At 63.3% G+C, this 56,652-nt stretch carries 53 protein-coding genes and 1 tRNA gene (1 of these 54 only partly in view); 26 read left to right on the top strand and 28 right to left on the bottom strand.

Annotated elements, in window-relative coordinates; translation table 11 throughout:
- Positions 1-885: the 3' portion of a TonB-dependent receptor family protein gene (locus ACTIFK_RS17345; protein WP_439544267.1), read on the top strand. 1,473 nt of this gene lie to the left of the window's left edge; only the last 885 of its 2,358 coding nucleotides appear in the window; its start codon lies off the left edge, out of view; the stop codon is at positions 883-885.
- Positions 886-1,015: 130 nt separating this feature from the next.
- Here ACTIFK_RS17345 and ACTIFK_RS17340 read toward each other — a convergent pair whose 3' ends face one another.
- Positions 1,016-1,381 (bottom strand): hypothetical protein, encoded by a 366-nt coding sequence (locus ACTIFK_RS17340; protein WP_439544266.1) that lies wholly within the window; start codon positions 1,379-1,381, stop codon positions 1,016-1,018.
- 303 nt (positions 1,382-1,684) lie between these two features.
- Between ACTIFK_RS17340 and ACTIFK_RS17335 the strand changes: the two genes are divergently transcribed.
- Entirely contained in the window at positions 1,685-2,653 is a 969-nt protein-coding gene (locus ACTIFK_RS17335; RefSeq protein WP_439544265.1) for a 2-hydroxyacid dehydrogenase, read from the top strand.
- 104 nt (positions 2,654-2,757) lie between these two features.
- Here ACTIFK_RS17335 and ACTIFK_RS17330 read toward each other — a convergent pair whose 3' ends face one another.
- A complete protein-coding gene (locus ACTIFK_RS17330) occupies positions 2,758-3,174 on the bottom strand; it encodes a hypothetical protein (protein ID WP_439544264.1) in 417 nt (138 codons plus the stop codon).
- Between the two features lie 183 nt (positions 3,175-3,357).
- On the opposite strand from ACTIFK_RS17330, the gene ACTIFK_RS17325 reads away from it, so the two are divergent.
- A complete protein-coding gene (locus tag ACTIFK_RS17325) occupies positions 3,358-4,248 on the top strand; it encodes a patatin-like phospholipase family protein (protein WP_439544263.1) in 891 nt (296 codons plus the stop codon).
- A 66-nt stretch (positions 4,249-4,314) separates the two neighbouring features.
- On the opposite strand, the gene ACTIFK_RS17320 is transcribed toward ACTIFK_RS17325, so the two are convergent.
- Entirely contained in the window at positions 4,315-4,779 is a 465-nt protein-coding gene (locus ACTIFK_RS17320) for a nucleoside deaminase (RefSeq protein WP_439544262.1), read from the bottom strand.
- Positions 4,780-4,816: 37 nt separating this feature from the next.
- Between ACTIFK_RS17320 and ACTIFK_RS17315 the strand changes: the two genes are divergently transcribed.
- Entirely contained in the window at positions 4,817-6,688 is a 1,872-nt protein-coding gene (locus ACTIFK_RS17315) for a pseudouridine synthase (protein WP_439544261.1), read from the top strand.
- Complete coding sequence (gene rsmD, locus ACTIFK_RS17310; protein WP_439544260.1) at positions 6,688-7,245, top strand: 16S rRNA (guanine(966)-N(2))-methyltransferase RsmD; 558 nt, start codon at positions 6,688-6,690, stop codon at positions 7,243-7,245. The genes ACTIFK_RS17315 and rsmD overlap by 1 nt, the downstream gene beginning before the upstream one ends.
- 903 nt (positions 7,246-8,148) lie before the next feature.
- Here the strand turns inward: rsmD and hrpB are convergent.
- Positions 8,149-10,893, bottom strand: coding sequence for an ATP-dependent helicase HrpB (gene hrpB, locus ACTIFK_RS17305; RefSeq protein ID WP_439544259.1), 2,745 nt, complete (start codon positions 10,891-10,893; stop codon positions 8,149-8,151).
- 161 nt (positions 10,894-11,054) lie between these two features.
- On the opposite strand from hrpB, the gene ACTIFK_RS17300 reads away from it, so the two are divergent.
- Positions 11,055-11,546, top strand: a complete 492-nt coding sequence (locus ACTIFK_RS17300) for a DUF2147 domain-containing protein (protein WP_439544258.1) — start codon at positions 11,055-11,057, stop codon at positions 11,544-11,546.
- A 42-nt stretch (positions 11,547-11,588) separates the two neighbouring features.
- Here ACTIFK_RS17300 and ACTIFK_RS17295 read toward each other — a convergent pair whose 3' ends face one another.
- The 3 genes from ACTIFK_RS17295 to ACTIFK_RS17285 form a co-directional block, all read right to left on the bottom strand.
- On the bottom strand, positions 11,589-12,836 hold the full coding sequence (locus tag ACTIFK_RS17295; protein ID WP_439544257.1) for a class I SAM-dependent methyltransferase: 1,248 nt from the start codon (positions 12,834-12,836) through the stop codon (positions 11,589-11,591).
- A gap of 307 nt (positions 12,837-13,143) precedes the next feature.
- The gene (gene rpe / locus ACTIFK_RS17290) at positions 13,144-13,842 is read right to left on the bottom strand and encodes a ribulose-phosphate 3-epimerase (protein ID WP_439544256.1); all 699 of its coding nucleotides are present in this window, start codon (positions 13,840-13,842) and stop codon (positions 13,144-13,146) included.
- 134 nt (positions 13,843-13,976) lie between these two features.
- Positions 13,977-14,540, bottom strand: a complete 564-nt coding sequence (locus ACTIFK_RS17285; protein ID WP_439544255.1) for a TIGR00645 family protein — start codon at positions 14,538-14,540, stop codon at positions 13,977-13,979.
- Positions 14,541-14,770: 230 nt separating this feature from the next.
- On the opposite strand from ACTIFK_RS17285, the gene ACTIFK_RS17280 reads away from it, so the two are divergent.
- Together ACTIFK_RS17280 and ACTIFK_RS17275 are read left to right on the top strand one after the other, a co-directional pair.
- The gene (locus ACTIFK_RS17280; protein WP_439544254.1) at positions 14,771-15,406 is read left to right on the top strand and encodes a hypothetical protein; all 636 of its coding nucleotides are present in this window, start codon (positions 14,771-14,773) and stop codon (positions 15,404-15,406) included.
- 108 nt (positions 15,407-15,514) lie between these two features.
- Positions 15,515-15,826, top strand: coding sequence for a hypothetical protein (locus tag ACTIFK_RS17275; protein ID WP_439544253.1), 312 nt, complete (start codon positions 15,515-15,517; stop codon positions 15,824-15,826).
- 78 nt (positions 15,827-15,904) lie between these two features.
- On the opposite strand, the gene ACTIFK_RS17270 is transcribed toward ACTIFK_RS17275, so the two are convergent.
- The 5 genes from ACTIFK_RS17270 to ACTIFK_RS17250 form a co-directional block, all read right to left on the bottom strand.
- Positions 15,905-17,008: an alpha-hydroxy acid oxidase gene (locus ACTIFK_RS17270; protein ID WP_439544252.1), complete on the bottom strand. Its 1,104-nt coding sequence runs from the start codon at positions 17,006-17,008 to the stop codon at positions 15,905-15,907.
- 2 nt (positions 17,009-17,010) lie between these two features.
- Complete coding sequence (locus ACTIFK_RS17265) at positions 17,011-17,694, bottom strand: Fe2+-dependent dioxygenase (protein ID WP_439544251.1); 684 nt, start codon at positions 17,692-17,694, stop codon at positions 17,011-17,013.
- A 118-nt stretch (positions 17,695-17,812) separates the two neighbouring features.
- Positions 17,813-20,326 carry a TonB-dependent receptor domain-containing protein gene (locus ACTIFK_RS17260; RefSeq protein WP_439544250.1) on the bottom strand — a complete coding sequence of 838 codons (2,514 nt, stop codon included), beginning with the start codon at positions 20,324-20,326 and terminating at the stop codon, positions 17,813-17,815.
- 134 nt (positions 20,327-20,460) lie between these two features.
- On the bottom strand, positions 20,461-21,339 hold the full coding sequence (locus ACTIFK_RS17255; protein WP_439544249.1) for a phosphoribulokinase: 879 nt from the start codon (positions 21,337-21,339) through the stop codon (positions 20,461-20,463).
- Positions 21,340-21,402: 63 nt separating this feature from the next.
- Entirely contained in the window at positions 21,403-22,431 is a 1,029-nt protein-coding gene (locus ACTIFK_RS17250; protein ID WP_439544248.1) for a class 1 fructose-bisphosphatase, read from the bottom strand.
- 415 nt (positions 22,432-22,846) lie between these two features.
- Between ACTIFK_RS17250 and ACTIFK_RS17245 the strand changes: the two genes are divergently transcribed.
- Positions 22,847-23,653: a hypothetical protein gene (locus tag ACTIFK_RS17245; RefSeq protein ID WP_439544247.1), complete on the top strand. Its 807-nt coding sequence runs from the start codon at positions 22,847-22,849 to the stop codon at positions 23,651-23,653.
- Here the strand turns inward: ACTIFK_RS17245 and ACTIFK_RS17240 are convergent.
- From ACTIFK_RS17240 to ACTIFK_RS17225, 4 genes are all read right to left on the bottom strand, one after another.
- A complete protein-coding gene (locus ACTIFK_RS17240; RefSeq protein ID WP_439544246.1) occupies positions 23,643-24,374 on the bottom strand; it encodes a peptidase in 732 nt (243 codons plus the stop codon). The genes ACTIFK_RS17245 and ACTIFK_RS17240 overlap by 11 nt on opposite strands.
- A 23-nt stretch (positions 24,375-24,397) precedes the next feature.
- The gene (locus ACTIFK_RS17235) at positions 24,398-25,225 is read right to left on the bottom strand and encodes a transglutaminase family protein (protein WP_439544245.1); all 828 of its coding nucleotides are present in this window, start codon (positions 25,223-25,225) and stop codon (positions 24,398-24,400) included.
- A gap of 7 nt (positions 25,226-25,232) precedes the next feature.
- Entirely contained in the window at positions 25,233-26,180 is a 948-nt protein-coding gene (locus tag ACTIFK_RS17230) for an alpha-E domain-containing protein (protein ID WP_439544244.1), read from the bottom strand.
- A gap of 73 nt (positions 26,181-26,253) precedes the next feature.
- Positions 26,254-27,693, bottom strand: coding sequence for a circularly permuted type 2 ATP-grasp protein (locus ACTIFK_RS17225; protein WP_439544243.1), 1,440 nt, complete (start codon positions 27,691-27,693; stop codon positions 26,254-26,256).
- A gap of 255 nt (positions 27,694-27,948) precedes the next feature.
- On the opposite strand from ACTIFK_RS17225, the gene ACTIFK_RS17220 reads away from it, so the two are divergent.
- Together ACTIFK_RS17220 and ACTIFK_RS17215 are read left to right on the top strand one after the other, a co-directional pair.
- The gene (locus tag ACTIFK_RS17220; protein ID WP_439544242.1) at positions 27,949-28,560 is read left to right on the top strand and encodes a GbsR/MarR family transcriptional regulator; all 612 of its coding nucleotides are present in this window, start codon (positions 27,949-27,951) and stop codon (positions 28,558-28,560) included.
- Positions 28,561-28,651: 91 nt separating this feature from the next.
- Positions 28,652-29,326: a DUF4166 domain-containing protein gene (locus ACTIFK_RS17215; RefSeq protein ID WP_439544241.1), complete on the top strand. Its 675-nt coding sequence runs from the start codon at positions 28,652-28,654 to the stop codon at positions 29,324-29,326.
- Here the strand turns inward: ACTIFK_RS17215 and ACTIFK_RS17210 are convergent, their stop codons facing one another.
- Positions 29,327-29,671, bottom strand: a complete 345-nt coding sequence (locus ACTIFK_RS17210) for a Kazal-type serine protease inhibitor family protein (RefSeq protein ID WP_439544240.1) — start codon at positions 29,669-29,671, stop codon at positions 29,327-29,329.
- Between the two features lie 268 nt (positions 29,672-29,939).
- Between ACTIFK_RS17210 and ACTIFK_RS17205 the strand changes: the two genes are divergently transcribed.
- Together ACTIFK_RS17205 and ACTIFK_RS17200 are read left to right on the top strand one after the other, a co-directional pair.
- The gene (locus ACTIFK_RS17205; RefSeq protein WP_439544239.1) at positions 29,940-30,452 is read left to right on the top strand and encodes a hypothetical protein; all 513 of its coding nucleotides are present in this window, start codon (positions 29,940-29,942) and stop codon (positions 30,450-30,452) included.
- A 113-nt stretch (positions 30,453-30,565) separates the two neighbouring features.
- Positions 30,566-30,655: transfer RNA gene (locus tag ACTIFK_RS17200), tRNA-Ser, on the top strand.
- A gap of 659 nt (positions 30,656-31,314) precedes the next feature.
- On the opposite strand, the gene ACTIFK_RS17195 is transcribed toward ACTIFK_RS17200, so the two are convergent.
- The 4 genes from ACTIFK_RS17195 to ACTIFK_RS17180 all read right to left on the bottom strand — a co-directional run bounded on the left by ACTIFK_RS17195 (position 31,315) and on the right by ACTIFK_RS17180 (position 34,747).
- The gene (locus tag ACTIFK_RS17195) at positions 31,315-31,911 is read right to left on the bottom strand and encodes a HupE/UreJ family protein (protein ID WP_439544238.1); all 597 of its coding nucleotides are present in this window, start codon (positions 31,909-31,911) and stop codon (positions 31,315-31,317) included.
- Between the two features lie 361 nt (positions 31,912-32,272).
- Positions 32,273-33,019, bottom strand: a complete 747-nt coding sequence (locus ACTIFK_RS17190; protein WP_439544237.1) for an autoinducer binding domain-containing protein — start codon at positions 33,017-33,019, stop codon at positions 32,273-32,275.
- A gap of 351 nt (positions 33,020-33,370) precedes the next feature.
- Positions 33,371-34,468 carry a porin gene (locus tag ACTIFK_RS17185; RefSeq protein WP_439544236.1) on the bottom strand — a complete coding sequence of 366 codons (1,098 nt, stop codon included), beginning with the start codon at positions 34,466-34,468 and terminating at the stop codon, positions 33,371-33,373.
- 132 nt (positions 34,469-34,600) lie between these two features.
- On the bottom strand, positions 34,601-34,747 hold the full coding sequence (locus ACTIFK_RS17180) for a hypothetical protein (protein WP_439544235.1): 147 nt from the start codon (positions 34,745-34,747) through the stop codon (positions 34,601-34,603).
- Between the two features lie 231 nt (positions 34,748-34,978).
- Here ACTIFK_RS17180 and ACTIFK_RS17175 point away from each other — a divergent pair, with 231 nt between their 5' ends.
- From ACTIFK_RS17175 to ACTIFK_RS17115, 13 genes are all read left to right on the top strand, one after another.
- Entirely contained in the window at positions 34,979-35,290 is a 312-nt protein-coding gene (locus tag ACTIFK_RS17175) for an urease subunit gamma (protein ID WP_439544234.1), read from the top strand.
- A gap of 28 nt (positions 35,291-35,318) precedes the next feature.
- Positions 35,319-35,828: an urease subunit beta gene (locus ACTIFK_RS17170; RefSeq protein ID WP_439544233.1), complete on the top strand. Its 510-nt coding sequence runs from the start codon at positions 35,319-35,321 to the stop codon at positions 35,826-35,828.
- Between the two features lie 30 nt (positions 35,829-35,858).
- Positions 35,859-37,571 (top strand): urease subunit alpha, encoded by a 1,713-nt coding sequence (gene ureC / locus ACTIFK_RS17165; protein ID WP_439544232.1) that lies wholly within the window; start codon positions 35,859-35,861, stop codon positions 37,569-37,571.
- Positions 37,572-37,575: 4 nt separating this feature from the next.
- Positions 37,576-38,076 (top strand): urease accessory protein UreE, encoded by a 501-nt coding sequence (locus ACTIFK_RS17160; RefSeq protein WP_439544231.1) that lies wholly within the window; start codon positions 37,576-37,578, stop codon positions 38,074-38,076.
- 43 nt (positions 38,077-38,119) lie between these two features.
- Positions 38,120-38,833: an urease accessory protein UreF gene (locus tag ACTIFK_RS17155; protein WP_439544230.1), complete on the top strand. Its 714-nt coding sequence runs from the start codon at positions 38,120-38,122 to the stop codon at positions 38,831-38,833.
- Between the two features lie 27 nt (positions 38,834-38,860).
- Positions 38,861-39,475 carry an urease accessory protein UreG gene (gene ureG, locus ACTIFK_RS17150; RefSeq protein ID WP_439544229.1) on the top strand — a complete coding sequence of 205 codons (615 nt, stop codon included), beginning with the start codon at positions 38,861-38,863 and terminating at the stop codon, positions 39,473-39,475.
- Complete coding sequence (locus ACTIFK_RS17145) at positions 39,468-40,346, top strand: urease accessory protein UreD (RefSeq protein WP_439544228.1); 879 nt, start codon at positions 39,468-39,470, stop codon at positions 40,344-40,346. Before ureG ends, ACTIFK_RS17145 begins: the two co-directional genes overlap by 8 nt.
- Positions 40,347-40,635: 289 nt before the next feature.
- Positions 40,636-41,913, top strand: a complete 1,278-nt coding sequence (locus tag ACTIFK_RS17140; RefSeq protein ID WP_439544227.1) for an ABC transporter substrate-binding protein — start codon at positions 40,636-40,638, stop codon at positions 41,911-41,913.
- Between the two features lie 68 nt (positions 41,914-41,981).
- Positions 41,982-42,869 carry an ABC transporter permease subunit gene (locus ACTIFK_RS17135; RefSeq protein WP_439544226.1) on the top strand — a complete coding sequence of 296 codons (888 nt, stop codon included), beginning with the start codon at positions 41,982-41,984 and terminating at the stop codon, positions 42,867-42,869.
- 3 nt (positions 42,870-42,872) lie between these two features.
- Entirely contained in the window at positions 42,873-43,994 is a 1,122-nt protein-coding gene (locus tag ACTIFK_RS17130) for a branched-chain amino acid ABC transporter permease (RefSeq protein WP_439544225.1), read from the top strand.
- Positions 43,991-44,737, top strand: coding sequence for an ABC transporter ATP-binding protein (locus ACTIFK_RS17125; protein WP_439544224.1), 747 nt, complete (start codon positions 43,991-43,993; stop codon positions 44,735-44,737). The genes ACTIFK_RS17130 and ACTIFK_RS17125 overlap by 4 nt, the downstream gene beginning before the upstream one ends.
- Before the next feature lie 13 nt (positions 44,738-44,750).
- Positions 44,751-45,455 carry an ABC transporter ATP-binding protein gene (locus tag ACTIFK_RS17120; protein ID WP_439544223.1) on the top strand — a complete coding sequence of 235 codons (705 nt, stop codon included), beginning with the start codon at positions 44,751-44,753 and terminating at the stop codon, positions 45,453-45,455.
- 30 nt (positions 45,456-45,485) lie between these two features.
- Positions 45,486-47,654 (top strand): TonB-dependent receptor, encoded by a 2,169-nt coding sequence (locus ACTIFK_RS17115; RefSeq protein ID WP_439544222.1) that lies wholly within the window; start codon positions 45,486-45,488, stop codon positions 47,652-47,654.
- A 127-nt stretch (positions 47,655-47,781) separates the two neighbouring features.
- Here the strand turns inward: ACTIFK_RS17115 and ACTIFK_RS17110 are convergent, their stop codons facing one another.
- The 7 genes from ACTIFK_RS17110 to ACTIFK_RS17080 form a co-directional block, all read right to left on the bottom strand.
- Positions 47,782-48,414, bottom strand: coding sequence for a hypothetical protein (locus tag ACTIFK_RS17110; RefSeq protein ID WP_439544221.1), 633 nt, complete (start codon positions 48,412-48,414; stop codon positions 47,782-47,784).
- Positions 48,411-49,070 carry a hypothetical protein gene (locus ACTIFK_RS17105; protein WP_439544220.1) on the bottom strand — a complete coding sequence of 220 codons (660 nt, stop codon included), beginning with the start codon at positions 49,068-49,070 and terminating at the stop codon, positions 48,411-48,413. The genes ACTIFK_RS17110 and ACTIFK_RS17105 overlap by 4 nt, the downstream gene beginning before the upstream one ends.
- A complete protein-coding gene (locus tag ACTIFK_RS17100; RefSeq protein ID WP_439544219.1) occupies positions 49,067-49,879 on the bottom strand; it encodes a MotA/TolQ/ExbB proton channel family protein in 813 nt (270 codons plus the stop codon). Before ACTIFK_RS17100 ends, ACTIFK_RS17105 begins: the two co-directional genes overlap by 4 nt.
- 223 nt (positions 49,880-50,102) lie before the next feature.
- Entirely contained in the window at positions 50,103-51,500 is a 1,398-nt protein-coding gene (locus ACTIFK_RS17095; protein WP_439544218.1) for a sensor histidine kinase, read from the bottom strand.
- A 172-nt stretch (positions 51,501-51,672) separates the two neighbouring features.
- Positions 51,673-53,010, bottom strand: coding sequence for an HlyD family type I secretion periplasmic adaptor subunit (locus ACTIFK_RS17090; protein ID WP_439544217.1), 1,338 nt, complete (start codon positions 53,008-53,010; stop codon positions 51,673-51,675).
- Positions 53,011-53,023: 13 nt separating this feature from the next.
- The gene (locus tag ACTIFK_RS17085) at positions 53,024-54,766 is read right to left on the bottom strand and encodes a type I secretion system permease/ATPase (RefSeq protein WP_439544216.1); all 1,743 of its coding nucleotides are present in this window, start codon (positions 54,764-54,766) and stop codon (positions 53,024-53,026) included.
- A 47-nt stretch (positions 54,767-54,813) separates the two neighbouring features.
- Positions 54,814-56,652 (bottom strand): lectin-like domain-containing protein (locus ACTIFK_RS17080; RefSeq protein WP_439544215.1); only part of this gene is annotated, 1,839 nt, incomplete at its 5' end.

Genomic DNA, 56,652 nt, shown 5'->3' with positions numbered 1-56,652 from the left:
ATCCATGTGACCCCAAACTTCACCGTCACCCCGGGTGTGCGTCTCGAAAGCTATGAGATTGAGTTCCGCGATCTCGAGGATAGCCAGTTTAACGGTGGCGCGGATTACGACAGCGTGCTGCCCGGCATCGGCTTCGCTTGGAAGGCCATGCCGTTCTCGACCGTTTACGGCGGATACCATCGCGGTATCACGCCGCATATCATCCGCGACGTACAGGAAGCTGCTGAGGATGCCGGCGCATTCGTTGCGCCCCCGGAGGAACTCGGCGACAATTTTGAGATCGGCTTCCGTACGAAAGCAATTCGCGGCGTAACCTTGGATCTCGCCTACTTCCATAGCCGGATCGAGAACTACCAGTTCGGCGAGTCGTTCCAGAGCGCAGCCGGTGACCGCGTGTTCTCCGCTCTCGACGAGGTAACGCTGCAGGGTGTTGAGGTCTATGGCCGCCTCGACAGCCAGCCGTTCACCGGCGGTCCGTGGAACGTCTTCGGTGAAGCGGTCTACACCTACGTCGACTCGGAGATTAACAAGGGTATCAACGAGGACGAGGATAGCGTTGCGGGCAACCGTGTCCCCGAATCCATGCGGCACTTCGCGAACCTTACGGTCGGCGTCGCCTATAAGAATCTTTGGGACGCGAGCGTGACCTACAACTATCGCGGTGATTACCACACGGATGCCGATAACTCGTCATATGCCGACGAGGGCCTCGTTCCGGATGTGTGGCTCCTCTCTGCGCGCGCAAACTACAAGATCACCGAAAAGCTTACGCTCTGGGCATCGGGCAACAACCTCACCGACGAACTCTACATCACGGATCGCGCTGACGGCGTGAAGCCAGGTGTCGGTCGCACGCTGTGGGCCGGCTTCGAGGTCAAGTTCTAAATGTCACCATTCGGGGCGCGCGGTCGCAGCTGTGATCCGCGCCCTGGATCTCGCCTGCTTCTCCCGCATCGGCGAAATGGCGCGGCACCCTAGCGGGTGCCGCGTTCGCGTTTGTGGCTCGAGGCGCCGGCTAGGAGCGGACGATCTCAGCCGTGTCCGCCAGGAGATCGTAGGCGCAGGAGAGGCCGTTGCCGCCGGACAGCACCAGAAACGGCTGGCGGTAGCGCGCATCCCAGAGCTCGTGGTCGAACTGCCAGAAGTGCACGGGCACGGACGGTTTGCCGATCGTGACGCGCGCCTCGTCGCCCTTTGACCAGTCGATCGCCGCCCCGTCGGCAGGCGCGGGCGCCGGAGACGCCGAAGCCGCGCAGGCTTGCGCCGCGCGCACGCGATAGGCCGCGACCAGCGCGTCCGTCGTCGCCGCCCGGTAGAAGCTGTCCTGGACCCCGATCTTGAGGGCCACCAGCAGCGCCAGAAAGAGCACGAAGGCCCTCATCGATCCGTCCCATTCCGGCCGCGCCATCGGAGCGGCCACCGGAGGCAGACACCGCCGGGCGGCGCGCCTACACCTCGAAAAAGAAGAGAAAACACTGCCCACGTCATGGTGAACAAACGATTACCAGGAACCATGGCCGGGGCCGCCGAACGGGATCGCCGGGCCTGCCGCGCCTTCGCACCGCGGCAAACCTGCGCGCCCGGCGGGATTGCCCGGGAAAGGCTTGTCAGAGCGTGCCGCATGCGGCATGGATCGCGGCCAGTCCCACACTAAAGTCGGATTTCCGGGGAGGACAAGAGACCCATGACGAAGAAGAAGATCCTGATCACCTGGCCTCTGCCGGAAGCCGTGATGGCCCGTGCGCGCGAGACCTATGACGTCATCGCGCATGGCGACAATCCCAAGATCACCGTCGACGAAATGCTGGAGACGGCAAAATCGGTCGACGCGGTCCTTCTCACGCTGAACGAGAAGTGCCCCAAGGCCGTCATCGACCGCGTGCCTGAGAACATCAAGTGCATCTCGACGTTCTCGATCGGATTCGACCACATCGACCTCGAAGCTTGCAAAGCCCGCGGCATCAAGGTCGGCAACGCCCCCCACGGCGTCACGGTCGCAACGGCCGAGATCGCGATGCTCCTGCTGCTCGGCTCGGCACGCCGCGCTGGCGAGGGCGAAGCGATGATCCGCACGCGCTCCTGGCCCGGCTGGCAGCCGCTGCAGCTGGTTGGCCAGCGCTTGGACAACAAGAAGCTCGGCATCTACGGCTTCGGCAAGATCGGCCAGGCGCTCGCGCAGCGCGCCCGCGGCTTCGACATGGAAGTCCACTACTTCGACATCTACCGGGCGAAGCCTGAGGTCGAGGCGAAGTACAACGCCATCTATCACGACAGCCTGGACAGCCTCCTCGCCGTCTCGCAGTTCTTTTCGATCAACGCGCCGTCCACGCCCGAAACGCGTGGCTTCTTCAACAAGGCGACCATCGAGAAGCTGCCGCAAGGCGCGATCGTGGTGAACACCGCGCGTGGCGATCTCGTCAACGACGAGGACATGATCGCAGCCCTGAAGTCCGGCCGCCTCGCGTATGCGGGCCTCGACGTCTTCGCGGGTGAGCCCAAGATCAACGAGGGCTACTACGACCTGCCGAACACGTTCCTGTTCCCCCATCTCGGCTCGGCCGCCGTCGAGGCGCGCAATCAGATGGGCTTCGAAGCGCTCGACAACATCGATGCGTTCTTCGCCGGCAAGGACATGCCCTTCAAGCTGGCCTGATCTTTCAAGCCAGTCCGGAATGCATTCGGGGCAGCCCGCGGTTCGATCCGCTGGCTGCCCCGAAACGTTTCAGGCCCGAACTGTTTCAGGCGAGGGGAAATCGCTTACTGGTTGACTGCGGCCTGGCGCTCACGACGCTCGCTGCGCACGCGCGTCAGCATGTCTTTCGCCAGATCGCGCGAGGCGGCGTCGCAGGCGTCGGGGCTGCTGTAGAGCCGGTCGTAGTCGCGCGCGAGGATCGGGAACACGCTCTCACCGAAGCGCTGGTTGGCCTTGCTGCCCATCATGAACGCCGTCTGGCGCTCGTCGATATAGGTGTCGAGCTCGGCGATTTCGGCTTGTGTCAGCGTGCTCGGCAGCGCCGGACGGCTGCACTTGACCGCGATGATGCGGGCCGCGATGGCGCCGCCGATCGAGGCCTTGGTGCCCGGCCAGCGTTCGGCCTGCGCAGAAAATCCAAAAGCTGAAGAGAATGCCAGCGTCAGCATCACCGTCGACGCACGGGCCCAGGTGGTGATCATGTTTTACTCCGTCATGAATGACTGGCCGCGCGCGGAGCTGTTGGGCTCGTTTGACCGGCATCGTGCGCCGGCCGGCTCGTCGCAGTCACAAACTGGAGGCAGGGTGATTTCCGTCACGCTGTTCTGTCGCGTGCAGCCGGACCTGCCTATGATGCGCAGAGAAGCTATCTCTGAGGCCTGATCATGGCAGACGGCGACGCATATTGCAGTGCGGCAAAAGGCGAGGAGAGGCGGCCGTCGATTGGCCTTGTTCTGGGCGGCGGGGGCGCCCGCGGGCTCGCCCACATCCTGATGCTCGAAGTGTTCGACGAGCTTGATATCAAACCGAAAATCATAGCGGGGACGTCGATCGGCGCCATCTTCGGCGCGGCCTATGCCACCGGGTTATCTGCCCGCGACATTCGCGCGCACACCGAGGAGACATTGACCAAACGCTTCGGCCTCGTCCGGGACCTGTTCGCCGCGCGCGCCCCGCGCTCCGGCCGCATCTGGGACCTCTCGGCCCGCACGGCGTTTCTGGCGCCGGGCGCCTTGCTGGACCTCATCCTGCCGGACGGGGTACCGCTCACGTTCGAGGACCTGCCGATCCCGCTGCGCGTCGTGGCGAGCGATTTCTACGCCATCGAGGCCAAGGTATTTTCGTCGGGCGCGCTCCGTCCGGCGGTCGCCGCCAGCATGGCGTTGCCGGTCATCTTCGAGCCTGTGCTGATCGACGGCCGCAGCCTGATCGACGGCGGCCTCACCAACCCGCTGCCGTTCGACCTCATCGCGGGCGAAGCGGACATCGTGGTCGCGATCGACGTTTCGGGCTCGACCGTGGCGTCGCCGTCGCGGCCGCGCCCGACGGCGCTCGAAGCCCTGTTCGCGTCATCGTTCCTGTTCGAGCGCGCGATCGTGCGCGAGAAGCTGAAGTCCCATCAGCCCGACATCTACATCGACGCGGGCACCGGCCACTTCCAGGCGCTCGAGTTCCTGAAGGTTCGCGACATCCTGGCCGCCGCCGAGCGCGCCAAGGACGAACTGCGCGCAAAGCTCGTCCGTGCGCTCGCGCGGTCCGCGTCGCACGCGGGATGATAAGCCATGTCGCACGCGGCATCATAGGCGGCGTCGCATGCGCAAAGTCGCATGCGTGACGATGAGTTAGTCCGCGCGCCGTTCGGCAAAGAACGTGGTTAGCACCGCGCGCGCCTCCACCTCGCCTAGTCCAGGATAGACATCGGGACGATGGTGGCAGGTGGCGTGGCTGAACACCCGCGGCCCATGCTCGACGCCTCCGCTTTTAGGGTCGGATGCGCCGTAGTAGAGACGGCGGATACGCGCAAACGAGATCACGGCGGCGCACATGGGGCAGGGCTCGAGCGTCACGTAAAGATCGTGGTCGATCAGCCGCTCGCTGCCGAGCGCGGCCGCCCCGGCGCGGATCACGAGCATTTCGGCATGCGCCGACGGGTCGGAGAGCTCGCGGGTCCGGTTTCCGGCACGCGCCACCACGAGTCCCGTGGGATTAACCAGCACAGCGCCGACCGGCACCTCGCCGCGCAATGCCGCAGCGCGCGCCTCGGAAAGGGCGAGTTCCATGTGGCCGACGTGGGCCTGGGGTGCCATAAGGTCGTCTTCCTGATTGCTTCGAGGCCAGATTTACATGCGCAAAACGTTTTTCGGTCAACGTCCTCTGCGGGGCAAGCCTACTGGCGCCAAACGCGGAGCACCAACCGGCCGGCCGGGCGCGGGCGATGACAGGCGGCCGTCGGGCGGCGGACGCGACGACGGAAAGCCACGCGGCCAAGGCGCGCGCGGTGGACGCAGCGAGGGCGCACGCGGAGACGGCGGACACGGTAAACGCGAGCACACCAAGCGCGACGGCGGCGGACGAGGTGAGGGACGAAGCGAAGGACGCGGCGCACCGAAGGGCGCCTTCTCGCAGCGGTTCAGCAAGCGGCCTGGTGGCCGGACTGGGGCGCAGGGCGATCGCCGCGATGGCGCGCCGCGCGGAGAGCGTCCCGATACACGCGGCCAACGCAGCGAGAAAAGCGGCGGCAGCGGCGCGCGCCATCCGGCTGCGAAATTCGGCTTCAAGAAGCGCACATCGCAAGGCGGCGGACGCGACCGGCGCGGCCAGGAGCCGCTGGACCGCGGCAATCAAAAGAGCACGCGCTTCCGCACCCGGCCCGCATTCGGCAGCGGCAGCACGGGTGGCGCTCGCGGTGGCGGAGTGACCGGTCCGCGCGAAGAACGAAGCGGCAGAAACGAGCAGCGTGAAACGCGCGGGCCAAAACCGGGCGGCCGTTTCGGCAACCGTGGCGGCGGCAGCGGCGCGCGTCCTGGTGGCTCTCGCCCCTATGGCACGCACGGAGGTCCCGCGCGGACGGGTGGCGCCAATGACGAGCGTGGCGAACGCGGCGGCCCGCGCGGCGCGAAGTCGGGACAACGTTTCCGTGAGCGCCCCGGCAGCGGCCCCAAGCGCAGCGAACGCCACGGACCTGACGCCTACGCCGGACGCGGTGGTCCTCCGCCGGGCGTGAAAGTCCGCGAGCGCCCCGAACAGAAGGGATCACGTTACGACCGCATGGACCGGCCGGAATGGACCGCGGCCAAAGCCGAGCGCCCGCACAAAGGGGGCGCTGGCAAACCGCGCAACCAGCCGCACGTCCCCGCCGTAGCCGAGCCGATGCGCATCGCGAAGGCCATGGCCCGCGCCGGGCTCTGTTCGCGCCGCGATGCGGAACGCTGGATCGCGGACGGCCGCGTCAGCATCAACGGCGAGGTCCTGAAAACACCCGGCGTCGAGGTGAACCCGAAAGACCGCGTGCTGGTGGACGGCATGCCGTTGCCGGTCGCCGAGCCGTCGCAGCTCTGGCGCTACAACAAGCCGAAGGGCCTCGTCACCACGCATGACGATCCGCAAGGCCGCCCGACGGTATTCGACAACCTGCCGGCCGGCCTGCCGCGCGTCATCTCCGTCGGCCGTCTCGACTTCAACACCGAAGGCCTGATCCTGCTCACCAACGACGGTGAACTGGCCCGCCACTTCGAGCTTCCGTCGACCGGCTGGCTGCGCCGCTATCGCGTCCGCGCCATGGGCCGCGTCAATCAAGCCGAGCTGGACGCGCTCAAGGAAGGCGTCGAGATCGAGGGCGTGCGCTATGGCCCCGTCGAGGCCGCAATCGACACCGTCCAAGGCGCCAACACGTGGCTCACCGTCGGCATTCGCGAAGGTAAGAACCGCGAAGTCCGCAAGGTGCTGGAAAACCTCGGCTTGGAGGTCAACCGGCTGATCCGCATCTCGTTTGGGCCGTTCCAGCTGCTCGATCTGGAGCCGGGCGAAGCCGAGGTGATCAAGCGCCGCGTGCTGGCCGATCAGCTCGGACCGCAGCTCGCCGTCGAGTTCGGCCTCGTCGACAAGAGCGACGACAAGGGCATCGGCAAGAAGAAGGGCGGCGGCCATCGCCCCCTCAAGGCGAAGCCCAAGCCCGAATCCCAGGCCAAGCCTGAGCGCGACGGCGAGGACGACTGATGCGTGTCGTTGCGGGGACGCACCGGGGGCGGGCGCTCGCCACGCCGCAGAACGAGGACGTGCGCCCGACATCCGACCGCGTGCGCGAAGCCGTGTTCAACATCCTCGCGCACGGGGCGGAAGAGTTTTCGCTCGACGGCGCGCGCGTGATCGATTTGTTCGCGGGCACCGGCGCGCTCGGCATCGAAGCCATCTCGCGTGGCGCGGCCTATTGCCTGTTCGTCGAGGAAGCCCCGGAGGCCCGCGCGCTCATCCGCACGAATGTCGAGGCGCTGGGCCTGACGGGCGCGACCCGCATTTTCCGCCGCGACGCCACCGATCTTGGGCCCTGCGGAAACATGGAGCCCTATGCGTTGGCGTTTCTCGATCCGCCCTACGGCAAGGGCATGGGTGAGAAAGCGCTGATCGCGCTGCGCGACGGCAAGTGGCTCACGTCCGGCGCAATCGTTGTGCTGGAGGAACGGGCCAACGTCGATGTCGCGCTGCCGGATGGCTTCGCGGAACTCGACCGCCGCACCTGGGGCGACACGCAAGCCATCTTCGCGCGCATCGCCTAGAGCTACGCTCTCGCTTGCGTCACCTTCACTCCAACGTCATCCCGGCGTCATGGCAGAGCCATGCTTCGCATGGAAGGCCGGGACCCACGACACGCTTCGGCACCGGTGCGTTCTCGGAAGCGTGGCGCACGTGGACACTTGCGTGGATGGCCGCCTTCGCGGCCATGACGAAAGTCGGCCGGCGTTCGGAAAACGCTTCCGGAGCGTGACCCTGGAGGGGTCGGCCGGATGACGAGGACCCACACCAACTGTCATCCTCGGGGTCATGGCGTAGCCATGCTCAGCATGGACTCCCGAGGACCCATTTCTCGCTCCGGCGCCCGCGGAGGGTTGGTCGGGACAAGCCCGACCATGACAAAGAGAGTGGCGCAGAAGCTTATCGGCGTGTCGCCTGAAGGGAGTGTAGGCGAGAGTCATGACACACACGGTCACCTCCACTCCAACGTCATCCCGGCGTCATGGCAGAGCCATGCTTCGCATGGAAGGCCGGGACCCACGACACGCTTCGGCACGGGTGCGTTCTCCGAAGCGTGGCGCACGTGGATACTTGCGTGGATGACCGCCTTCGCGGCCATGACGAAAGTAGGCCGGCGTTCGGGAAACGCTTCCGGTCAGCGTGACCCTGGACGGGTGGATAGGATGACGAGGGACCTACTCCAACTGTCATCCTCGGGGTCATGGAGTAGCCATGCTCAGTATGGACTCCCGAGGCCCCAACTTTCAGCTGGGAGAAGAGACGCAGTTGCTGAAGCGTCTCGCCACCTGCCGCTGCGTTCCCGGGTGGCGAAATGGATCCTAGGCACAAGGCCTAGGATGACAGGGTGGAGATGCGCGCAATGTTGGATTTTAATTGCCGCATCGCGCGCGCTGAGCGGGAGACGCTGAAAAGGGCAGAGGACAGGCTCACGTCCCGCGCGGCTTGGCGCGCGCGGTGGGCAGGGCGTTGGCGGGATCGTCCGGCCATGGGTGACGCGGATAACGGCCCTTCATGTCGGCTTTCACGGCCGCCCACGAGCCCGTCCAGAAACCCGGCAGATCGCGCGTGATCTGGATCGGCCGATGCGCGGGTGAGAGCAAATTCAGCGTCAGCGGCAGCTTGCCGCCCGCAATCGCCGGATGCGCCTTGAGCCCGAACAGCTCCTGCACGCGGATGTGCAGAGCAGGCGCCCCCGCGCCCTCGTAGTCGATGGCGTGCCGATTGCCCGTCGGTGCTTCGAAATGCGTCGGCGCCTCGTCTTCGAGCCGTCTCTTGAGGGACCAGGGGACGAGCGCGTCGAGCGCCGCCCCGAGGTCTTCGGCGTCCAGCGCGTCAAGCCGCGTCTTGCCCGCGAGGTACGGGCCCAGCCAGTCGCCAAGCGTTTCGGTAAGCGCCGCATCGGAGAGGTCGGGCCAGTCGCCGCCTCCGGCCGCGCGCAGGAACGCCACCCGGTCGCGCAACTGAAGCTGCGCCTTGCTCCACGGCAAACGCGCCGCGCCGAGCGCGATGAGCCCTGCAACGAACACGGCTTCGACCTCCGGACTTGGATCCGCGGCCCTTGGTTCGCTGGCAAGCTCGAGCGCGTCGAGCCGGCGCGTACGGCGCACGCGAACGGACGCGGTCGGCCGGTCGAACGCGATCTCGTCGCGGTTCGACACGCGATCTCCGGCGAAGGCGAGCACCTCGGCTTCTGTCGTGGGCGCGGCAAGGATGATCCGGGTCGCAGCCGCGCTGCCCTGCATTTCCGCCACGACGAGAAACGGCGCACGCGCGAGCCCGTCCGCCGGATCGACATGCGCGCCGCGCCCGTTGGCGAGCAAAAACTGGCCCCGCGCGCCGCGCGCCTTGGCGATCCGCTCCGGATACGCAAGCGCCAGCAAAGCAGCGGTGGAGACGTCGTCCCCTCTCCCCGTCCTTTCGGGGAGAGGGTTAGGGTGAGGGGCAGAATGAGTGTGAGGGGCAGAATGAGCGTGAGGGGCATCGGTGGAGCGCGCCGCCGGCTGTTCCCCTCCCCCTCGTGCCGAAGGCGCGGCTTCGCCACGACGCGGGGAGGGGTTAGGGGTGGGGGGAATCCTGGACGCTGGCCGTTGGGATTCCCCCCCTCCCTGACCCTCCCCCACAAGGGGGGAGGGAAAGTGCACGTTCCCGGATGTTCGTCCGCCGAACTCGCGCGCCGTCCGTGCCCACCCCTCCGCCATGCGCCGCATGTCGGTCGCGCGCCGCGAGCGGTCGCGGCGAAACATGTCCAGCCGATGATCGAGCGACGTATCGTTGCCGCCGACACCGCGCTCGACGAGCACGGCCGCGATCTCGGCGGCTTGGTTCTCCGCGCCGGTCTCCGCCGCCGCGATTAGCATGGCCGCGAGGCGCGGCGGCAACGGCAGCGCCCGCAAGCGCCGGCCCTTATCCGTCAGCCGGTTCGCATCGTCGATGGCGCCGAGCGCGGCCAATTCCTCGCGCGCGGCATCGAGCGCGGATGCGGTCGGCGGGTCGAGCCAGGCGAGCGTGCGCGGATCGGTGACGCCCCACTCCGCGCAATCGAGCACCAGCGGCGCCAGATCCGCCGCACGAATTTCCGGCTCGCTGAACGCCGGCAGGCTCGCGGTTTCGGCTTCGTCCCACAGGCGGTAGCAGACGCCCGGCTCCATGCGGCCCGCACGGCCCCGGCGCTGGTCGGCGGAGGCCCGCGACACGCGCACCGTTTCAAGACGCGTCACGCCGACATCCGGATCGAAGCGCGGGACGCGCGAGGTCCCGCAATCCACCACCACCCGCACGCCCTCGATGGTGAGCGAGGTTTCCGCGATCGCTGTCGCCAGCACGATCTTGCGCTGACCGGCCGGCGGGGGTGAGATCGCCATGTCCTGCTCGCGCCGGTCGAGTGCGCCGTAGAGCGGCGCAAGGATCGCCGCCGCCGGGTCGATCCGCTCGCGCAAACGCTCTTCCGTGCGCCGGATCTCGCCTTGTCCCGGCAGGAAGGCGAGGATCGAACCCGTATCGGCGCGGAGCGCGCGTTGAATGGCGTCCGCCATGCGGTCTTCCAAGCGCTGCGTCGGATTTTTGCCGAGGTACCGCGTCTCGACGGGAAAGCTGCGGCCGTCGCTCGAAATCACCGGCGCGCCGCCGAGCAACTCCGCGACCCGGTCTCCTGCGAGCGTCGCGGACATCACCAGCAGGCGCAGATCGCCGCGCACGCTGCCCTGCGCATCGAGTGCCAACGCCAAGCCGAGATCGGCATCCAGCGAGCGCTCGTGGAATTCGTCGAACAGCACCGCGCCGATGCCGTCAAGAGTGGGATCGTCGAGGATCATGCGCGTGAAGACGCCCTCGGTGAGCACCTCGATGCGCGTCTTGCGCGACACCTTGGTTTCGAGCCGCGCGCGCAGGCCGATGGTTTCGCCCACCTCCTCGCCGAGCGTCGCCGCCATCCGCCGCGCCGCGCCGCGCGCGGCCAGCCGGCGGGGCTCGAGCAGTAGGATCTTGCGGCCGGCGAGCCACGCCGCGCCATCGAGCGCCAGCGGCACGCGCGTTGTTTTGCCGGCGCCGGGCGGCGCGATCAGCACGGCTTTGGGTCCGCGCGCAAGGGCATCCGCGAGCGGCCCGAGCGCGTCGTCGATCGGAAGAGGTGGCGCGAATCGCCGGAATGGGTGTGAAATCGTCGCGTCCGTCATCGTGGCGGGCTTAGCACGCTCCGGGCTGAATGCGGAACCATCACCAACAGCCGCCTTTACAACACCATCAAGGTGGCGGATATCCGGCCTGCTTTGCCGGCGCCACCGAGGCCCACGGCGCCCAGGTCCCCCACGAGCGGCCCTCACTCAGGAGACGTTGCATGCTTCGCCTGGCGGCCCTTCTCGCTGTCCTGCTCCCGACGCTGGCTCTCCCGGCCTCCGCAACGGAGCTCGACGGCTTCTGGATGGATTCGCATGGCGAGGTGGTGCTGGAGGTGGGACCCTGCGGCGCCGCGATGTGCGCCAAGGTGGTCTGGCTGCGTCTGCCCTATGGGCCGGATCGCTTGCCGCTGACGGACTACCGCAATCCGGACAAATCCCTACAGGTGCGGCCCGTGTGCGGCCTGCGCGTCATTGAAGGGTTTACGAAGCAGCCCGACGGGACCTGGGGCGGCGGCAATGTATACGTGCCGGACCTCGGCATGGGGTTCAGCGGCTACGCCACGGTCTTGAACCCGAAGCAGATCGAAGTGCGCGGCTACGTGCTCCTGCCGCTTTTCGGTTCCACCGAGGTGTGGAGCCGGGTCCAAAAGCCCGCCTACCATTGTGAAAAAGATGGCGTCCCGCCGGCACCACCCCCGAAGGTGGAGTAGACGTCCTCATCACGATCCGATTGTCGCTTCGGCGTCCCCGCTCTACGCCGGCTCGATGCCGCGCTCTTTTTCGCGCGCGATGAACGCGCGCTGCGTATCGGTGATGTAGTCGCGCACGATCGGCACCGCGTCACGCTTCTTGGACAGCTGCATGTGGAACACCAGCTGGCTGCCGGTGCGGAACATCATTTCCGCGCTGATCAGATAGAACTCCCACATCCGGCAGAAGCGCTCGTCGTACATCTCCGCGACCTTCGCCCGGTTGGCCTGGAAGCGCTGCTCCCAGTGGGCGAGCGTCTTGGCATAGTGCAGCCGCAGGAATTCGCAGTCCGTCACCCAGAGGCTGTTCTGCTCGACGGCCGTGAAGACCTCAGAAAGCGCCGGGGAGTAGGCGCCTGGGAAGATGTATTTCCGCATCCAGGGGCTTGCCGTGCCGGGCGGGCTCATATGCCCGATCGAATGCAGCAGCATGACGCCGTCGTCGGTCAGCAGCTCGTTCACCTTGGCGAAGAACTCGCCGTAGTGCGCCACGCCCACGTGCTCGAACATGCCGACCGAGACAATCCGGTCGAACCGCTCCGTCAGCTCGCGATAGTCGCGCAGCTCGAAGCGCACGCGGTCCGCGAGGCCAAGCGCTTTCGCCTTCTCATTGGCGAGCCTGCATTGCTCCTTGGACAGCGTCACGCCGACGACCTGGACGCCCTCCGCCATCCGGCCGAGATAGAGCGCCATGTCGCCCCAGCCGCAGCCGATGTCGAGCACCTTCTGGCCGGGCTTGAGATCGAGCTTGGAGGCGATGAGGCGGAGCTTGTTCTGCTGTGCCTGCTCCAGCGTGTTGTCGTCGCTCGTGAAGTAGGCGCAGGAATACTGCATGCCGCGGTCGAGGAAGAGGCGGTAGAAATCGTTGCCGATGTCATAGTGATGGGCGACGTTCTTTTGCGCCTTGCCGATCGGGTTCGCCTGCTGGAAGCGCTTGACGCCGCGCGAGGCCGCACGCAGCACCCGCTGCAGCGGATACGAGCCGAGCGACAGCCGGTTCTTGGAGAACAGCGTGAGGAAGTCGCGCAGCGTCGAGTTCTCGAAGCTCATGCGCCCGTCCATGTAGGCTTCACCCGCCGCCAGTTCCGGATTGAGGAACAGCGAACGGTAGAGCGTCGGGTCTGTCAGCCGCATCGTCACGTCGGGACCGGCCGCGCGGCCGCCGAAAACATGGGTCCGCCCTTCTGCGTCGATCACCTTCAGGGTGCCGACTTTGACGAACGATTTGAGCATGTGCGAAAGCGGAAACATGTGACCTCTTGTGCGCGTAAATTCGTCAGAGTCTATTCATTTCCGACGGGATGAACGATGCGTCCGCCTGAACGGCCAGACAAATCCGATCGTGGCAGGTGCCGAGGCTTGCGTGGGTGCCGGCCTGCGCCAGCATGACGTCTTTTACTTGTCGTTCCGATGTCCCGATACTCCCGTCACCCCGGCGAAGGCCGGGGCCTACGCAAGTCTCCAAGAGCGAGCCGAGGGCGAGTCGTGCATCGGCTTGGAGCCATTGACGAAAACGAGGGGTGAATATGGCGTTCCTTGTCATCGATGATCGACGCTCTCACCCATCAAGCTGCCGATTGGAGGCGCGCGCCTTTTCGGCCGCGGCGCGGATGGCGGAAATGTTGGCGGCGTAGCTTTTTTCCGTGCCGCCCTTGAACACCGCCGAGCCCGCGACAAACGCATTTGCGCCTGCGGCAACGATCTCGCCTACGGTCTCCGGCGTCACGCCGCCGTCCACTTCGATGTCGATCGGCCGGTCGCCGACCATGCGGCGGACGGCGCGGATTTTCTCGAGCTGCGCCGGGATGAACGCCTGCCCGCCGAAACCAGGATTGACGGTCATGAGCAGGATGAGATCGACACGGTCGAGCACGTGCGCGATGGCGCTCTCATGCGTCCCGGGATTGAGCGAGACGCCAGCCCGGCAGCCGAGCGCGCGGATCGCCTGGAGCGAGCGGTCGAGATGCGGCCCGGCCTCGGCATGGACCGTGATGATCTCCGCGCCCGCCTTCGCGAACGCCTCGAGATAGGGATCGGCCGGCGCGATCATCAGGTGGCAGTCGAACGTCTTCTTTGAGCTGCCGCGGATGGCGGAGATGATCGGTGGTCCAAACGTAATGTTCGGCACGAAATGCCCGTCCATGACGTCGAGATGGATCCAGTCCGCGCCGGCAGCGTCCACGGCCGCCACCTCCGCGCCAAGGCGCGAGAAGTCAGCCGACAGGATCGAAGGCGCGATAATGAGGGGCCGGGTCATGAAGGTCCGCCATGAGGGGTCGCTAATCCCCCATGGCCTACACGCCGAGCTGCAACTCGACAAGTATGGAGAATGCGCCATCCCAAGCAGATGGCTGCACTTTAACCGTCCCCACGGCGAACGAACCGGAAATTCTAGTGATCGTCGCCGGTTTTGACGTATGCGGGCTGCCCCAGCCGGTCGACATAGGCGATGCCGACGGCCGAAAGAATGAACACGATGTGGATGATCGTCTGCCACATCACGCCCGCTTCCGTAAGCTTGGCGGCCGGCGAGCCGAGGTTGCCCGCCTCGATGAAGGTCTTGAGCAGGTGGATGGACGAGATGCCGATGATCGCCATCGCCAGCTTGATCTTGAGCACGCTGGCATTGACGTGGCTCAGCCACTCCGGCTGGTCGGGATGATCTTGGAGCTTGAGACGCGAGACGAACGTTTCGTAGCCGCCGACGATCACCATCACGAGCAGGTTCGAGATCATCACCACGTCGATCAGGCCGAGCACGATCAGCATGATCTCCTGCTCTCCGAACGCCGACGCGTGGGAGATGAGATGTAAAAGCTCCTTCATGAACAGGAACACGTAGACGCACTGAGCGATGATGAGGCCGAGGTAGAGCGGCACCTGTAGCCAGCGCGATCCAAAAATGAGATTGGCGAGCACACGAAGCACGGAGCGGTCGTCGGGATGTTTGGTCATGGAGTCCACATGCGTTGCGATGAGGCGCCGGTCGATAGCACTGCCGCATGACGTGCGATAGCGGCTAGCGTCCGGGTGCGGCATATGGTTGGTGGTATCGGATCCTGACGGAGTTTCCCCGATGGAGCGGCGGGCCGCGAGAAGCCGCTGGTTTTCCATGAGGTTGGGATCGGCCCGGCCGCACTGCGCCACACGAGGACAGACTGAACCCCACCGAGGACCGAGGTCCGTTGTTCAGAACCGTATCCCTTGACGCGTTTGATGACCTCCTGGCCGCCGCGCCCGCGAGCCCGGCGTTCCGGGAAGAGTTTGCCCGCTACGACTTCGGGCATGACCGTCTGTCCATCGATGCCGCCGTGCACGACGGCCCGCTCAACATCAAAGGAGCGCTTCGGACACCCGCATTTTGCACGCTGGTCATCGGCGACCTCGACGTGGAACGGGAAATCGATCTCCGGTCGAGCTACGACGCTGGCGGGCTCTTCATCGTGCTGGGGGATGTGCGCTGCCAGCATTTCATCAGCGAGTACGACGCGGCCGTCTTTATCGACGGCGATTTGCAGGCCGGCGGCGCGGTGCTGATCGCCTACTCGGACTCGTCCTTCAGCGTCATCGGCTCGATGCGCGCCCGCCTACTCATCGGCAATGACATGTGCGCGTCCGTCGGTTCCGGCGCGATCCTCGACTACGGCATCGGCTATTGCGCGGCGTTGGGATCGGAAGGCGCGTCCGGCATCGTTAAGCCGCGCTATGACAGGAACGCCACAATCGAAGCCTTGATCCCCAAGCCCGGCAGCGGCGGGTATCCGTATGATGCGGATGATCTGGCGGACCTGATACGGACTGGGAAACCGATCTTCCGCTGAGGCACGCTGTCACCTCACCCTGAGGTCTTTCTCCCGCCGGCAACCGGAACCCATTCGAACCCAACGACATTGTTGTCCTGTCGGAACATTTCGAAATGGAGAAATGCCATGATGAGAGCTGGCATCTTAGCTGCAGCAGTGAGTATGGCGCTGATGTCCTCCGCCGGCGCCCAGGACGTGTATGTCGATGCGGATGTCGCAGATGTGTATGAAGACCGCGCCTATATCGATGAACCCGCATACGTCGACGAGCAGGTCATCGACGAATTCGATGACGTCGATCAGGACGGCCCGGTTGTCGTCGGACCTCGCGTGTATGGATACACCTACGAGCTTCGCCCCGAGGATTGCGGCACGTTCAAATATTGGAACGGCGAGTATTGCGCCGACGCACGGTTCGAGCCGCCCCCTGCGGATTGATCGCGTAGCTTCAAAGGTCACATTCGAAGCTTTAGCGGACCGCTCCGGCGTCAGCGCCGGGGCCGTTGTCTTATCCGCTTAAGGCCGTGCCCAGATGCGGCTCCGGTCGATGTCCGCCAGCGTGCGGCAACCGGTGAGCGCCATGGCGGCTTCGAACTCGTCCCTGAGCAGCCGTAGCACATGCGCAACCCCGAACGCCCCGGAAACGGCCAAGCCGTGCACGATCGGGCGTCCCACGAGGACGGCCGAGGCCCCGAACGCGAGCGCTTTCAAAACGTCCGTGCCGCGCCGGACGCCGCCGTCGAGCAGCAGCGGCACGCGCCCCGAAACGGCGGCCGCGACGGCGGGGAGCGCGTCCAGGCTCGCGACTGCGGTGTCGAGCGTGCGTCCGCCGTGATTGGAAACGATCACGCCCGCCGCGCCGGCCCCGATCGCGCGCACCGCGTCGTCAGGCGCGAGGATGCCCTTCACGACCACCGGCAGCTTCGTCTCGGAGATCAGCCATTCAAGGTCTTTCCACGTCGGCGCGGCCGCCATGAAGCGGTCGAAGATCGCGCTCGCGCCGTCGGGCAATGGCGCGGCGGCCGGGGAAGCGGCATCGACGGTGTTGAGATCGCGGAGGTTCTCGGCCGCAACTCCAGGAGGGAGCGTGAAGCCAGCGCGATGCTCGCGATTGCGCACGCCGTTGATTGGTGCGTCGACTGTGACGACCAGCACCTCGTAGCCGGCAGCCTCGGCGCGCCGCACCAACGAGAGCGTCGCCGCGCGGCTCGGAAGAACATAGAGCTGAAACCAGCGGCAGGTCGCCCCCGCACGCGCGGCGTCCTCGAGCGTCACACTGGCCTGCGTGCTGAGCACCATGCCAGCCCCCTGGGCCTCCGCCGCGGCAGCCGTCGCGCATTCACCTGCGGGATCGGCGAGCTTCTGATAGGCCACGGGCGCGACGAGGATCGGGTGGGCAAAGGAACGGCCGAACAAAGTCAGCGCCGTGCTGCCGCCTGGGCCTCCGTTCAGCACGCGCGGCAACAATGCCGTGCGGTCGAACGCGTCCCGGTTCCAGCGAGCCGTAATCTCGTCGGCGGCGCCGCCGGCGAAATAGGCCCACGCCTCCGCGCTCAAGCGCGCTTCTGCCAGCCGCTCGTAATCAGCCAGCGAAACGGGGAGGGAGGCGCGGCCGGTCACGGTTAGGTCTCCGACCAGTGACGGATCAGGTTGTGATAGTGGGCCGAAAGCCCGACGACGGCCGGATCGTCGTCCGGCAGGCGTGACCGCACGCTCATGATCGACATGTCGAGATCGTAGAGCATGTGACGGCGCCAATCGTCCTTGATCATGGATTGCGTCCAGAAGAACGACGCCCAGCGGCTTCCGCGTGTCACGGGGGTGACGCTGTGCATGCTCGTCGCCGGGTAGACGACCATGTGCCCCGCTGGAAGTTTAACGGCGTGCGTGCCGTAGGTGTCGTGCACGACGAGCTCGCCGCCGTCGTAGTCTTCGGGCGGCGTGAGAAACAGCGTCGAAGAGACGTCGGTCCGCATCCGTTGGCCCGAGCCGGGAATCGAGCGGATCGACCCGTCGACATGCGCTCCGAACGTCATGCCGGTATCGTAGCGGTTGAACATCGGCGGCAGCACGCGCAGCGGCAGCGCCGCCGTCATGAACTTCGCGTTGCCCGCCAGCGCCCGCAGAACGATCTGTCCGAGCTCCTGCCCGGCCGGAGAGTCGATCGGCACTTGCAGGTTGTTCTTGACCTTCGCCGCCTGATCGCCCGCCGTGGCGCGCCCGTCGATCCATTGCGTGCCTTCAAGCACGCCGCGGATTTTCGCGACCTCGTCCGGCGTGAGCACATCGGGGATCGTCACAAGCATCAGGGTTCCTCAAACGCAAGAAGGCCGGGCAAGCCCGGCACTTCGTGTCCTTTCGTTGCTGCCCGGGCGAAAAAAGCACGCCCGGGCACGCGATGTCTATGAATGTTTCCGGCAAGAGTCAGAAATCGAAACTGGTGCCGATACGGTAGGTCCGGGGCGCGCCGAGCGTGGCGCGGGTACCCCCCCAATTCGTCGACACCGCGTAGTCCTCGTCGAACAGGTTATCGACGTTGAATTGCAGGGCGACGTTATCCGTCAGATCGTAGGACGCCATCACGTTGACGAGGAAGTAATCGGGCAGCTTCCCGGGAACGCCGTTCTTGATGACACGGAAAGCATCGTCAGGCCGGCCGAGGAAGGATTCGCCCGTGTACTGCACGCCGCCACCCAAGGTGAACGCATCGGTGACGTCATATGTCATCCAAAACGTGCCGGAGAACCGCGGCGTGAATGCCAACTCGTCCCCGTTGGTCGTCACGCCGGCGCACGCCGCGTCGTTCGGAACGCCGAAGTCGCCGTTTCTGTCGTCACAAGCTTCGGCATTGAACGCCGCGCTGTTCTTGCGCTCGGAGTCGAGCCACAGCAGACCGCCGAAGACTTTCAGGCGCTCCGTCACGCTGCCGGCAATGCCGAGTTCGATGCCTTGTACCGACTGCTCTTCATAGAACACGGTATCGCTCAGCCGCGTCTTGTGAGGCACGTCGTTCTTCACCGTCCGGAACGCGGCGGCCGTCGTCGACAGCTTGCCGCCGAACCAATCCCATTTCACGCCAACCTCGTAGTTGTCGACCATGACGGGATCGGCCTCGGGAGCAAATCCAGGCAGCGCATCGTCACCGTCTCGCGAAATATCCGGGTTCGAAAGATAGGAGCCGGGCGGCACCGCGGACGTTCCGTAAGAGGCGTACAGCGTGCCGTTCTCGACCGGTTTGTAGACCAAGCCGATCTTTCCACCGACGGTCGTCTCGCTTCCCTCCAAACCATCGAACGTGCCAGGCGTGCCGGCCGGGAAGACCGTGCTTCCAATCTCGTAATTGTAGTGCTCGACGCGCAATCCGCCGACCAGTTCAAGCTGCCGCGACAGTTGGATCGTGTCGTAGAAGTAGGCGGAGATCGTGTCGATTTCGACGTCGTTGCGCCCGCTCCGGCTTGGAGGCGGGAGATTGTAGCGGTCCGGATCCGGATCGAATAAGTCCGTATTGCCGGGGTTTTGCGTCGGGAACTGATTGGCTCCGGACGTTTCGTTGGTGTACTCGACGCCCGCCGAAAACGTGTGGCGGTAACCGCCAGCTACGACCTTGCCCGCAAGATTGGTCTGGTTGCTCCACAGTTCGTTGACGCGATCGTAGAATTGCCTCTGCCCTGTTGCTGCGACGGGCGGCCCGACGACGATCCCTGTCGGAACCGTATAGCGGGACTCGCGACTGCTCTGCTCCCACACGGTCTGGTTGGACAAGGTGAGGTTCGCCGACAGATCGTGCTCGAGCCTGGCCGTCACGCGGTCGCTGACGACGTCGTCGTAGTCGCTCCTGAGGCCGTAGAACGTGTCGCGCGAGGCGCCTGCGGTTGCAGGATTGAAAGTTTTCAAACCCGGGATCGTCGCGCCGGGCACGCCCCATTCGGGCAGGTCGTTCCGCTCGAGGCGCTCGTAGGAGAAGATCGCGCGGGTGTCGGTGCCGAGCCCGAAGGCGATCGACGGCGCGAGCCCGTAGGCGTTGGCCTCGGCGATGTCGCGACCTGCGACGCCGCCGTCCTCGATCATGCCGTTCATGCGGATGGCAACTGAGCCGACGCGCTGGTTGACATCGAGGGTCGAGCGGAACCGCGCCTGCGAATCGTATTCGTCGAAGCCGAGGCTGGCGTCGCCGCGCACGAAGTTCTCGAGTTGCGGCGTCTTGGTGACGAGGTTGACGTAACCGGCCGCGCCGCCGCGCCCGTTGTCGGCCGCCGCGCCCTTGATCACCTCGACCTGATCGACATTGAACATGTCGCGCGCGAAGCTGCCGGAATTGCGCACGCCATCGACGAAGATGCTGCCGCTCGTATCGAAGCCGCGAATCTTGAAATTGTTCGTCGACGTCGAAAAGCCGTTCTCGCCCGCGTCGAACGTGATGCCCGGCGTGTTGCGGAGCGCCTGGGTGAGCGAGGTCGCGCCGCGCTCCTGGAGGATGGTCCCTGGAATGACCGTCACCGTCTGCGGCGTGTCGAGAAGCGGGCCAGTCATCTTGTTCGAGGTGACGTAGTCGGCCTTGTATTCGCCGGGCGCGACGGCGCCGGCCTGACCGGGCAGAGGGGGCTGCTGCGGCCGGTCTGCAACGTCGGGCTGGGGCGTGGGGGCCTGCGGCACGGGCGAGCTTGGGCCGGCCGACTTCTTCGCGGCGGTTGCCTTTTTCTTCTTCTGCTGGGTCGTCTCGACGACGAGCGGCGGCAGATCGGCCGGTTCCGCGGCCTGATTGCCGTCCTGCGCGACGGCCACCGTCGCGGGGCTTGCGGCCAGCACGCAGAGCGCCGTCAGAATGCGCGTCGTGGATTTTTCGGTGCGCCGCGCGTCGAAACCAGATGCCGGATCGGATGCGTTCAAGTCGAACAGAGCCGAACCGAGTGATTTTGCGGTTTCGCGATCGAAACTCATAAATGTGTCCCCCACCAATTCCAAAAGAGTGAGGGCAGAAAAGTAATACTAGACCTATGAAGTCAACAAACGCGATCCCCTGCGTATTTTTCGATGTCCCCTAAGGAGGACTCGCAGACACAAGGCGCGGCGGCTCAGAAAAACGTGCGCCGCTTGCGTTCGATGAGCTGCAGGATCATAGGCGTCAGGATGAGCTGCATGGCGAGATCCAGCGTGCCGCCGGGAATGACGATCGAATTCGCGCGCGACATCCAACTATTCTGGATCATCGACAAAAGGTACGAAAAGTCGATTCCGCGCGGGTTCTTGAAGCGAATGACCACCATGGATTCCTCAGGCGTCGGAATCCACCGCGCCACGAACGGGTTCGACGTATCCACCGTCGGAATGCGCTGGAAGTTGATGTCCGTCTCCGTGAACTGCGGGCAGATGTATTTCACGTAGTCCGGCATTCGCTGCAGGATGACGTCGGTTATCGCCTCCGGTGAATAACCGCGCTCCTCCTTGTCGCGATGGATCTTCTGGATCCATTCGAGATTGATCACCGGCACCACGCCGATGCGAAGATCCGCATAACGGGCGATGTTGACCTTGCTGGTGATGGCCGCGCCGTGCAGCCCTTCGTAGATCATGAGGTCCGTGCCGTAGGGCACCTCCTCCCACGGCGTGAACGTGCCGGGCGGCGAGCCGTAGATGTCGGCCTCGGGATGGTCATGCACATAGTGCCGCGCACGCCCGGTTCCTATTTCACCGTAGGTCTTGAACAGGAGTTCGAGCTCCTGCAGCAGGTTCGCGTCCTCGCCGAAGTGGCTGGGCGCGGGCGTGCCGTTGGCGGCAGCGTTCGCAAGCGCGGTGTGCATGTCCGCGCGATCGTAGCGGTGGAAGGCGTCGCCCTCGACGAACACGGCCGAGATCTTCTCGCGCCGGAAAATCTGATCGAACGTCCGCCGGACGCTCGTCGTGCCCGCGCCCGAGGAGCCTGTGACGGAAATGATGGGGTGCTTGGCGGACATGAGGATCGTTCTTTTGTAGGTGGACGTTTGAGACTTCGGAACTATGGCCGGGCGCGCGTCCCGCTAGGTGCGGAATAGGCCACGCCGCCCGAACAGCGGCGAGCGTTCGCCCAGGCCGTGCGGATCGTGGTGAAGCCGCACGACATATTCCACCTCGGTGCGCGATCCGGCGATAAATGGCGTCCTTTGGTGAAGAGACGCCGGCGCAAGATCGAGAATGCGCTCCCGGCCGGAACTCGCGGCGCCGCCCGCCTGCTCGATGATCCACGCCAGAGGCGCGGCCTCGTAGACGAGCCGCAGCCGGCCGTGGGCGTAGTTGTCGCGCATGTCGCCCGGGTAGAGGAAAATGCCGCCGCCCGTCAGCAGGCGGTAGATGTCGGCCACCGGCGAGGCAGTCCAGCGCATGTTGAAATCCTTGCCGCGCGGACCGTCCCGCCCGCGCAGGCAATCGTCGATGTAGGTCCGGATGGACTCGCCCCAGAAGCGGTAGTTGGACGCGTTGATGGCGTATTCGCGCGTCCCGGCCGGAATTTCCACGCGCCGCTTGGTCAGCAGGAATTGTCCCGACGCGCGCTGGAGCGTGAAGATGTGCGTGCCCTCGCCGAGTGTCAGCACCAGCGACGTGAACGGCCCATAGACCGCGAAGCCGGCGGCCAGTTGGGCGTGGCCCGGCTGTTGGAAGCTCGAGGTGTCCACGCCGTTGGCGCGGGCCGGCAGCACCGTGAAGATGGTGCCGACCGAAACGTTGGCGTCGATGTTGGACGAGCCGTCGATGGGGTCGACCGCGACCGCCAGCGGCGCCCCCGGATGGATAGGCAGCGCCCACTCGAGTTCCTCGGAGGCCAGCGATGCAACGGGCGCGTCCTTGAGCGCGGCGACGATCAGGTCGTTGGCACGGACATCGATCTCCTTTTGACGGTCGACACCGCTTTGGCGGCCGGTTTCGGAGCCGAGTTCGCCGGCGATCGAGCCGAGCGCCACCAGGTTGCCGATCCTGCAGCAGGCTTCCGAAAGGCGGACAACGGTCACCGCGATGTCGCCGCGGGCCGGGTCTCCTTTGGCCCAGCGATCCAGGAATGTCCCTAGATCCATCGGCTCTTCCATTCCTCTGCGTCTCCCTCATCCCGGCTGGTCGCCGGTCGGGACGACAGCCGAAACGTTTGTTTTTGCTTGCTACCATTCGACGGTGCGCCGTGCCGATGCGCAAGGTTCATCTTTCGGCGCCGGACCCGTTACTGGGGTTTTGATGAACAATCCTTAGAAATTGATAGGACGTCTACTGTAGCGTGCATTCTATAAATCTTCTCAATTGAAGGATGCAATGTCGCCTTTTCAAACCGGCGTCATCCCCCGGGAAGTTCGGGGCTTCGCGCGCCAGTCCGTTTCACCGCTCCGCAAGGTGCGGGCCAGCGTTCTCCGCCGCCTCGCCGGACATGCGCGGCTCGCGGGCGGGCTCCTCCTGCTTTCCGCTCTATTGGCGGCGCTACAACTCGCGGCGTCATTCTCCATGCTGCGGCTCTACGACAAGGTCCTCACGACGGAGGCCGGCGTCGCGCTCGCGGGATTGGCGGGCTTGGTCGCCGGCCTGCTCCTGGCGTTCGTCTGGCTGGATGCGGTGCGCTCGCGCGTTCTCTGCCGCGCCGGCCTGTCGTTCGTGGAAAGCCTGGATCGGCGGATGTCGCTCGTGATGGGCTCGGTCGGCGAAGCGAGAGGCCGCGAGATCATCGCCGACCTCGAGCGCATCGCGCGGTTTGCGGGCAGTACCGGCCCGGCCGCGTTTCTCGACGCGATGTGGTTGCCGGCGTGCCTGGTGGCGAGCGCGATCCTCCATCCCGCGCTGGGGATGTTCCTCGCGACCGCCCTCATCGTGCAGGCGGCGTTGGCGGTCGCCTCGGAGAGGGCAGGCCGCGGTCGGGAAAACGCGGGCGCCGACGCGTTCCGGCGACGCCTGGCGTTTCACCGCGAAACGCATGCGCGCACCAGTTCGGATTGCCCGCCGGTCGTCACGGACTGGCGCGCCGTGTCGCGCGCCTACTTTCGCCAGAAGATCGATGTGGCCGACAGCGCGATGACGTTTGCCGCCGTGGGCAAGGGCTTGCGCATGGCCCTCCAGATGAGCGGCTTGGGGCTCAGCGCACTGCTGGTGGGCCACGCCATGATGAGCCCCGGCGCTCTCGTCGCCGCGTCGTTTATTATGGCGCGCGCCTTTTCCGTCCTCGACGTCGCGGTGATGTATTGGCGCGTGTTCGCCGCCGCGCGCGACAGCTATCGCCGCCTCGTCCCGGAAGCGGCGATCACGGGCTCTAGATTTTGAACTCTTCGATGCTGGCGAAGGCCGTCCGGAGGGCATCGGACCATGACGCGGAAAGCTGCTTGAAATACGGGTCGTCGAGGCCGATACGCGCCTCGCGATTGAGGTCGAGCGTGTCGCGCTCGTAGAGCAGGATGTCGATCGGCATGCCGACCGAAAGGTTCGAGCGCAACGTGGAATCGAACGAGAGCAGTATGAGCTTGGCGGCCTCGCCGAGCCTCATTTCCGGCCGGGCCACGCGATCGAGGATGGGTTTGCCGTACTTGTGCTCGCCGATCTGCAGGAAGGGCGTGTCGTCGGTCGCCTCGATGAAGTTACCTTCGGCATAGATCTGGTAGAGGCGCGGCCGCTCGTTCGCGATCTGGCCGCCGAGGAGGAACGAGGCGGAAAAACCGGTCTTGCTCATTTCCAGCGCGGCGCCGTCCTGCCGGCGAACGTCCCGCACCGCATCTCCCACGAGCCGCGCCGCCCGGTACATGGAGGGCACGTTGAACAGCGTCGCGCCCGGCGGATCGGGCACGGCCAGCTGTTCGTTGAGGTTGCTGACGACGGATTGCGTGACCGCCAGATTGCCGGCCGAAAGCAGCACGATCACGCGCTCGCCGGGCTGGCGCCAGTAATGGAGCTTCCGGTACTGGGCCACGTTGTCTACGCCGGCGTTGGTCCGCGTGTCGGCCGCGAACACCAGGCCGCGATCCAGTCTCATCGCGACGCAATACGTCATCGCGCGGATCCTTCCATGGCGACTTATTGCTGTTGTTGACCGCCTTGCTGATCAACTTCGACCCGGACGTCAAGGGTCTCGTGCTGGCCACCCTGCTGCGTGCCACGGATCGGGGAGGCCGAGGCGGCGTCGAAACCGCAGGCCAGGCGGACGTAGCGCTCCGTGGGGCACATGCCGTTGGCGGGGTCGAACCCGACCCAACCCAGCCCGTCAACCCAGGCTTCGGCCCAGGCGTGATGCGCTTCCGCCGGGGCCAAGGTCCCGGAGAGAAAATAACCGTTTACGTAGCGGGCCGGAATGCCGATCACCCGCGCGACCGAAATAAACACGTGCGCGTGGTCCTGGCAGACACCAGTGCCGGCGGCCAAAGCCTCGGCGGCCGTGGTGTGCTCGTGCGTCGATCCGATCTCGTAGGTGATTGCGTTCTGCACCACGCGCATGATGGCGTGCAGGCAGTCGAGCGAATCTGCCGGCACGCGCCCGTTGCTCACCGTATGCGCAAGCGCCCGGATGGCCTTGTCGGGAACGGTTTTGGGAGAGTCCCGCAGGAAAACGCGCCGCGGAGCCATCTCGTTCAACCCGCGCACGACCCCGCACCGGTCTTCGGTCTCGACCACCCCGAACGCCTCGAGCGTCATGCCGTCGTGGGTCGCATTCAGGGCTGTGAGGTGCACCAGGTTGCCGAACCCGTCGCGATACTCGATGCGCTTGTCGAAGCCGGGCGCCGAGATGGTCCAACTCACCACCTCCTGGCCGTCGTAGGACGGCGGCGTCAGCCGCAGACTCTGGATCGAGTACCGCGCCGGCGTGCTGTACGTGTAGGTCGTCACATGGCGAATTTCGATCAGCATCCGCCCCTCAGGAGGTGAAGTGGTAGGCCTCGGAAATCTCGTGGGCCACCCGATTGTTCCGAGCGATGAAATCGAGCAGGAATTCGTGCAGTCCAGATTGGAAGATGGTGTCGATATTGCCGGTGTCGAGCATCTTGCGCGTCGATTTTGCCGTCGCCAGGCAGGGCTTTTCTTCGCCGTAGTGCGCCGACAGCCCGTTGAGCGCGGAATCGATCTCGCTGTAGCAGGCATTGAGCGAGCGCGGCATGGCGCGGTTGAGGATCAGATAGTCCGCGATCCGCCAGGACCGGTAGCTGTCCTTGTAGACCCAGCGGTAGCTGCGGTGGGCCGAGACGGAGCGTAGGATCGCTTCCCACTGGACGTTGTCGACGCCACTGCCGATCATGCTCGTTGACGGCAGCAGCACATAATATTTTACGTCCAGAATGCGCGCGGTGTTGTCGGCGCGTTCGAGGAACGTGCCGAGCTGGCTGAAGTAGAACGTGTCGTTGCGCAGGATCGTGTTCAGGAGGGCGCCGCGATACCCGGCCGAGCGTTCCTTGACCCAGTCCAGAATGCGCGGCAGCGCATCGGGACGCAGCGTGTCCGGTTTGATCTGTTGGAATTCGAGCCAAGATCCGTTGAGGGATTCCCACATCTCGCGGGTGAGCGCGGTGCGCTGGGCGCGGGCATTGCGGCGCGCCGTTGCGATACATGTGTGGATGCTGGACGAATTGCTCGCGTCGAACAGCAGAAAGTCGATCACGTGCTTGGTCGAGAGCGTGCCGTGCTTGGCGTAATACTGATCGGCGCAGCCCGCGCTTTTCAGCGTCGACGCCCATTCCTCGTTGTTGTCGCCGTCCGCGCGCGGCAGCAGCGCGATGCGATATCCCGCCTCGATCAGGCGCGCCATGTTCTCGGCGCGCTCGATATAGCGTGATAGCCAGAAGAGATCGTTTGCCGTGCGCCCTAGCATGTTCCTCGTGCGACCCGTTCCATCGGCGTTTCTTTGCTCAGAGCTGGTGACCAGTTGAATACCGCAGATGCGATCAGTCCTGCAAAACCCACGTGTCCTTGGTGCCGCCTCCCTGGCTGGAATTCACGACCAGTGATCCCTTGCGAAGGGCAACGCGGGTCAGTCCTCCCGGCACGAGACGCACCTCGTCGCCGACGAGCACGAAAGGCCTGAGATCGAGATGGCGCGGCGCGATGCCTTCCTCGACCAGCGTCGGGCAGGTCGAGAGCGCCAGCGTCGGCTGCGCAATGTAATTGTCGGGGCGGGCCTTGACGCGGGCGCGGAAGGTCTCGACTTCCTCTTTCGTTGACGCCGGTCCGACCAGCATCCCGTAGCCGCCCGAACCGTGTACTTCCTTGACGACCAGCTCTGCCATGTTTTCCAGCACGTACTTGAGCGCGTCGGGCATGCGGCAATTGTAGGTGGGCACGTTCTTCAGGATGGGAGGCCGGCCCATGTAGAACTCGATGATCTCGGGAATGTAGCTGTAGATCGCTTTGTCGTCCGCGATGCCAGCGCCCGGAGCGTTGACGATCGTCACGTTGCCGGCGCGGTAGACGTCCATCAACCCCGCCACGCCGAGCACCGACGTCGGGTCGAACGTCAGCGGATCGAGGAAGGCGTCGTCGACACGGCGGTAGAGCACGTCCACGGGACGCAGGCCCTCCGTCGTTTTCATGTTGAGGTGCCCGTCCAGCACCACGAGATCCGAGCCCTCGACGAGTTCGACGCCCATCTGGTCGGCGAGGAAGGCGTGCTCGAAATAGGCGCTGTTATAGATACCAGGCGTCAGCACCGCGATCGTGGGATCTTTGCTGATCCGGCGCGGCGCGACGCTTTCGAGCGTCTTGCGCAGGTTGTCCGGGTAAGTCTCGACCGGCGCGACGCGGTTCTCCGCGAACAAGTTCGGGAACATGTGCATCATCGTCTCGCGGTTCTCCAGCATGTAGGAGACCCCCGACGGCGTGCGCGTGTTGTCCTCGAGCACGTAGAATTCGTTCTCCGCGGTGCGGACGATGTCGATGCCGATGATGTGCGAATAGATGCCGAGCTCGGGCTCGACGCCGATCATCTCAGGCACGAACGCGCTGTTCTGTATCACCAGCTCGGCAGGGATGCGCCCGGCCTTGATGATCTCCTGGCGATGATAGATGTCGTACATGAAGGCGTTGAGCGCCTTCACGCGCTGCTCGATGCCGGCTGAAAGCCGCCGCCATTCCGCCGCCGAGATGATGCGCGGGATCATGTCGAACGGGATCAGGCGTTCGGTGGCTTCCGTATCGCCGTAGACGGCGAACGTAACGCCGGTCCGCCGGAACAAGAGCTCCGCTTCCGCGCTTTTCTTTCTGAGCTCTTCGACGCGGACGGACTCGAGCCAAGCCGCAACCTGGGTGTAAGGCTCTCGGACCGACTGTCCGAAGCCGTTCATTTCGTCGAAGGCGAGCTTCAAATCCGCGACCCTGATTTGCTCCATCGGGACTGTAAGGCAAGAGCCGGGCCAGTCCGATGGAGAAGAGAAAACGCTTAAATATCATAAACTAAGTGAAAGAGCACTGCCCACAGTTTTGTCAGCTGCCTGAAAAACTTGCACGTCTAGATCAATTCGCAGTCAGGATAAAAAGTTGCCTGACGCGCGCGCATTTCTGCAAACGGGACTCGTTGGCCGCTCGTCCATCCGTATCCTGTCGAGCCCTTGACGGACGGTCCTTTTTGTTCTCTAATTTCTGTCATGACAGAAATAACGGAAAATTCAGACCGGCTTCCGCAAGCGATCGAGCGCTTCGTCGTCGCGTGGGGAGAGATGGGCGAGACATGGGGCGTGAACCGGTCGGTGTCGCAGATCCACGCGCTCCTCTACATTTCCGACCAGCCTCTCTCGGCGGAGGACATCGCCGCCCGCCTCAAGCTGGCGCGCTCCAATGTGTCCACGTCACTGCGCGAGCTTTTGGCCTGGTCGCTCATACGCCGCGTCTCCGCGCTCGGCGACCGCCGGGATTTTTATGAGGCCGAGGCCGATGTCTTCGAGATGGTCCGCCGCATCGCGGTCAACCGGAAGGCGCGCGAGATCGATCCGGCCGTGGCGGCGCTGAGCCAGTGTCTCGCGTCCGCCGAGGACGATCCGCAGGTGTCGGCCGGCGCGCGCAAGCGGTTTCGCGCCATGCTGGACGTCACCCAAGGGGTGTCCCGCAGTTTCGACGAGGTCATCGGCCTGCCGGCGCCGGTGCTGGCCCGGCTGATCAAGATGGGCGCGGCGGTGGTCCGGGTCGCCGGTCTCACATCTGGCAAACGATCGAAGCGGCCGGCCGCGAAACCGGCGCAGCCGGAGAAGATGAAAGCCTGAGGCCGCTTCTGTGAGCGGCCGGAAAAGATGAAGGCATGAGGCCGCTCCCGTCGAGCGGCCGGCGGGGATACAGTGACGGGGAGGACGTTCGATGATCGCCTTGCCATCCAGGGACGCCGCGGCTCCGGGGTCGGAGCAGCGCCCGCCCGTGGCCGACGAGAGCGTCGTCGATCTCCGCTTTCGCACGCTGATCGGGGAGGACAGCTGGGCGCGCCTGCCCGCTGCTGTCCAGAAACGCTTTTCGAAGCGCCTGTCTCCGGGCGCCGCGGTGGTCTACGCGGGCGAGGTGCTCGAAACGCGGCTCTCGCGGATGGGCAAGATCCTCTCGACGCTGGCACGCGCGATCGGCGCGCCCCTTCCCCTCGATGACGGCATGACCGGCGCGGCCGTCGTCACGGTCACGGAAAACGAAGGACTGGGCGGCCAGTGCTGGACCCGCACGTACGTCCGCCGCAACCGCTTTCCGCAGGTCATTCACTCCGCCAAATGTTTCGCCGGCCCCACCGGGCTCGAGGAATACGTCGGCTACGGCGTGGGCATGTCTCTTGCGGTCACGGAGCGCGACGGCGCTCTTGTGTTTCGCTCGACGCGCTATGTCCTCGCGATCGGCCGCTGGCGCCTGCGTTTGCCGCGGCTCCTGGAGCCGGGTGAGATGGAGGTGGTGCATCAGGACGAGGGCGGCGGCGCGTTTCTGTTCACGCTCGCGCTGCGCCACCCCTGGCTCGGCAAACTGATCAGCCAGACGGCGCGCTTCCGCGACGCTTAGCTACTGTTTCGGAGCCGGTGTGGCGGCGTCGTTGCAAGGCCCGTCGTGATCCTTGCGCGCGGCGGCCGAGATCCGTTCGCAGTCGTTGCCGTAGGTTTTGCCGTCGCATCCGCATACGGGCTTGTAGATCTTGGTGCACGCCTCCGTGCGGATCACGCACTGGCCTTCGGCATCGTCCTGGCCGCAGAGCGAAGGTGCCGTATCGCAGAAAAAGCCCACCGAGCACGATGGCCCCGTGGCGCCGCCACAGGTTTGGCCCTGCCCGGCCTGGGCGAACGCCTGGGAGCCCGTCATCAGCATGGATGCGGCCACTGCGAAGCCGAGAGAGCGAGCGCTGAAGCGCATGGGAAACCTCCTGAGCACGTCACACCTTGCAACGCCGGCAGTGTAGCAACGCCTGCTGTGTGAAATTGGTTCGCCGTCGCGCCCGGACGGGTTTGACGGAGGCAAAGGATGGATTGCCCACGCGCCGCCTTGATTCGCATGTCTATGTTCAGCAAAGCGCGTCGAGCCGGACTGTCCGTGATCCCCTCAAAAGGGAGACGGCCGTCACGATAGCCGCTGCGCCGGTTACGATCATCAGGGACATGTAGGGCGAATTGCGGGGAAAAATGTGGGAGAGCAAATCGGCATCGGGCTGGCGGGCGGCGCGGTCATGATGACCTCCGCCAAGGAATGGGCCACGTTGTTGGGTTTCGACAAGGAGTCGGACGAGCGCACCATGGCGTCGCGTGCGCGCGTCATGGCGAGAACGCTGGCGTATCTCGAAACGCATTTTGCCGATCCCGATGGGGCGCGCCCCTCCGAGGCCGTCGTGATGGAGTTCGGACAGTTCCTGCTCCTCGCCGAAAGCATGGAGCAGAAGGGCCGCGGCGGAAAATTCCGCGAGTTATACGACGAGGTCGTCCAGCTTCATCTTCACTGGGACGATACCGACCGGGACGCGAGCTTTGCCGCCATCGCCAAAAAAGTAGCCATGTTCAAGGGCATACTTGCCTTTTCTGACGCTTGGCAAGGCACGGAGACTCCAGTTCCGCGCCGCCATCCCATCCGGGAGCCCGCGCCGTTGTTCGACGATGCGGACGTCAAGACCCGCATCGTCCGCCCGTCCCAGATGCGTCCCTGAAAAGGATGCCCGGAACTGCTTGCGCGGGGCGCAATCACCCGCTATTCAGCAGCGCTTCGGTTCGATATTCGCTGGGTGATGCGACCACGTCATCCCGCGCGATCCGAACGGCCGGAGAGGTGGCAGAGTGGTCGATCGCGCCGCACTCGAAATGCGGAGTACGGGCAACCGTACCGGGGGTTCGAATCCCTCCCTCTCCGCCAAATTTATTGACATTGCAAAAGATGTGGCGGACCGGGTCGCCCCCTCGTTGACCACGAGCTTGCGGGCGTCGTGGGGATGTTACGCCAACCTTCCATATGTGCTGCTGTCTTGGTGGGACGAAGAAGAGCAGGCACATTGCCCAGCGTTACAGCAGCGTCGGGAGCCGATCTCATGAAGCTCGCGAGTTACATCGTCCTTTTCTCCGCAATGATTGCGTCGGTCGGACCAGTCTGGTCTGCACCGCTCGACAATCGAAGCAAGGCGCCCGATTGGGGACGTGCCTCTCAGCAGGAAAAAGACGCTTGGATCGCGGCATTCAAGTTCAAGCATTCGGATGTCAACAGAGTGGGGGTGTCGGCGTGCCTCGATGAGCACGCCGGCAGACAGCTCTTTCAGAGCAACGATCTCTCGGGCGTAACCCGGATGTGCGAGTCGATCGCCGCGCTCCCGTGACGATGATCGCCCATGTGATCAAGCGGGACCAAAAGCCGGAGCGACTGATCCGGTCCTGACCCGAAGCGGGCACCATCGGCCGTACGGCAGCTTACGCGGGCGCACGCATTTCAACGCATTAGCCGCCGCTTCGGCAAAGCTTCAAAAATCCACCGGAAACCGGAAGGCGACGTGTGGGCATCGCCTTCCGGCGCGTCGACAAGCGTCAGAAGCTGGCGCCAGTCAACACAACTCCAGCGATCGCGACCGCGCTTCCACCCAGACGGATGACGTTCTGAGAATGCCGCTCCGACATGGCGGCAGCGCCGAACGCGATGGCGATACCTGCCGCATGCAAAATCGCCGTCGCGATAACGAACCCGGCCGTGTATCCGATCAAGGATGCATCGACGGGCATTTCGGTGCCGTGCGCGGCGCCGTGGAAAATTCCGAACAGAGCAACGACGCCTGCCGCAAGCGAACCCGAAATGCCGGATCGCATGGCGACCAACACACCGAGAACAATGACGGAGACGGCGATACCGGATTCCACTGCAGGGACGTGGATCCCGGCGACGCCGAGCACTCCGCCGGCCACCATCGCAAGAACGAAGCTCGCCGGGACCGCCCAGAGCGACCGGCCGCCAAGATGCGCCGCGAGCAGGCCGACGGTAACCATCGCCAGGATGTGGTCGACACCCATGAACGGATGCAAAAATCCACTCATGAAGCTCGTTTCGCCGTGTAGCCCAGGATGGGCCCAGGCTGCCGTCGGAATCATTGTTAGAGCAAAGAGAGCACCACGAGAGAGCACGTTTTTCATGAGGGATCCTCCGATCTGTAGATGTGGCGATAGCGCTGGACTATTCGGCCGCTTTGATTGCGCCGCCTACGGCCGGCGGCAGGAGAGGCGCGCACGGCCGTATGAGGACGGGTGTGGATGTGAGATCGCGAAGCGTCGAGAAGCCGAGCCTGTGATCCAAAGCGGGTGCGCGTCGTTCCCAAAGAGAGCCCCGTATTTTCTGGGACGACCTCATTGAAAGCGCCTCTGCTGCCTGTGTAACAATAACCCGTTTGGGTAGAGAGGCTTGAAATCGCCCTGGGCAATGCCGCTCGGAGAAGCCCCGCCGCCCGCAAGGAGCAGGAAGTCACAGCAGCTCGACATGCAATGTGGGATCAGATGACTAGATCAACCCGCGGTCCAGGGCATTCGCGACGGCTTGCACGCGGTTCGTGGCGTTGAGCTTGGCCATGGAATTTTTGATGTGCAGCCGGACCGTCTCCGGCGAGCGGTCGAGAATAATCGCGATTTCCGCCGAGGTTTTACCGAGCGCGGTCCATTGCATGCACTCGTGCTCGCGTCGCGTTAGCGTCACCCGATCCACCACGTCGATTTGTGTCTCGAAACCGCGCTGAAAAATCGCTTTCGTAAACGCGTGCATAACGCGAAACAGGGGCTCGCGTGCGCCTGTGCGTACGGTGTGCCAGTTCTTGCACGTGCTGTCGGCGATCGCGCTCATGACGGCAAAGCGGCCAAACGGCAGATGGATCGGAATGGTGATACCGCGCGACAGTCCGTAGTCGCCAAGAAACTCGAAAGCCTTAGCCTGCGCCGGTGAAATCTTATCGCTATGTTGAACGTCGACCCAATCGACGGGGTCGGTTCCTGTAAAGCAGGCCCGATAGTAGGGGTCCACAGACATGAACTGTTGCCATCCCTGCTCCCAACCGTTGGGGAAGTTGCGGACATTCAGCTTGAGCGGGACCCAGTTCCCATCGCGCTGACGCGGCATGCTTGGGATGTAGCCGTAGAGAGCCTGGGTGAAGCCAATTCGGCCGACCACCTCTGCGAGGACGTCGAGCGACTCGCCGAAATTCTCAGCCTGTCCCACCCGATCGATGATTTCTGCGTCGTACGCTATCGTGCGCATAACCTAGCCCTCACCCAAAGTGCCAAGTTCGTGCGAGTTCAGATCAGTGATCCGGCACCCGCACTCGTTCTGTCGACACCGCGCTCCTTCCACTTGCGGACTTCCCTCCAGATCGAGTTCACCTTTGGTGAATCTGGTTGCTCGCCGGTAACTAGATTTTGCCGTTCTGCCTAAACAACTGTCAACTCCCTGGGCTGCACCAATGTTGAGCATCATGCTGCCTGCCGGAGCATTTCGGTTTCCGATACGTGATTCTGGGGCGCGTCATCGCGACGCGAGCATCCACGAAAAGAAAAAGGCTCCTGAGCGTGTCCCGCGCAGGAGCCTTGTCCGGATTGCGATGTGGAGTCGTTAGTACTGAAGCTGCAAGCCGAGCATGTAGCCGTCGACGGCTCCGCGTCCGTCATCTTTGAAATCGGTCTGGGAATAGATGGCCGACAGCCGGGCGTCATGCGCTTTGATGATGTAGTTCGTTCCGACTTCCCATTTGCTCACGTCGAAGCCTCCGTCGTCACGATCGAGGCTCTGGTACTGTGCGATCGGTTGGAACTGTCCAATGCCGATCTTTTCGGGAAAGAGATAGCTCGCGAGAAGGTAGTAGCCGCTACCGCTGACCAGGGATGTGGCTTTGCCGTCGGTGTCGTGGTGATAGTAGGAGCCTTCGAGCGTTACGACGCCGCCAGTCCAGATCTTCTTTTGCAGCAAACCGTCGATGGAAAAGCTCGAATAGTCGCCGCGATCGGTCACCGTTCCGGTCGCGTCTTCCTGGAGCGCTGTCGAAATCCCGACCGAGAGGATCTCTTTCTGCCCGTAGTAATCGGTAGCCGGGTAATAGCCAGGCTCGGGATCCCAGAATGCGTAGCTCAAACGGCCTGCGAACATCGGATTGTCGTCGCGGTTCGAGCCCGTGGCGCACGGTGCATCATCGCTGCACCCTTGAAACGCACCGACCTGGTATTTGAACTTGCCGCCGCCTGTCTGGCCCCAAACGGTGACACCGTTGTCGCGGCCGGCGACATAGGAGGGGAAATTGTTGACGATGGGGAAATCCCAGATGCCCATGTAGTACTGGCCGGCGAGGTTCGCGCGATCGAGCGGCATCACCATGCGCCCCGCCCAGATATTGAAGTAGTCATTGAACTCGAAGCGCGCGATGGCGTCATAGGCACGCAGACTGTCGATGTCGCCATCCACGTCGCGACCTACGTCGGCGTTGAACGTGAAGCCGATGATCTTCGTCAGCTGCCCGCTCGTATAGAGCCGTAGACTTTCGACATCTGCGTTGTCGTCTCCTTCAATGTCGCGGTAGGTGACCCGGATGCCGGCCCCGACCGTCAGCGATGCGTCTTCGCCGAATTTCCACGTTTCACCTGCATTTGCGTTTGCGGCCAGCGTCGTGGCTGCAGCGGCCATGCATGTGGCGGCGAACCTGCCTTTCCGTGCAATCATGTGTCGTCCCCTCGAAATCTATGCCGGAAAGCTGTCGGATCTTTTCCGTCGCTTCCGGCTCCACCCACAGACACGCCGCAAACTTCTCGCGACGTGCTCCCAAACACTCTCCCCGTATTCCGCCCCAGGACTTCAACGGACGGTCTCGTCCGCGCGCAGCCGGCTTCTTGTTGAGCCGATCGGTATTCGTTGGCGAAGGCTTCGTGCGATCGATGCCGGCGCGATGGCCGTGTTCGCGTGCGCGTTGATCGCAACGGTGATCGTGAACTTCTCCAGCATCGAATCCGCTCATCAGAGCGCTCGGATGCGATCCCGGACAATCTCCCTGATTGGGTAGATGGCCCGCGTCTAAGCACGCTCGTATGCTTTGAAATGACTAGATCGCAGGCCCGTTATGTGTGCGAACAGTCGCTAAAATAGGCATTTCGCGTCGCTGGCGAAGATCGGTCCAATAGTGGGTCAGCTTCGTTGGGCACCAAAGATGCAAGGTCCGACCGAGGATATTCGACAATGCATATGACGTTGCGAGAGGAAGAGCGCATTCAACTCTGGGCGGCTGCGGAAATGTCTCGCAGGCGCATCGAAAAAGGCGTGCGCCTCAACTATCCGGAAGCCGTTGCGCTGATCTGCGACGAGATCCTCGAGCGCGCTCGTGAGGGATGCATTCCGATGTTGACCGACATGATGGAGTACGGAGCGACCATCCTGAAGCGCGAACACGTGATGGAGGGCGTGCCCGAGATGATCAACATGCTGCAGGTGGAAGCGCTGTTTCCGGACGGCACCAAGCTCGTCACGGTCATGAACCCCATTCGCGATTGACAAATGCCCCGATGGCAGGAGCCGTTCAATGTCTGCAAAATTCGTTAGACCACCTATCCCGCAGTCTATCGTTCCCTCGGAGGCGTTCGACGTCGGACGGCCCGATACGTGCGGCGTCATCGACTTTGCCGATGGCGATATCGAGATCAACGTCGGCCGCCGCGCGATCGAGCTTGTGCTCGTAAACACCGGTGATCGTCCGATCCAGATCGGCGCGCACTATCACATTGCCGAGTGCAATCGCGCCATGGCTTTTGATCGCGCCGCTGCATTTGGGATGCGTCTCGACATCCCGAGCGGCACAGCCGTTCGCTTTGAGCCTGGACAGAGCCGCAAAGTGCAGCTGACGACCTATGTCGGCCGCGAGGTGGCATTCGGCATGAACAACATGACCAACGGAACAGTCCGGTCCGAGATCATCAAGGATCAGACCGTGCGCCGCCTCCGCGAGAACGGGTACTGCTTCGAGGGCGAGCGCTTCAAGGTCAGTCCGAAGCCTGATGAGCAGTTCGCCGACAAGGGCGACAAGAGCAACTGAGTCCCGCTGCGCTGAACCGGAACAACGATCATGAGCATGAAAATTTCACGTCCTGAATATGCGGCACAGTACGGGCCGACGACGGGCGACAAGGTTTATCTCGCAGACACCGGCCTCGTCGCGGAGATCGAGCACGACTACACGACCTACGGCGACGAGCTTGTGTTCGGCGGTGGCAAAACCATCCGCGATGGCATGGGCCAAGCGTCGAAGTGGAAAGCGAGCGACGGTGCCCTCGATCTTGTGGTCACCAACGCAATCATCATCGATCCGATCCTCGGCGTTGTAAAAGGCGATATCGGCATCAAGGATGGCTACATCGTTGGGATCGGAAAAGCCGGCAACCCGGATACGATGAACGTCACGCCAGGGCTGATCGTGTCGCCGAACACCGATATTCTCTCGGTCGAGGGGATGATTGTCACGCCAGGATTCGTCGACATCCATCCGCATTTCGACTCGGTACAGCAGTTGTTCGAGTATCAGAACTCAGGGTTCACGACGGTCATTGGCGGCGGATCAGGCCCAAAGACCGTCGGCATCGAATGCCCGGGCGTGTTCAATCTGCATCGCATGCTCGAAGCCATGGCGGACATCCCGCTCAATTTCGGCAACTTCGGCAAAGGCAACGCGGCGACAAAAGGAGCCCTGGAAGAGCAGATCGTTATCGGCGGCGCCACGGGACTGAAGATTCACGAGGACTGGTCTTCGTCCCCCGCCTCGATCGAGACGTGCATGTCCTTGGCGGACGAGCTTGACTTCCAAGTTCAGGTCCACGCCGACACGCTCAACGAGACGGGTTATTACGAGGACACGCTTGCCGCGATCAACGGGCGCGTGATGCACATCTATCACGCCGAGGGCGCGGGCGGCGGCAACGCACCCGACATCATGCGCTGCTGCATGGAGCCCAACTGTCTTCCAAGCTCGACCAATCCGACCAACCCGTTCTCGATCAACACGTACGATGAAGAAATCGACATGTTGATCACGTGCCACAACCTGAACAAGAGTGTGCCCACCGATATGGCGTTCATTCAGGGGCGTGCGCGCGCAGAGACGATGCGAGCGGAAGACGTGCTGCATGATCTTGGCGCGTTCAGCATGATCGGATCCGATAGTCAGGGCGTGGGACGTGCCGCTGAAAGCGCGCAACGCACGTTCCAATTGGCCGCCGTCAACAAAATGCGTTTTGGCGCGCTTCCCGAGGACGGGCCCGGCAACGATAACTTCCGCATCCGGAGATATCTCGCCAAGGTGACGATCAATCCCGCCATCACCTTCGGCGTCGATTCGTACGTCGGCTCGATCGCACCCGGAAAGCTCGCAGATCTCGTGCTCTGGAAGCCGAAGTTCTTCATTGCCAAGCCGGAAGTGACAGTGAAGGGCGGCTTCATTTCTCACAGCGTGATGGGTGACCCGGCCGGATCGCTCATGACCTGTCAGCCCCTGAAGTACAGGCCGCAGTACGGGTCGCTGGGAGCTAACCCGGCCCGCACCAGCTTGTCATTCGTTACGAGGGCCGCGATCGACGCGGGGCTCGAAGGGCGCCTGCGCACGCACCAAACCCTCGTGCCGGTCAAAGGCACGCGAACGCTTTCGAAGCGCGACATGGTGCACAACAACTACATGCCCAACATCGAAATCGATCCGGAAACGTACAACGTCTACGTCGATGGCAAGCGCATTACCGTCAAGCCGGCGAAGACCCTTCCGCTGACTCAACTCTACTACTTCCGGTGACAACATGAGTGTCGTGACGTCAATCCGTGGAAATGTGAGTGCGCTCGAGACGGGCGTTGTGGTGGACCCGTTGCCGCTGACCTCTGCGCAGCGGGCAAGCGCCCATTTTTCAGCGCCCACCGCGCGCGGGAAAACGGTTCGCGTATCCTTGCCGCGCGGAACCGAGCTGCACGACGGCGACGTCCTGGAGTTTGACGACGGCGTCGCGGTCGTTGTCGTTGCGGCAGCGGAGGACCTGCTTTTCGTCAAGCCGGCTGGCGATGGCATGATGTGGTGGGTCGCCTGCTATCAGCTCGGCAACCTGCACCGGCCGGCCCGCTTTCTGGACGACGGGATCCTGACGCCGTACGACCCCATGGCGCTCAATATCCTTCGCGGCTTTGGCGTGCTGGTCGAGCGCTGCAATCGGCCGTTCGTTGGAAGGCGGTTCGGTGCCGTGCAAAGCCATCATCATCAAAGCGATGCCGACCATCACCATTCCCGCGGCCATGGCCAGACGGGCTGACGATGCACAAGCGGCACCGCGGCTGCGGTGTACTGGGGATGTCATGAAGACGCCAAACACGCGATCAAACGGAAGCGACAGTTTTCTGCTGCTGCTTCAGGTCTCGAATTCTTCGTTTCCAACAGGATCGTTCAGTCATTCATACGGGCTCGAGACGCTGATCTTCGAGGGCGCCATCCACTCGCCGGCGAGCGCGGAGCAGTGGTGCCGCAACTGGCTGCGGTTCGGCGTGGCGTGTGGCGACGGCATTGCGGTCGTAGCCGCGTTCCGGCGCACGCTGTATTCGAACATGGATGGGATGGGCAAGCTCGTTCAGCTCGTCGAGGCTTTGAAAATTGGCCGCGAGTCCCGGGACGCTTCCGCCAAGACCGGCGCCGCCTTCCTGACCGCCTGCCGCGACGTGTTCAAGATCCCCGAAATCGACCGTCTCGACACGTCTCTCAAAGCGCTCGGCATGCGCCCGCATCATGCGGTCGTGTATGGGGTCGCAGGAGCTGGACTCGGCTTCACCGAGCAGCAAACCATCGAGACATATCTCTGGAGCAGCCTATCGAACATCGTCTCTGTCGTCGGACGGCTTCTGCCGCTCGGGCAAACCGACATCCAGCGCATCCTCAAGGAAGCTGCACCTCTGATCGATCAATCGGCCGAGATAGCGCGCTCGCGTGACGAGGCGCACATGTGCTCGATGAATGCCGCCTTGGATGCCGCCTCGATGCGGCATGAGCGGTTACGGACCCGCCTTTGCATTTCGTGACTGCGGAAGCTTGCTGGGAGGTTCGAAATGAGGAAGCCTATTCGTCTTGGCATCGCCGGGCCCGTGGGGACCGGAAAGACGCACCTTGTTGTCCAACTCTGTCGCACGATGGGGAAGAAATACTCCGTTGCCGTGATCACGAACGACATCTTTACGAAGGAAGACGCAGAATTCGTGTCGCGTAGCGGCGCCATTGATACGGCGCGGATCGTCGGCGTCGAGACCGGCGGATGCCCGCATACCGCCATCCGGGAAGACGTCTCGATGAATCTTCTCGCCTGCCACGAGCTCGCGGAAACGTTTCCGGATCTCGACATCATCTTCATTGAAAGCGGTGGCGACAATCTTGCCGCGACCTTCAGCCCGGAGCTTGCCGACAGCCACATCTACGTCATCGACGTCGGCCAGGGCGAAAGAATCCCGCGCAAGGGCGGGCCCGGCATCGTGCAATCTCCGCTGCTGCTGATCAACAAGATCGACATTGCGCCATATGTCGGATCCAGCCTCGAGGTCATGGATCGCGATTCAAAGCGCATGCGCGGCAACCGGCCTTACATCTTTTCCGACATGAAAAGCGGAATCGGCCTCGAGCAGGTCGTGTCTTGGATCGAACGCGATGTGATGATGGTGGAACATGCTTGACGGAAACGCGATCGACGGCCCGGTAAAGCCGGACCCATCATGGCCCATCGGTAAGCACGCCCTGATGAACCTCAACATCGTCAAGCGCAAGGGTCGCACGGAGATCGATCCAAGCAATTGGCGCATTCCCTATCAGTGGCAAGGTACGCACTACCAGGACAACGACGATCAGCCGTTTCTGCTGCTGATAAACGCCGGCGGTGGATTTGTGGAGGGCGACGTCGCGGAGCTGCACGCTCGGATGGAGCCAGGCACGCGTGCCGTGATCACGACGACAGCGGCGAGCAAGTTCTACAAGTGCCCGGGAAAGGCCATCTCCCGGGAACTGGTGCGTCTTCACGTCGGACCGGAAGCGCTGCTTGAGTACTATCCCGACGAATCCATACCCTTCGCGCAATCACGCGTCGAACGGCGCACCGAAATCGACATTGCATCGAGCTCGCGGTTGTTCGCAGTCGACATGTTGTCCGCGGGACGCATTCATTACGGCGCGGGCGAGATCTTCGCCTTCGACCAACTCCAGTCGGAGTTTTCCGTGCGCATTGATGGCCAAACCAGGTTTGTCGATCGCATCGTCGCGCTTGATCGCGATGAAGCTCGTGCATTGAAAACGCTTTGGCAAGGCGCGCACCATGTGGCAACCGTCGTGTGCTACGACGCCGCCTTGCCTCATGGCATCGAAGCCGAAGTCGAGGCGGCGCTAGCGGATCACGGTCTGACGTCCGCAGGTGCGAGCCGTGTCGGCAACATGTTGACGAGCCGAATTCTCGCGAAAGAAGCATGGCATTGCCACGAAGCCGTTCAAAGAGCGTGGGGAGTCGTCCGCCCACACATCGCCGGAAAGCCTGCGAAGCTTATTCGCAAATGCTGAGTCTGGATCGCCTCATCCAGCTAGGGACGCATTGACGCAGAGCCCCCGTGACGACAGAGGTTGGTTCGCTTCTTGAAGCGCGCCACCCCAAACGGCATGCAAACTTGCGGACATGGGTAAACCTGATCGAATGGCGGTCATTCAGAATGCTGAATGCCCAATCCATAAGCGCTCCACGCGCTGATCTCCCCAAACGGGTAAATAGTCTGAGTGCCTAATCACAATATGATTATTCGGCAGCCGGCAAAGGGCCGGCAATCCGAACACCTTGATTAGGATAAAACCCGCGATGAATTCCACAGCCTGGAAATACGGGAAAGCGCCGTTATTCGCCGCTTTGCTGCTTGGCACCGGTTCGCTGCTTGCGTCCGAGCAAGCGCATGCGAAAGACGAGATCGTACTCTGCACGATCGACGACTTGTCCGGAGATTTCTCCATCATGTCGACGCCAAAGACGTACGGCTACAAGCTTGCGGTCAAGGAGATCAACGACGCCGGCGGCATCGAGGTCGATGGCAAGAAGAAGAAGGTCAAGCTCGTCTCCTATGACGGGCAATCGAACGTCACGCGCTACCAGCAGCTCGCGCAACGTTGCGTGTTCGAGGACGAGGCGAACACTGTCATGGCGGGCTACACTGGCGCCGAGCGCGAAGCGGCCCGCCAGGAGGTTGTGCGCAACAAGGTCATCTACTGGCACAACAACCAGGGCGAAGGTGGTATCGCCGATCGCTACTCCTTCTTCTCCGGCGTGACGCCCGAGCAGCAGGTGCTGCCGGCCATCAAGTACATGATCGAGAAGATCGGCCCGCGAATGACATTTATCGGCGCGGACTACAATTTCTGCCGCGCGATCGGGCAGTGGGTGCGCGTCGCCGCCGAGCTCAATGGCGGCAAGATCGAGTTGGAAGAGTATTTTCCGTTCGGTGTCTCTCAATGGCAGGCAACGATCGACAAGATCAAGGGCGTGAAGCCGGATTTCCAGGTTCACTGCCTCGTTGGCGCTGACCACGCGCAGTTCTATCCGCAGGCCCAGGCCTCGGGATTGAGCACGCCGATGTGGTCGAACGTTACCATCTCTGACGGATACGAGCACAAGCGCTTCGCGCCGCCCGCACTCGCCAACATGTACGTCCCGCCGGGATACATCGAGGACGTTCCGGGTGAGTCCAGCAAGGCATTCGCCGCCAAAATCCGCGCCATGTTCCCGGACGTCCCTTACGTGAACGAGCACGCGGCCTTCGGCTACGTCGCCGTCAAGGCAATGGCCCAAGCATGGGCGAAAGCCGGCACCGTGGACACCGAGAAGGTCGTCGACGCGCTCCAGGGCGATATCTCGATCCCCGATGCGCCGGGTGGCCCCTGGACCCTGCGCGGCGGTCAGCATCATGCGGCAATGCCGAGCTATCTGTTCAAAGTGAAGGACGACCACTCGCTCGAATTGCTCACGGAGTTCGGCGTCACCGAGCCGACGTTCCTCAAAGACGTTGGCGTCGACATGACCAAGTCCGCTCCCGGCCGTCAATTCCTGCCGCCGGACAATCCGGCCTGGGCGAAGTTCTTCAAGTAACCCCCAAAGGATGCCGGGTCGCGAATTTGGCTCGGCATCCTTTGCCAATCTGGGCGGAGTTGGAAAGCATGGAATTCGGACAGGTCGTCAGTTTCGCATATCAGTACTTTGACAATGCAGCCTTCCTCGCCTTGTCGGCGGTGGGGCTCATTCTGATTTTCGGAATGATGGGCGTGATCAACATGGCCCATGGCGAACTCATGATGATTGGGGCGTACGTTGCGACGTACGCCTACTATGCTGGCATTCCGGTTCCATTCGCCATTGTCCTTGCAGGGATCGTGACGGGCCTCGTCGGAATAGCGATCGAACGATTGATTGTCCGGCATTTCTACAATCAGCTTTTGTCATCCCTGGTTGTAACGTGGGGCCTGAGCCTCATTATCTCTCAGGGCATGCTCATGGCCTTCGGGCCGTCCGCGATGAATATTCCGACGCCGTTCGGCAGCTTCAGCGTCGGAGAATTCTCGTTCGGCATCTATCGAATGGTGCTTTTCGCCGTCGCGTTTTGCCTCATCGTTGGCGTGTGGGCGCTTTTCCGCTTTTCGATGTTCGGCATCAGGGCGCAGGCCGCCATTGAAAATCCTTCCATGGCGCAAGCCCTCGGTATCGATACGCGCCGCATCTACACGCTGACATTCGGACTTGGCAGTGCCATGGGCGGCATCGCCGGCGCCATGTTCGCCATGACGGCTGCCGTGTCTCCGTTCTTCGGCCAAGCCTACACGCCGATGGCGTTCATCACCGTTGTGATCGGTGGAGGAGCGAACGCGATTGCAGGCCTCGTCTTCGCCGTTGCGTACCTGGCGGGCGTTCAGACGCTCGCGGTGAACATCTTCAACCAGTACGTCGGATACATCTCGATCATGGCTGCCGCGCTCGTCGTGCTGCTCGTCATGCCGGCGGGAATTTCCGACTTCGTCGAGCGCCGCCGCGTTCGCGCAATGCAGAGGTGATCAATGAACGGAGAAATGAACGTTCTCTGGCGCACCCTGCGCAAGTTGAACGGCCCACAGACGCTCGGCAATAGCCCTTTCTTCTGGGGGTTCCTGATCCTCGGAGTGGCGCTTCTGATTGCGCTTCCATACCTCGCGTCGCGGTACCAGGTGATGAATATGAGCAACATGCTCATCTCATCCATTCTCGCGATGAGTCTATGCCTGATCTGGGGCTACGGCGGAATCCTGAGCCTCGGCCAAGCGTCGTTCTACTGCATCGGCGGGTACGCATTCGGCATCGTCGGAATCAATTTGATCGAATGGAGCGGGAACACGCACCTGGCGCTGGTCGCCGGCATTGCTGTCCCCGTGGTTTTCGCGGCCGCCCTCGGCTTGATGATGTTTTACAGCCGGCTCCAAGGTGTCTACGTCGCGATATTGACATTGGTTGTCTCTCTGCTGCTCGGTCTGTTCATGCGCCAGACGGCCGATCCGTTCTACACGATCGGAAAGGCGGCGCTCGGCGGCATGAACGGGCTTAAGCCCGCAGGCGCGGGCGATCCTGGCGTGCCTGCGCTCACGTTCGGCTTCGGAGATTTTGCCATCGCCTTCGATGGACGAACAGCAGACTTCTACTGGCTGATCCTCGCCATCACGGTCGCCGTCTATCTGGGACTGCGCGCGCTTGTGAACTCGAGCTTCGGCTACGTCCTTGGCGCGTGCCGGGAAGATCTCGATCGCACCGAAACCCTCGGCTACGACATCCGTCTCATTCAGCTCGGCGTTTTCTGTCTCTCCGCAGGAATCGCAGGGCTGTCGGGCGCGCTTTATACCGCCTGGGGCGCTTACATCCACCCGGATGGCTTCAGCGTCGCGCCAAACATTCTCGTTGTGATTTGGGTCGTCGTGGGTGGGCGCAAGGATCTCACGTCGGTGGTGATCGCGACACTTGCGTTGGGCTGGATCGGGCAACTGCTCGCATCCTACGGCGAGGTCTCCCTCTTTATCCAAGGTCTCATCCTTGTCGGAGCGATGCTGCTCGCGCCTGATGGCATCGTCGCGCAGGTCGGCGCCTGGATCGGTAAATTGGTAAAGCGCATCGCACAGCAGCCAGCCATGTCGCTGAAGGAGCGCGCCACATGACGAATTCATTCACTCTCCCCGGGAGCGAAGACGACGTCATTCTCGAGGTAAGCGATGTGCGCAAGTACTACGGCGGCATCCATGCGCTCGACGGCCTGTCGTTGAGCGTGAAGCGCGGCGAAGTTCATTGCGTTCTGGGTCCAAATGGCGCCGGCAAGAGCACGTTCTTCAAGACGCTGATCGGCACCGAGCGCCCGACATCGGGCCGCATCATCTACAACGGATCGGACATTACGCGTTTCCCGGCGTTTCAACGCGTGCGGGCAGGATTGTCCGTCAAATTTCAGAACCTGCGCCTGTTCGGCGAGCTGACTGTCGGACAGAACCTCTTCACAGCGCTACGTCGCAATCGGCGCTATGACGAAATACCTGAGCACACGAGGGCGCTACTGACTCGCATTCACCTCCGCGGCTCAGAAGACCGATTGATGCGTCATCTTTCGCACGGTGAACAGCAACGAGTTGCGATCGCCATGTCCCTTGCGAGCAATCCTCAGATCGTACTCCTGGATGAACCGACGGCCGGGCTCTCTGTCGATGAGACGCGTCTGGTTGAGGACATCATTCACGACGTGAATCAGCGCGGCGTCACTGTGGTTGTGATCGAGCACGACATGGACTTCATACGCAGCCTCAATGGGCGTGTGAGCGTGCTGCACTACGGCAAGCTGTTTGCCCAGGGAAGCTTCGACGAAATCGCCGACAACGACGATGTGCGTCGCATCTATCTTGGCGCGGCGTAGCAGGAGACCCGGGATGTCGAAATTACGAATAAAATCGCTCCGCTCGGGTTACGGCGGTGTTCGGATCATCAACGATTTCTCCATGGATGTCCAAGAGGGAGAAATCGTGGCCGTCATCGGACGCAACGGCGTGGGCAAGACGACGCTGATGAAAAGCATCATCGGCAACGTCAAGACGTCGGGCGGCACGATCGAGTTTCTTTCCAAGAACATAAATGGACTCTCGCCGTCCGCCCGCGCGCGCCTCGGAATTGGCTACGTACCGCAAGGTCGCGGCATATTCACGAAGCTGACCGTCGAGGGCAATCTGAAGCTTGGTATCGGTGTCGGCAATGCAACCGCGGCGCACTTCGATCGCGTCTTTTCCTTCTTTCCCATCTTGAGCAAACGCCTGACGCAGCAGGCGGGCTCAATGAGCGGCGGAGAGCAGCAGCAACTCGCCATCGCGCGCATACTCGTCGGCTCGCCCGGCATCATGCTTCTCGATGAGCCGTCTGAGGGGATACAGCCAAACATCGTGCAGGAGATTGGGAGAACAATCCGCCGCCTGCGCGACGAGCAGAGCCTGACGATCGTCATCGTCGAGCAGAACCTTGGGCTCATTCAGGCCGTGGCGGATCGCTGCGTCGTGATGGACAAGGGCGTGGCCATTGCCGAAGTCAGTCCCAAAGACCTCGACGATCCGGAAGTATCGCAGCGTTACTTGGCCATTGGCTAGCTGGCATACCCTGATTGCGGAGGCGTGTTCATGCGCATAAATCTACTCGTTGTGTCGGCTGTTTCTTGTGCGGCAATGGGCGATGGAGTCTATGCCCGGGAGGCACAGCAGCTTCCGACCATCACGGTAACGACCGCGCCGCCCAAGCCCGAGAAGCCGAAGGCCGCGGCACCCAAGACAACCTCGACAAATCACGATGCACCGTCGAGCAATCCCTCCCCTTTCACAGCAGTCGATGCGCTCGACGCGCGCGCCGGCGACATCGGAACGGCGCAGTCCGCGAGCCAGGGTGTCGTCACCGCTAGCGAACTTCAGTTGCAACCCGTCTATCGCACCGGTGAGGTGCTGGAGGCGGTTCCGGGCCTTGTGGTCACGCAGCACAGCGGCGAGGGCAAGGCCAATCAGTACTTCCTGCGCGGCTTCAACCTGGATCATGGCACCGACCTCGCCATCTCGATCGACGGCATGCCGGTCAACATGCGCACGCACGGCCACGGCCAGGGTTATGCCGACACCAGCTTCATGATCCCCGAGATCCTGCGCGGCCTCGCATTCCGTAAGGGTCCCTACTTCGCTTCCGAAGGTGATTTCTCTTCCGCCGGCGCTATCCATCTGGACGTGGCCGACAAGCTCGACAAGAACTTTGGGCAGGTCGAAGTCGGCAGCTTCGGCCATCGCCGTGCCGTCGCGGGCGTCTCCGAACGCGTCGGCCTCGACGGCACGCTGCTGATAGCCGGCGAGGTCGTGAAATTCGACGGTCCGTGGGACAGGCCGGACGACGTCCGCAAGCTCAACGGCGTCGTGCGCTATTCGAACGGCACCTATGACAACGGCTTCGCGCTCACCGCCATGGCCTATTCCGGACATTGGTATGCGACGGATCAAATTCCGCTGCGCGCAGTCGAGAGCGGGCTGATCGGCCGCTACGGCACGCTTGATCCGACCGATGGCGGCAGCTCGCACCGTTACAGCCTTTCCGCACGCTGGCACGAAACCACCGCCGAGAGCGCAACACGGCTCAATGCCTACGTGGTGAATAGCGATCTCGCCCTCTTCAACAACTTCACCTATTTCATGAACGACCCCGTCAACGGGGATCAGTTCCGCCAGAACGACGACCGGCTGATGGCTGGCTTCAGCGCCAGCAAAACGTTCTTTGGAACGGCGCTCGGTGCGTTCAAGAGCGCAACGGCATTCGGCGTGCAGACGCGTTACGACGACATCGATGTCGGCCTGTTCAATACCCGGGACCGTTTCACCCTCTCGACAGTGCGCGAGGACAGCGTGCGGGAAGCAAGTGTCGGCGTGTACGGCGAGAGCACGCTCGCCTGGACATCATGGCTGCGCACGACAGCCGGGCTGCGCGCGGATCTCTATGCCGCGGACATCTCCAGCGATCTCGCCGCCAACTCCGGCGACGACGTGGATGCCATCGTGAGCCCCAAGCTCGGCCTCGTGCTCGGCCCGTGGAACCACACCGAGTTCTACGCCAATGCCGGCACCGGTTTTCACAGCAACGACGCGCGCGGCACGGCAACGACAGTCGATCCGGTGACCGGCGATCCCGCAACGCGGGTGCCGTTCCTGGTCCGATCGGAAGGGGCCGAGATCGGCGTGCGCACGCAGCCCAACGCGGTCCTGACCAGCACGCTCTCGGCTTTCATTCTCGATTTTGATTCCGAGATCGTGTTCGTTGGCGATGCCGGAACGACGGAAGCCAGCCGACCGAGCCGCCGGATCGGTGCCGAATACACGCTGCAGGCGCGGATCGCGCCTTGGTTGAGCCTCGATCTCGATGCCGCCTACACCCATGCTCGCTTTCTCGAAGACGATCCGGGTGCGCCGGGACGCCGCATTCCCGGCGCAATCGAAGGCGTCGTCGGCGCGGGGCTCACATTCGACAACCTCGGCGGATGGTTCGGCGGCCTAACCGTGCGCTACTTCGGTGCCCGACCGCTAATCGAAGACAACAGCGTGCGCTCAGGCTCGAGCACACCGGTATCGGGACGGATCGGCTACCGGTTCGACGACGGGCTGATCGCGCGGCTCGACGGCTATAACCTGTTCGACGAGACCGCGAGCCAGATCGACTACTATTACGCCTCGCAGCTGGCTTCCGAGGCCGGCCCCGTCGACGACATCCACTTCCATCCGCTGGAGCCGCGGTCGTTCCGCCTCTCGCTCACCAAGCAGTGGTGATCACTGCAGCTCCGACCGTTGATCGGGAGGGGCACGGAATCAGAGCGGAGACCGGTTCGCACACGGCGGCCTCGGAAATTGACCCGGCCGTTCTTCGGTTCGATCCGTTTGTCACGCTTGCGACGGCTCAGAATTCAGGGAGGTCCTTCGGCGGCAGCAACGGCTTTGGCAGCGGAATGAGATCGATCGATTTCGTTTGCCCGCCCAGAGACGACGGATCGAGAATGCCGCCACCCGATGGATCGCCACCTGGCACGGCACCCTGCGAGACCATTCTGATATTGACGCCCGTCATGAGGCCGTCCGTTGCACTCAATCCGACATTCGGAGCGAGGTCGACAGCGCCAGCCTTGCCGCCCTGTGCGTTGCCCTTCTTGATTTCCGATTGGGCCTCTGCCGTCTTTTGCGCAAGCGCCACGGAATAGGGCACCACGTAGGCGCGCGGCTCGCCGCTCGGAATGTTGCGCTCGTCAAGCGCCTCCACCCAGAGATGGATTTCGCCCGGAAACTGTTTCGACGCATTCGGCTCGAGAATGCGAGTCCACAACACCTGGAAGCGCTCCGGCATCGCCGTCGCCGCCGACCACCCGAGCAGGCTCTGGGACCAGAAGAAGACAGCGACGTTGAAAACCCCCATGGCGGCGATGACGGCGATCTTGACGTCGCGCCGAAGGGCCACGCGCGCAAGGACAATCAGCAACACCGATGCAAGCGCAGCATAGGCGATGGTGAGAAACAGGACATGCATTTGAACCGTCATTGCTTGCCGCCGTATTGGGACAGAGAGGCGCCGTTTAGGCTGGGATCGAAAAATGTCTGCAGGATCGATCGGTCGACACGGCTGGTGCCCACGACCTCGCCCTTGGCGTCGAGCGTGAAGCGCGCTGCCGTCTTTTCTGAGTTCGATTGGCCCATTTCGAGCGTTTCCTTGGCGACCACGGTGACGCGTGGGTTCAGCTTCTCGATCGTCACCGTGACAGGCACCGGGGCGCCGGTTTGAGCGGTAAAGTGATAGACGTTGACGGTGTATTCGCCCGCAACGATGCCCCGGAGGCTGACCAGCTCCTGGCGGGCCGATGACCGGACCTTCTCGCCACCGACCAACATGAAGTCGTTGGCGCCGCCGCGATTGTCGCGTTCGAGGGACATAAAGCCGATGTCGCGCCGGCGATACCAAACGATATTGCCGGTAGGATCTTGCACCATGAGATCGAAATCGTCGGGATGATTGTCAGGCCAGGTCATCGAGATGAAGAACTCCGCCTTGCTGTCGATCTTGCCCGAATCCTTCTGCTGCGAGATGGCGAGGAAGGCGATCAGGAACAGGAAGGCCATGACCTGAAGCGCCTTGAACAACACGACGCTTAGCGGATCGAACGGCGGCTCGCTCGAGCGCAGGCTGAAATCGCCGATCATCGCGCCCCACCTGTCTTCCGATCGAGGACGGGGACGACGTGGACTTCCGTCAAGGCGACGGCGGATGTGAAGAGCTTGGAGGTCGCGGCTTCGACGAACTGGTATTGGATTTTGATAAGGATCGACCCGACGAGCCCCGCAAGCGTCGTGTACATGGCGACAGCCATGCCCTCGCTCATGAGCGGCATCGCCAATTTGATCGCTGCTTGATCATCGGCATTGAGGCCGGCGATCGGCGCGAGCATCATGATGAAGCCGACAATCGTGCCGAAGAGTCCCAGCTTCATGACGAGGTCGCCGGCAAATGGGCCAAAGGCGTTGGGGCCGCTCAGTCGCTCGGCCAGAACACGCAGCAGAAGCGTTTGATCGAACTTCCGATCTTGATCGCTCAGCTTCGAGGTCGTCACGAGGTTGCGGATGTGGTCGGCCACGAGGCCGCCGTTCAGGTCTCCGCTTCCGGGTTCGGCGTCTCGCGCGATTTCGAGGATGCGACGGCGCTTCTCGCCTGCTTCGGAAATGGACGCCGCGAGCCATTTCCCCGCGTCCGCTTCGCGCGAGATCGCCAGGCACCGCCACAGGCAGTGTAAGGACGTGGCGACGTAGATGAGAATGATGAAATGGGTGATGTGCGTCGGATCGGAGGTCAGTGCCTTATCCGCCAAGCCGTAGAACCACAACAGCACGAAGGTGAGCAGGTTCGCGCCCGCAAAGATCATCCATGACAGCACGGGGTCGGCAGCCTCGATCAGGCGTCTATCCGCACGCACGGTGGCGCCCTTGATCGAATTCCTTTCAACGATATCCAGCATTCCTGACCACCTATATGTCGCTCTCGCTCCGCACGTGGCGGGCTGGAGAACATTAGGCGGCGTAGGGAAGCCTAAGGAGAGCACGAAGCCCGAAAAAGCCGGGCAATATGCCCGATCGCTCGAAAGCGCTCGCCTGCGAGTGAGGCTCAATCCTGAGACAGCGCGATCTTCACATCGTTGATCTGCACGAGCCCTGCTTCGACGAGCAGACTCGTCACGCTGGTCATGCGGGGACCGGATCGACGCCAGCGTCATTCAAACCGAAAATGGGAATGACGGCCGCGACGCGGATGCCGGACGCGGCATTGCCGATCGACAGCTTGCCACCGAGCGCGGCGATCCGCTCTCCTATTCCGAGCAACCCGTGCCCGCCGTCTCTCTTGATGCGTCGAGCATCCCCGCCACCGTCATCCTCGACGGAGAGTGCAATCGCCCGGCTGTCATGCGCCAGATATTCGACCTTGAGACGAACCACCGTCGGCGTGCCGTGCTTCACGGCGTTTGTCAGGCATTCCTGGGCGATGCGATAGATATCGATCGCCACCTGCTTCGGCACGGCCTCGAATGGGCCAACGGCGTTCAACCGGAACGAGGTCTGAGACGCCGATTGCATATTGTAGTCGGAAACAAGCTGACGAAGGCTGCCTTCGAGTCCGATCTCGTCGATGCTCTGCGACCTTAAGCGCACGAGCGTTGAGCGCAGCGTTTCCATCATGCTCTTCTGAACTGCGGCGATCTTGCGGGCATCCTCCGCAATGTCCTCCTGCCCGCTTGCTGCACTGCTCTCGATGAGAGCCGCAAGCGCGACAGTTGCCGTCAAGCTTTGTCCGAACTCGTCGTGCAGGTCGCGGGCAAGGGCGCGTCGCTCGTCCTCCTGAACCTGCATCAATCGCGTCGTCAACGCCGCACGCGCGGCGTTGGTCCGGGAAAGGTCGTCTGCGAGATCGTTGACAGCGTAGGCGATGCGATCGAACTCGGTCGCGCGGAACCGCGGCAGACGAAATGCATTGTTCGCCTTCTGCAGTTCTTTCAAACCTTGAATGATCGTACCCGCTGGTTTGAGCGTGTGCCCGATCATGAGGACGGCCAGAATGGCAATGCCGGTGGCCAGCGTACTCGCGACCGCGGCAATCACAGAGACCCGGCCCCAGGACTGGCGAAGGGCGGCGTCTGGTTCGGCAACGGTAATGTAGGTGCCCCCGCTCTTGTCGCGCAGCGACAGCGCGCGAACGACCGGTTCGTGGGCGCCGAGCAAGGAGGTGTAAACGTAAGCGAACCAGGAGGGCGGCACCGGACCGAGGCCTTCAGTCTGGCTGCAGAGCTGGTGCGGTTCGCTTCCGGGCGGAGCATAGGAGACGCAGACGCCGGGCGCGATAACCGTGAGCGTCGATAGCGTCTCCCAATCCGGCATCGGCAAAAGTGTGTCCTTGCTCATGCCGCCGCGCCAAACGAGCTTCTGCCAAAAGAGGGCCTCGAGATGCCGCCCCACCCGATCTGCCGATGCCGCGGTCTCGCGTTCGATGGTCCTGTGCGCGTCGACCATGACCCAGCCAATGGCACCGATCAGGCAGAGCAAAACCACGGCAACGAGCCGCGCAATGAGATGAGCGAGCAGATTCATCGCGAACCTCATCTTGGTCTAGGGCCGCGAATGTAGCACGAACGAGCGGCTGGACAATGAATGCCGCACTGAGAACGTTGGGCTTCTGCCGCTCCGGCCCGGTCCCCCTACACGGGTGCGCCACCCGGTTTGCGGCGACATCTCGACCAACGCACGGGACCCGCCGATGGGCTCATTTCTCCCGAAATGCGCGCCCCCATTGATCGGAGAACGGCTTCATGAGGTAGGAGAGCGCTGTTCGCTGGCCGGTCTCGATGTAGGCTTCGACCGGCATTCCCGGCACGAGCTTCGACCCGTTGAGCTTCTTGAGCTCGCCGGCATCGACGCCGACGCGCGCTACGAAATAACTCTGTCCGGACGAAGTCTCGTGCGTGAGGTCGGCGCCAAGGCGTGTGACAGTCCCAAGAATTTCCGGTGTCGTTGCCTGGTTGAGGGCGGTGAAACGCAAGGTGCTCTTCTGCCCGATAGAGATCTGATCGATATCGTTAGGACGGAGATGCAGCTCGACACTGAGCTCATCGTTGTCGGGGACGATGAGCATGACCGGCTCACCCGCCTCGATCACGCCGCCCACGGTGTGCACCGCGAGCTCATGCACGACGCCCGTTTGCGGAGAGCGCAGATCCGTTCGCTTCAACTGGTCTTCGGCGGCAATCTGGCGTTCCTGCAACTCCACCTGCTTGGCATGGACTTCGCGCCGTTCCTGGACGATATCCTGCCGTTGCTGCTGGAAATGACTCAATTTCTGCAGCTCGATTTCCGCGGCCTTGCCCTTGGCCTGGGCCGCTGAAGCGCGCAACCGGCTCTGATCTCCAGTAAGGCGGGCCGCCTCGCGCCTGCGCTCCACCATTTTTGTCGTGGTCACGAGCTGTTTCGTCTCCAACTGTTCGAGGCCCTTGATCTCCTCGCCGATGAATTCCAGTTCCTTGGCGTTGGCCTTGAGTTGATCCGTGAGACCGGAAACCTCCTCCCGCTGTTGTGCGATGCGTTCGTCGAACTGCGACTTCTGGCTGCTGCATGTCGCGCGGCGAGCTTCGTACGCGATCGTTTCGGTCGCAAACAGCGATTGGATGTAAGGATCTTCGGCGCGCTCGGAGAGGGAGACTGGGAATTTGAACGCCTTCTGCGCGCTCAGGTCGGGTCCGAGTGTCAGCTCAAGCTCGAGACGGTCCCCGCGCATCAAAAGCTCATAGAGTTGCCGGTTGATGATTTGCAGGTTGGCGCGGGTAATCGTGTCATCCAACAGGATGAGCGGATCGCCGGCCATCACCTTCTGGCCTTCTTTGACCAGGATGGCCCCGACGATACCGCCATTCGGATGCTGCACCTTCTTGACGCTCGTCTCGACCACGACGGTGCCCGGCGCGATGATCGCGCCTGAAAGCTTGGCAGTTGCCGCCCAGCCGCCGAAACCCACGAACAGAAGCGCCACGGTTGCGAGGCCTGCCAGGACGAGGGGGCGCAGGCTGGGTTCGGGAAGTATGGCTCTCTCCCTGATGACGTCAGCCATCACACTCTCTCACTCATGAGCTGTTGTCGCTGACGAGAGACAGCGTCGCGACCGGCGCTGCCGCAACCGGCGTCTTCACCGCGCGACGCAGCACGTCGTCGCGAGGACCGAACGCGGTGAGCATCCCGCCACCGATCACGGCCACCATATCGACGGCGGCAAGCACGCTCGGCCGGTGCGCGACAACGGCGACGATTCCGCCGCGCGCCCTCACGTTCTCGATGGCTTGGACGAGCGCCGCCTCGCCGTCAGCGTCGAGGTTCGAGTTCGGTTCGTCGAGAACGACCAGAAACGGCGTACCGTAGAGCGCCCGGGCCAGCGCAATGCGCTGCCGCTGGCCCGCCGAGAGGAAGCTGCCGCGATCTCCAATAGGTGTTTCGTAGCCCTCCGACAGGCCGAGGATCATGTCGTGCACCTGCGCGGCCTTGGCGGCGGCGATCACGGCGCCCGGGTCGCCATTTGCTTCGAAACGAGCGATGTTTTCGGCGATCGTGCCGGCGAACAGCTCGACGTCCTGCGGCAGATAGCCGACGTGTCGGCCGAGCGCCTCCTCCGACCAGCGGTCGAGCGCTGCCCCATCGAGGCGCACGGCGCCGCGCGCAAGCGGCCACACGCCGATCATGGCCCGGGCGAGCGTCGACTTGCCGGCAGCGCTCGGCCCGATGATCCCGACGCCTTGGCCGGCGCGGAGGGCAAAGCTGATGTTGTTGAGGACGATATGCTGCGTTCCGGGAACCGGAACTGTCACCGCGTCAAGGGAGAGCTGCTCGGTGGGAGGGGGCAACGGCAACGGTTCGTATTTGGGTGTCGGAACGGCAGCGATTGCAGCCCCGAGCCGGGCATGGCTTTGGCGGGCGGCCGCGAAGACCTTCCAGTTCGCGATCGCAAGCTCGATCGGAGCCAGCGCGCGCGCGGACGCGATGGACGCGGCGATGATGGCCCCCGCGGTCACCTCGCCCGCCAGCACCAGGTAAGCGCCGAGTCCGAGGATTGCCGATTGCAGGATCATGCGTAGAATTTTTGAGATGCTTCCCAGAACCCCAAGGGTGTCGCTCAGGCTCATGTACGGCGCGAGGTAGGCGGCGTTGGCCGCTTCGAACCGGTCGAGCGCCCGGCGGCCGAACCCCATGGCGCGCAGCACTTCGGCGTTTCTGACGTTCGCCTCGGCGATCGCGAGACGGCTCACGGCCGCGCTCGAGACGCTCTTGCCCAAGTCACGCGTCAACCATTCGGTCAGCACCGTCAGACCGATCAGGACAACGGCACCGAAGGTCGCCAGCCAGCCGAGCGAGACATGCAGCAGAAACACGAAACCAAGATAGAGCGGGAACCAGGGTAGGTCGATGAGGGCGACGAGACTCTGGCCCCCGACGAAGCTGCGAATGGCCTCGACGTCGCGCAGCGGCTGGAGCGACTCGCTCGTTGATCGCCCGTAGAGCGGCATCCGGATAGCAGCGGAATGCGCCGGTACCGTAAGCCGCCGGTCGACGCGGCCGGCAATTCGCACCAGGAGTTGTCCTCGGATGATATCGAGAACGCCCTGGACAACGAAGAGGCCCAAGGCGAGGGCGGAGAGCGCCAGAAGCGTGGGAACGCTCCCGCTCGCAAGAACGCGGTTGTAGACCTGCAGCATGTAGAACGCGCCGGTCAACGCCAGCAGATTGATCACGCCCGACAAGAGGACGATGGTCCAGAACACACCCTTGAGCTGGGCAAGGGCGCTGGCTAGAGCCGGAGAAAGAGCGTTCGATTTCATCGCTACACACGCTGTCCTGGATCGCGGCGCGAACCGGGACTCAAAGTTCAGATCAAGTGGAAATCGTTCGGCCCGTGCGTCGCGACCGTCTTGTTCTTCACGGTCAGGTTATCGAATGCTGTTGCGGCGATGACGATGTCGTGTCCAACCTGAGCCGTCGCCTGCTGCACGGCCGCAAAATCCGCAAACGCCGACGTCGCGACGTGGAAGATGTCTCTGACACCGCCCGTGTCGCCGAAGTGTGCGCTGGCATCGTTGCCGAAGCCCGGGTTGAAGATGAACGTGTCGTTTCCCCAACCGGCGGAGAGGGTGTGGTGGTCGGCGCCGCCTGCCATGCGATGATCGCTAGAGTCCGGGGTGGAGGTCGCCAAGGTTGTCGCATTGAGCGTGACGCTATCCGGTGCTGCGAATGTCTGTGCGATGTTCGCGACCCCATTGCGGTCTGCATGCAGGATAGTCCCGTTCTCGGCGGTGGCGTCGAGGGCGAGGATGCGGACTTGCTGCTGGGCCGAGCCGCCGCCGGTGGCGGCGGTGAATCCGAAGTAGGCGAACGGCGATCCGCCAAGGAACGCCTGCGAGAGGTTGCCGGTCCAGACCCCGGCGGTCACGCCGTCGACGGTGTAGCTCAGCGTCGTGCCGTTCCAGATGACGTCGACGTCATGCCATTGGCCGTCCTCGATGTTGCCGAGGGAGAACGGCGTCGTCACCTCGGGATTGGTCGTCGTCCGGTCGGTGTCGAAGATGTTGGTGTGGTCGGTGGACGGCTCGGGGTAGGTCCAGAAGCTGTAGAAGATGTCGAACTCGATGCCGACGCCGTTCTGGATGCCGAGCGCGCCGAGCCCCGTGCCGCCGCCCGCGGTGCCGAGCGCCTGGGCCCCAAGCGGTGAGTTATGCAGCACGAAGGCCATGCCGTCGGCGCCGGCGTCGTTCGCTCCGACGTTGATCTCGAACGAGATCGAGAACGCGCTCCTGAGGTCGATCCGCGTTTCCGACATCACGCTGCCGGCCTGGTTGCCGGTGTTCGGCGTCAGGACGTAGATGTCCTGAGAGGTGTTGTGCGTGGTGCTGCCGTTGGGATCGAGCCCGACGCCGAGATTGAGCACCGTCGATGGGTTGATGCCGACGGAGACCACCTGCTCGGCCGTCCCGCCGTGGCCGTCCGAGACCAGGATGGTGAAGCTGTCCGCGCCGTTCGCATTGCCGTTGGCCGTGTAGGTGAAGCTCCCGTTCGAGAAGGCGACGGCGCCTTTGGCTGGCGTGAAGCCCGTCTTCAGCGCGTAACTCAGGCTGTCGCCGTCGACATCGCTCGCTCCGATGGCAACCGGCTGGGTGGCCGTGCCGGCCGAGGCGGTGATGCTCTTCGTCGCCGCCGCAGTCGGGGCATCGTTGACCGGCGTGATGTTGACCGAGATCGCCTTCTCCGCCGTGCCGCCATGACCGTCCGAGACCGTGATGGTGAAGCTGTCGGCCCCGTTGGCGTTGGCGGTCGGCGTATAGGTGAAGTTGCCATTGGAGAATGCAACGGCGCCCTTGGCCGGCGTGAACCCCGTCTTCAGGCTGTAGCTCAGCAGATCGCCGTCGGCATCGCTCGCCCCGATGGCGATCGCCGTCGAAGCGGTATCCTCATTGATCGTGAAGCTGCCGGTCGCGGCGACCGTCGGCGGCGTGTTCGCGGCCCCATTGCGATCCGCGTGCAGAATGGTCCCGTTCTCGGCGGTGGCGTCGAGGGCGAGGATGCGGACTTGCTGCTGCGCCGAGCCGCCGCCGGTGGCTCCGGTGAATCCGAAGTAGGCGAACGGCGATCCGCCGAGGAACGCCTGCGAGAGGTTGCCGGTCCAGACCCCGGCGGTCACGCCGTCGACGGTGTAGCTCAGCGTCGTGCCGTT

Source organism: Hyphomicrobium sp., assembly GCF_051860585.1.
Classification (GTDB): domain Bacteria; phylum Pseudomonadota; class Alphaproteobacteria; order Rhizobiales; family Hyphomicrobiaceae; genus Hyphomicrobium_C.
This window is presented reverse-complemented; position numbering and strand designations above follow the sequence as displayed.

Coding starts and splice junctions, on each gene's coding strand:
- ACTIFK_RS17340 (WP_439544266.1), bottom strand. CDS start 1,381: ATGAGGGCCTTCGTGCTCTTTCTGGCGCTGCTGGTGGCCCTCAAGATC.
- ACTIFK_RS17335 (WP_439544265.1), top strand. CDS start 1,685: ATGACGAAGAAGAAGATCCTGATCACCTGGCCTCTGCCGGAAGCCGTG.
- ACTIFK_RS17330 (WP_439544264.1), bottom strand. CDS start 3,174: ATGATCACCACCTGGGCCCGTGCGTCGACGGTGATGCTGACGCTGGCA.
- ACTIFK_RS17325 (WP_439544263.1), top strand. CDS start 3,358: ATGGCAGACGGCGACGCATATTGCAGTGCGGCAAAAGGCGAGGAGAGG.
- ACTIFK_RS17320 (WP_439544262.1), bottom strand. CDS start 4,779: ATGGCACCCCAGGCCCACGTCGGCCACATGGAACTCGCCCTTTCCGAG.
- ACTIFK_RS17315 (WP_439544261.1), top strand. CDS start 4,817: ATGCGCAAAACGTTTTTCGGTCAACGTCCTCTGCGGGGCAAGCCTACT.
- rsmD (WP_439544260.1), top strand. CDS start 6,688: ATGCGTGTCGTTGCGGGGACGCACCGGGGGCGGGCGCTCGCCACGCCG.
- hrpB (WP_439544259.1), bottom strand. CDS start 10,893: ATGACGGACGCGACGATTTCACACCCATTCCGGCGATTCGCGCCACCT.
- ACTIFK_RS17300 (WP_439544258.1), top strand. CDS start 11,055: ATGCTTCGCCTGGCGGCCCTTCTCGCTGTCCTGCTCCCGACGCTGGCT.
- ACTIFK_RS17295 (WP_439544257.1), bottom strand. CDS start 12,836: ATGTTTCCGCTTTCGCACATGCTCAAATCGTTCGTCAAAGTCGGCACC.
- rpe (WP_439544256.1), bottom strand. CDS start 13,842: ATGACCCGGCCCCTCATTATCGCGCCTTCGATCCTGTCGGCTGACTTC.
- ACTIFK_RS17285 (WP_439544255.1), bottom strand. CDS start 14,540: ATGACCAAACATCCCGACGACCGCTCCGTGCTTCGTGTGCTCGCCAAT.
- ACTIFK_RS17275 (WP_439544253.1), top strand. CDS start 15,515: ATGATGAGAGCTGGCATCTTAGCTGCAGCAGTGAGTATGGCGCTGATG.
- ACTIFK_RS17265 (WP_439544251.1), bottom strand. CDS start 17,694: ATGCTTGTGACGATCCCCGATGTGCTCACGCCGGACGAGGTCGCGAAA.
- ACTIFK_RS17260 (WP_439544250.1), bottom strand. CDS start 20,326: ATGAGTTTCGATCGCGAAACCGCAAAATCACTCGGTTCGGCTCTGTTC.
- ACTIFK_RS17255 (WP_439544249.1), bottom strand. CDS start 21,339: ATGTCCGCCAAGCACCCCATCATTTCCGTCACAGGCTCCTCGGGCGCG.
- ACTIFK_RS17250 (WP_439544248.1), bottom strand. CDS start 22,431: ATGGATCTAGGGACATTCCTGGATCGCTGGGCCAAAGGAGACCCGGCC.
- ACTIFK_RS17245 (WP_439544247.1), top strand. CDS start 22,847: ATGCTGCGGCTCTACGACAAGGTCCTCACGACGGAGGCCGGCGTCGCG.
- ACTIFK_RS17240 (WP_439544246.1), bottom strand. CDS start 24,374: ATGACGTATTGCGTCGCGATGAGACTGGATCGCGGCCTGGTGTTCGCG.
- ACTIFK_RS17235 (WP_439544245.1), bottom strand. CDS start 25,225: ATGCTGATCGAAATTCGCCATGTGACGACCTACACGTACAGCACGCCG.
- ACTIFK_RS17230 (WP_439544244.1), bottom strand. CDS start 26,180: ATGCTAGGGCGCACGGCAAACGATCTCTTCTGGCTATCACGCTATATC.
- ACTIFK_RS17225 (WP_439544243.1), bottom strand. CDS start 27,693: ATGGAGCAAATCAGGGTCGCGGATTTGAAGCTCGCCTTCGACGAAATG.
- ACTIFK_RS17220 (WP_439544242.1), top strand. CDS start 27,949: ATGACAGAAATAACGGAAAATTCAGACCGGCTTCCGCAAGCGATCGAG.
- ACTIFK_RS17215 (WP_439544241.1), top strand. CDS start 28,652: ATGATCGCCTTGCCATCCAGGGACGCCGCGGCTCCGGGGTCGGAGCAG.
- ACTIFK_RS17210 (WP_439544240.1), bottom strand. CDS start 29,671: ATGCGCTTCAGCGCTCGCTCTCTCGGCTTCGCAGTGGCCGCATCCATG.
- ACTIFK_RS17195 (WP_439544238.1), bottom strand. CDS start 31,911: ATGAAAAACGTGCTCTCTCGTGGTGCTCTCTTTGCTCTAACAATGATT.
- ACTIFK_RS17190 (WP_439544237.1), bottom strand. CDS start 33,019: ATGCGCACGATAGCGTACGACGCAGAAATCATCGATCGGGTGGGACAG.
- ACTIFK_RS17185 (WP_439544236.1), bottom strand. CDS start 34,468: ATGATTGCACGGAAAGGCAGGTTCGCCGCCACATGCATGGCCGCTGCA.
- ACTIFK_RS17180 (WP_439544235.1), bottom strand. CDS start 34,747: ATGCTGGAGAAGTTCACGATCACCGTTGCGATCAACGCGCACGCGAAC.
- ACTIFK_RS17175 (WP_439544234.1), top strand. CDS start 34,979: ATGCATATGACGTTGCGAGAGGAAGAGCGCATTCAACTCTGGGCGGCT.
- ACTIFK_RS17170 (WP_439544233.1), top strand. CDS start 35,319: ATGTCTGCAAAATTCGTTAGACCACCTATCCCGCAGTCTATCGTTCCC.
- ureC (WP_439544232.1), top strand. CDS start 35,859: ATGAGCATGAAAATTTCACGTCCTGAATATGCGGCACAGTACGGGCCG.
- ACTIFK_RS17160 (WP_439544231.1), top strand. CDS start 37,576: ATGAGTGTCGTGACGTCAATCCGTGGAAATGTGAGTGCGCTCGAGACG.
- ACTIFK_RS17155 (WP_439544230.1), top strand. CDS start 38,120: ATGAAGACGCCAAACACGCGATCAAACGGAAGCGACAGTTTTCTGCTG.
- ureG (WP_439544229.1), top strand. CDS start 38,861: ATGAGGAAGCCTATTCGTCTTGGCATCGCCGGGCCCGTGGGGACCGGA.
- ACTIFK_RS17145 (WP_439544228.1), top strand. CDS start 39,468: ATGCTTGACGGAAACGCGATCGACGGCCCGGTAAAGCCGGACCCATCA.
- ACTIFK_RS17140 (WP_439544227.1), top strand. CDS start 40,636: ATGAATTCCACAGCCTGGAAATACGGGAAAGCGCCGTTATTCGCCGCT.
- ACTIFK_RS17135 (WP_439544226.1), top strand. CDS start 41,982: ATGGAATTCGGACAGGTCGTCAGTTTCGCATATCAGTACTTTGACAAT.
- ACTIFK_RS17130 (WP_439544225.1), top strand. CDS start 42,873: ATGAACGGAGAAATGAACGTTCTCTGGCGCACCCTGCGCAAGTTGAAC.
- ACTIFK_RS17125 (WP_439544224.1), top strand. CDS start 43,991: ATGACGAATTCATTCACTCTCCCCGGGAGCGAAGACGACGTCATTCTC.
- ACTIFK_RS17120 (WP_439544223.1), top strand. CDS start 44,751: ATGTCGAAATTACGAATAAAATCGCTCCGCTCGGGTTACGGCGGTGTT.
- ACTIFK_RS17115 (WP_439544222.1), top strand. CDS start 45,486: ATGCGCATAAATCTACTCGTTGTGTCGGCTGTTTCTTGTGCGGCAATG.
- ACTIFK_RS17110 (WP_439544221.1), bottom strand. CDS start 48,414: ATGACGGTTCAAATGCATGTCCTGTTTCTCACCATCGCCTATGCTGCG.
- ACTIFK_RS17105 (WP_439544220.1), bottom strand. CDS start 49,070: ATGATCGGCGATTTCAGCCTGCGCTCGAGCGAGCCGCCGTTCGATCCG.
- ACTIFK_RS17100 (WP_439544219.1), bottom strand. CDS start 49,879: ATGCTGGATATCGTTGAAAGGAATTCGATCAAGGGCGCCACCGTGCGT.
- ACTIFK_RS17095 (WP_439544218.1), bottom strand. CDS start 51,500: ATGAATCTGCTCGCTCATCTCATTGCGCGGCTCGTTGCCGTGGTTTTG.
- ACTIFK_RS17090 (WP_439544217.1), bottom strand. CDS start 53,010: ATGGCTGACGTCATCAGGGAGAGAGCCATACTTCCCGAACCCAGCCTG.
- ACTIFK_RS17085 (WP_439544216.1), bottom strand. CDS start 54,766: ATGAAATCGAACGCTCTTTCTCCGGCTCTAGCCAGCGCCCTTGCCCAG.